This is a genomic window from Carboxylicivirga longa (assembly GCF_050589825.1).
Taxonomy (GTDB): Bacteria; Bacteroidota; Bacteroidia; order Bacteroidales; family Marinilabiliaceae; genus Carboxylicivirga; species Carboxylicivirga longa.
Genome location: NZ_JBNGOZ010000004.1, coordinates 57,672 through 115,342 on the forward strand (window position 1 = coordinate 57,672; position 57,671 = coordinate 115,342).

Here is a 57,671-nt window from a genome sequence, read left to right on the forward strand (position 1 = left end):
AATTTCTTTGCGGTCGAAGCTGTAGCCCGAAGCAAAGTTAATGCGCCATTTGGGTGTTAACGACAGGTTGCCATTAAGATTCACGTCTGATGTAACTTTAAAGTCATAGTCCATTTTGTCCTTGTTGAACTTACCCCGGCTCAAACGGAATGAGTAATTAAGCGATATATTCCAGGGTATCTCAAATTTGGCGTAGCCATCGTCATCGGTGGTGAAGCTGGCATTGCTACCCTGGAATGCTGCCTGAGGATCAAATTCTTGATTATTGAGCGGATCAGGCGGTAGTGCATTGGGGTCTTCATCGCTACCATTCGCCTCGTTGTTATTTTTTTTGTCTTTTTTCTTAAAGGTATCCGAACCAAAATTAAGTCCAAAGCTCAGGTTGGCGCTTTCCAGTCGCAGCAGCTTGCGGCGTTGTGACCATACTGATTCATTTATGCGTCTGCCTAATGAGTCGAGTGCGTAGGGGTCGAAGCGGGCGCCAAAATTCACATTGGTGCCAAATAGCTTGGTACGACCCGTCATGTTAATGGGTTGCCACTTCAAGGAGTCGGCCAAAAAGTTATAGCTGGAACTGAAGTTTAAGCTCTCCAGTATTTTTATCTTCTTAAAACCGGTAGTGTCACGGTCGCTCTTTACTTTCATCTCCAGGGTATTGCCCAGACTCAGGCTCATGGATCCTGATTTACCACGCCCTGGTACACCGTATATGGCACCCTCGTAGTAAGAGTAGTCATGACGAACCACTTCATCGCGTTTCTCGTCGTAATATTCAAACCAGTCGTAATATCCATATTTCGATTCGCCAAAGTCAGGTCGGTACGACATCGATACCGAAGGGGTGGCTACATGACGGATGGCATCTACCTTATTGCCAAAAAGTTTGCGCCAGGGACGAAAGAATGTATAAATTTTGGTTGATGTACCTGCGCTAAAGCTATAGTCGTACACGCGGTTGAAGCCTGATGTAGTATCTTTATTAATGATGGTTTGTGATTGTTCATCATAGCCCTTCGTAACTTTGTTCAGATACCAGCGCTCGGTGTAGTTGAACGATGGCGATACGGTGAAGTGCTTGAGGAATTTAATGTTCATGGCCACCGGTATACTGTGCTTTACACCATTCTTCCACTGGTTGGCAAAATCATCACCCGTAAAACCCAGCTCCGATTCCTTGGCATGGACGTAATTTTTCATGTTACCGGTGTAAGATAAGCTCACTTTCTCCAATATGTTTTCTTTGGTACCCACTTTATTCTTCTTCTTAAAGGGGTAGAAGCGATTGACGGTAAAAGTCAGATCTGGTATGGTTAGGTCGATGGTGGTATCCCGACTGTTTTGCGAGTGCAGCAGGTTGGCTGAGAAATTAAAGGGTTTACCGGCCCAGCGTCTGCTGTAAGATATGCTGGAGCGCTTTGTATTTGTAGAAATATCGTTATTGGCCGGATTGTACAGGCTGTTTACATTATTTTGGTCAAAGGAGCTGGTTGAGTAGTTTACGCTGGCTGAGAAAGATTGAAATGGATTGGATTTGGCATCTTGTCGGTGCGACCATGTGATGGCCATATCTTTTGTTTTACGATAGTCAGGAAGATCTTTCTCGCTATATATATTGGTGATATATTGAAAGTTAAAACGACCGTTAAATTTGTAACGCAGTTTGTAGTTCGAGCCGGTGCGTATGGCCCACGAGCCGTTGGTGAAAATATCACCTTTCAGGGTCAGGTCAAAATAGTCGTTGGCAGCCCAGTAATAGCCTCCATCGCTTAGTCCAAAGCCCCGTTGCTGCTCATCGCGATAGGATGGAAAGAGGAAACCCGAGCTGTAAGAGCTGGTGGTGGGTATCATGGCAAAGGGTACAACGATGGGCAGTTTTACATCTTCCACTACCAGGTAGGCCGGTCCGGTAATGGTTTTTTTCCCGGGTATTACTTTGGCTTTGGTTAGGTTCAGGTAAAAGTGTGGATGGTCGTGATGATCGCAGGTTGTGTATTTGGCATTGCGCATGCAATAGGAATTATCCTCTATTTTTTTTGCTTTACTACCCACCACATAACCTTCGCCCTGTTCTGTAACGATGTGCTCAATAATGGCTTTCTCGGTCTCAAAGTTATACTTCATCCTGCGCATGGTGTATTCACCGCTGGGATCGGTAAAGACCGGCAGCCCAATCTCGTTGCCCAATGAATCTACCGTGCCGTATGCTAAGGCGGTACTGCTGTCCATGTCCAGCACAATAGTATGTGCCTTTAAAAGAACATCCTGATAGCTTACTTCGGCATTGCCGTATAAATATGTTTTTTGAGTCTGAAGATTAAAATCAATGGAATCGCTGGCCTTATAATTTACTTCGGCGTCGATAATGAACGAACCAGACTGTGCTTCGGTGGTGTCATTGGCAGCATGAGTTTCATTATGCGAAATATTTTTAAGAGGTTCCTGTGCGTTAATCTGCACAGAAAGCAGAGGCAGCCCCAATGCAATAAGCGCTAATGCAATTGTGCTGAGTAGTTTATATGTTATTGATGTAAGTTGTGTCAAAATGATATGTTTTTTCAAGCGGATACAAAAATAATTAAAAATTACGCACTACTTAGCCTACGCGGTAAATAATGCCGTGCCTTGCTTTTTTAAGTGCGTATAATTTTTCTATTTTTGAACATTAATTTTTGCAGAAGTATGACAACTTATATATTCAAAACACGTGTTCTGCTAAACCTTTTGATCGGTGTTTTATTATTTTTTAATGATTTACAGCTGTCCGCGCAGGAGACTATACGCTTTAAAACGGTAGTGATAGATGCGGGCCACGGTGGTCGCGATTCAGGTGCCTTGGGTAAATTTTCTAAAGAAAAGGATATTGTCCTTGATGTGGCGCTTCAGGTAGGTGCTTACATTAAGAAATATATGCCTGACATTAATGTGGTGTATACCCGCAAGTCCGATGTGTTTGTTCCACTGAGTAAAAGGGCTGACATTGCCAATGAGCACGACGCCGATCTTTTCTTGTCCATTCACGCCAATGCCATCTCTACTTCTAAGATTTATGGTGCCGAAACTTTCGTTTTGGGTCTGCATCGCACCGACGAGAACCTTGAGGTGGCGAAGCTTGAAAACTCGGTGATTACCCTTGAGGAGGATTATACGACCACTTATGAGGGGTTTGACCCTAATTCTGCCGAGTCATATATCATCTTTGAGTTAATGCAAAATATACACATCGACCAAAGTATACAGATGGCTTCTTTGGTGCAGTCTCAGTTTAAAGAGCGGGTAGGACGCAAGGATCGCGGCGTTAAGCAGGCCGGGTTTTTGGTGCTGCGTCGGGCATCCATGCCCAGCGTGTTGATAGAGCTTGGGTTTCTGACCAATCACAATGAAGAAAAATTCATTGCCTCGGAAAAGGGAAAGACTTACATGGCCTCTGCTATCTTTCGGGCCGTACGTGCCTATAAAGAAGAGTTCGATTCAAAAAGCCGAATGGAAGAGTTTGCAAGCCTTGCCCAATCGGCCGAAGCGACAAAAATTAGTTACCGCATACAAGTGGCCTCATCGAAAAAGGCCATACGTAAAAGTGCTAACATTTATGAACGCTTCACTGATGTGTGGGAATTCGAACAGGGTGGGCGTTATAAATACACCACTCAATACCATACCAACTATGAGAAAGCTCAAGCTGCCCTGAGTCAAATACGCGAAGAGGTAAAGGATGCTTTTTTGGTGGCTTTCAAAGGCGACCAGCCAATTCCCTTAAAGGAGGCAGTGGCCTTACAGCAATAGGTGATGTTTATGGTATTTGCAATTATTTTGCTTAAATTGAGTTGCTTGTGCCACATCAGCGATTAGGATATAAACAAACTACATAGTATGAAGAAAGAAGTTAAGATCGGCATTACAGTTTTCGTTGCATTTTTAATGGTGTTGTGGGGGGTGAATTTTCTCAAAGGGCGTAACCTTATTAAAATTGGCAATTCATATTATGGTGTTTACGATAGGATAGATGGTCTAACCGAGGCGAGTCCCGTTTTTTTTCGGGGATTTAAAATTGGTTCAGTGCGTCAAATAGAATTTCATCCGTATCAGCCCAATCGGTTTTTGGTTACTTTTACACTTTTTGATGAGATTACTATACCCCGCGATTCCAAGGCTCAAATTTACAGTTTGGATTTAATGGGCTCAAAGGGGGTGCAGTTTGTGCAGGGTAAGAGTGAGACGATGCTGGCCGTTGGCGACACGATGAACACCTCGGTTGTTGGTGATTTGGCCGATAAGATGAGTATGGAAGTGCTACCATTGAAAGACAAGACGGAGCGTTTGATTGTTAAGCTCGATACCGTGCTTACGAATATTGGTGCCATGTTTAGTGAAGAAAAGGGTAGCTTTCACTCGAGTATGCGTAATCTGGATCGTTCCTTGCAGCATTTTGAGTCCATCAGTCGTAATCTGGCCCGGAAGATGGAGCAGGATGGTGACCTATCGCTGATGATTCAACGTACTGACTCACTGATTGCCATGATGACTGCTCAACGACCCTACGTAGATTCTACCTTCGCCAACATGGCGCGTTTTACCGGGCAACTCAAAGAAACCAATATTGATGCTACGGTGGAACAGTTGCGTTCTACCATGGCCAGTGCGAATTTATTGCTCGATAGTATGAACAATGGTAAAGGATCGCTGGGTATGCTCATGTCCGACGAAGAGCTTTACCACTCACTAAATGCTGTAAGTGATAATTTAAATCGTTTATTGATTGATTTTCGTCATAACCCGGATCGCTATGTGTCTTTTTCGGCAGTTAACTTTGGTCGTAAATTTGTAGTTACTGATCAGGCTTACGGTGTTGGCGGCATTGTGTTTGAAATACAGTTAATGAATTCGCGTACACCTGTTGCTTTTGATAAGACTATTTTGGACGGAAAATATATTGTTTATGAGGATTATCGTAAGTCTACTTATGTGTACTCGGTGGGGCAAACGCGTAATTTTGATGAAGCTAACAAAATCTTGGACGAAGTAATCGATCAGTATGGTGAGTCTCAAATAGTGGCCTTGGAGAATGGAGTGCCTATCAGCCTGAAAAAGGCCCTGCGCAAACTCAATTAAAATATGTTTATATTGTTCAGTTTCAGGACGAAAAATAAATTTTAAACATTTTTCGACTAATTAGTCTATAATTTCCAAATCCTTTGATTACAGCTGCTTTGGTGTGTTAACTGAAAGTTACGCATATTATATAAGTTGCGGCTGGTCAGGCGGTTACACCTTTTACTTATAATGAACTGATTATTAGGTATACAATAGTTTTTTTGTATTTGTCAAGCGTTTGGACGTTTTTTTTTCATTTATTTTTTCACAATTTTTGTTTTCGCATTAAAGATAGTTAACAAACATAATTCTATAAAGGAAACAGAAAGAATGGAAGTCGATTGCAGAGAAATTTGGGGTAATTGCCTAAGAGTCATAAAGGATAATATACCACAGATTAGTTATCAGACCTGGTTTGAGCCGATTGTGCCGGTAAAAATCGAAAAGGATGTACTGACGATTCAAGTACCCAGTCTGTTTTTTTACGAGTATTTGGAAGAGCAGTTCATTGACCTTTTGAGTAAGACCCTTCGAAAAGAGCTTGGTGTGAATGCCAAATTGGAGTATAACGTTGTGATGGATAATGCCCACATGGTGAATCAGCGCCCTTATACACTTAATTTTCCAACCAGCAATAAAGCAGATTTGCGCAATCGACCTGTTAATGTTGCCCATCAGGAAAAGCCAAATATCCGCAATCCTTTTGTTATACCGGGCATTAAGCGTTTGAATGTAGATCCTCAGCTTAATGGTGAGTATAACTTTGAGAATTTTGTAGAAGGGGAATGCAATCGTTTGGCGCGAAGTGCCAGTCTGGCGGTTGCAAAGAACCCTGGTAAAACAGCCTTCAATCCCTTATTTTTATACGGAAATTCTGGCTTGGGGAAAACGCATCTTGCCCAATCGATTGGTATTGATGTGAAGCGTGAGTTACCGGAAAAAACGGTGTTGTATGTGAATGCCAATAAGTTTATGACTCAGTTTACTGACTCGGTGCGTAATAATTCACAAAACGATTTTCTGAATTTCTATCAGATGATTGATGTGCTGATTATTGATGACGTGCAAGAGTTTGCCGGTAAGACCAAAACACAAAACACTTTTTTCCATATTTTTAACCATCTCCACCAGTCTGGTAAGCAGCTGATTCTTACCTGTGATAAGGCTCCGGTTGAACTGAAAGGTATGGAGGACCGTTTGTTGTCACGCTTTAAGTGGGGCTTGTCTGCCGATTTGCAAATTCCGGATTTTGAAACGCGTGTATCTATTCTCAATAAAAAGATTTACAAGGATGGGTTGGAGGTACCCGAGGAAGTAGTGTATTATATTGCAAGCAACGTGGTAAACAATGTGCGTGAGTTGGAGGGAGCCCTAATCTCCTTGCTGGCGCAATCTACCCTAAACAAAAAGGAAATTACTTTCGAAACTGCTAAGCAAATCATCGATAAGCTGGTTAAGAAAACGACTAAGGAAGTATCTATTGATTCCATATCGCAGACCGTCTGTGATTATTTTGGTCTGGATTTGGATATTTTACAGTCGAAAACTCGAAAGCGCGAGATTGTTCAAGCGCGTCAAATTGCCATGTACTTTAGCAAAGGGTTAACCAACTCTTCATTGTCGACCATTGGTGCAAAAATTGGCAAAAAAGATCATGCCACGGTGCTGCATGCCTGTAAGGCCATTAATAACCTCATCGAAACCGATAAGGATTTTAAAGGTACTATAAAAGAAATTGAGGCTCAGCTAAAATCATAGTAAAGGATTTTCGCTGTACAACATAAAGACATCCTAATTTGGGGTGTCTTTTTTTTATATTTTTGAGCAACAAACGTGTTGTAACAATATGATTAAAAAATCTACAGAGATGAATAAACTAATGATTCTTCTTTTGGCTGTAATTCTTGTAGCCGGAGGATGTCAAACAAAGACAAGTGATCGGAGTATGAATCCTTTTTTTAGTAAGTACGAAACACCTTTTGAGGCACCACCTTTCCATCTGATTGAAGTGGAGCATTATATGCCTGCCTTTGAAAAGGGTATGCAGGAGCAGGTTGATGAAATTGAGGCGATCGTTAGCAATGACGAGGCTCCTGACTTTGAGAATACTATTTTGGCCTATGACCGTTCGGGAGGCTTGCTCGATAAGGTAGGTGCGGTATTCTTTAATATGCAGAGTAGCGACAACAGTGATGCGATCAAGGAAATTGCGCGGGAGCTGATGCCTATGCTTACCAAGCATAGTGACAATATTTCTATGAATATGGAGCTGTTTAAGCGTGTGAAGGCTGTGTATGAGCAGCGGGAAACCGCCAATTTGAATGCTGCTCAAATACGGGTTACGGAGAAGTATTATGATGATTTTGTACGCAATGGTGCCGAGTTATCAAGCGATGATCAGGAGAAATTGAAGAAGTTGAACGAAGAGCTGGCCACGTTGCAACTTCAGTTTGGCGAAAACCAATTGGCTGAGACCAATAAGAATTTTCAGTTGGTGGTTGATAATGAGGAGGATCTGGCCGGCTTGCCCGAAGGTGTAAAGATGGCAGCCGCCGAAACTGCCACAGCCAGCGGTAGGGAAGGTAAGTGGGTGTTTACTTTGCAGAAACCAAGCTTGATACCTTTTCTTCAATATGCCGATAATCGTGATCTGCGTGAGAAGATTTACCGGGGTTATTTTATGCGGGGCAATAACAACAATGACTTTGATAATAAGGAGATTTGCCGCAAGATGGCCATGATAAGGGCTGAGAAAGTACGCCTACTGGGTTATGATACCCATGCCGAATATGCTATTGCAACCAACATGGCTAAAACTCCAGAAAATGTGGATGCTTTCCTGATGGGACTATGGAAGCCTGCACTTGAAGTGGCTAAAAAGGAAAGAGATGCTATGCAGGCGATAATTGATCGTGAAGGTGGTAAATTTAAACTCAAGTCATGGGACTGGTGGTATTATGCCGAGAAGCTACGAAAAGAGAAATATGACCTTGATGAGTCTGAAATTACGCCCTATTTTCAGTTGGATAATGTTCGCGATGGAATGTTTTGGGTAGCCAATCAATTGTATGGTATCACCTTTACTTCAGTCGATAATGTGCCTTTGTATAATCCCGAGGCTGAGGTGTTTGAAGTAAAAGAAGCCGATGGTTCGCACATTGGACTACTCTATCTTGATTATCATCCGCGAGACAGCAAAGCACCGGGTGCCTGGCAAACCAGTTTCCGTAATTCCATTACCCGTGACGGAAAAAAAGTAGCCCCATTGGTATCATTGGTTTGTAACTTCACGAAGCCAACAGGTGATATGCCTGCACTTCTCACCTTCGACGAGGTAAGTACTTTGTTTCATGAGTTTGGCCATGGTTTGCACGCCTTGTTTACCCGGGGCGAGTATAAGCGCACGGCAGGAGTCGTGCCACAGGATTATGTAGAGCTGCCATCGCAGGTGATGGAAAACTGGGCTGCCGAGCCACAGGTAATGCGTCATTATGCCCGTCATTACAAAACCGGTGAAGTGATTCCCGATGCACTTATTGAAAAGTTGCAGAAGAGTGGTCATTTCAATCAGGGCTTTATCACTATTGAATATCTTGCCGCTTCGCTACTTGATCTAGCCTGGCATGATTTAAAAGCGGGTGATCAGGTGGATAATACGCTTGCTTTTGAGCAAGCCGCCATGGAAAAGATTGGCTTGATTGATGAGATCATTCCTCGTTATCGTTCTACTTATTTTAGCCATATCTTTAGCAGCGATTATTATGCGGCCGGCTATTACGTATATATTTGGGCGGCTGTGCTCGATTCAGATGCTTTTGAGGCGTTTAAAGCTAGTGGAGATATCTTCAATAAAGAGCTGGCCAATAAATTCCGCAAGCACTGCTTGTCGGAGTGTGGGGATGATGAAGGCATGGTGCAGTATCGCAAGTTCAGAGGACAGGATCCTTCCTTACAGCCTCTGCTCAAAAAACGAGGTTTAAATTAAGACACTTTGAAATGCCTGAGTGGTTCAGGTGAGAAATACAATAAAAGGTCGCAGCATTAAATGCAGCGGCCTTTGTTATTTTGAGAAAAGCTACCGGAAAGACAGAAAGAGTGCATTAAAGATAGTTGTAACTGAATGCCGGTGAGCTTTTCAAATTCTTTTATCCTGCAGTTAGCCAGCTAATTATTTCCTGATCATCGGGCAGTGTTTTGGGCGATATTACCTTTGCTATGGTGCCATCTTCATTAATCAGATATTTCTGAAAATTCCATTTCACGCTGCTGTCGCCGTAGTTATTCAGGGCCTCTGTTGTAAGCCATTTATACAACGGATGCATGTTTTTTCCTTTCACCGATATCTTGCTCATCATTGGAAAGGTTACCCCGTAATTGCGCTTACAGAACAGGCTGATTTCTTCATTGCTGCCGGGCTCCTGACTCAGAAAATTATTGGCCGGAAAACCGATGATGACAAAATCGTCGCCCCCATAGAGGTCATATACTTTTTGTAATTGCTCGTATTGACCCGTTAAGCCGCATTTGCTAGCCACATTCACGATCATCACCTTCTTGCCTTTTAACTCCGACATTTTAAATACCTCCCCATCGATGGTATTTACTTCAAAATCATAAAAGGAAGATTGTGCATTACTGAATCCTGTTGTGAGTAGCATACCGATAATTAACGTAAAAACTGATTTCATAAATAAGTAAATAAGAATTGAAATACTACATTAACGCAGTGTGTGTAAAATTGTTTAATTATTGTCCCTGGTAAATGGAACAAAACGCACCGGCAATAGGTCTTTTCGTCTTATTTCACCATTTTTTTTAGTGTATAGCACTAGCTGTTGCTGCCCCATATTTTCAATGGGAGCAATGAGTCGTCCGCCTTCGTTTAGCTGTTCAAACAATGCTTTGGGTACTTTATTGTTGGCTGCGGTTATCATAATGGCGTTGTAGGGTTGGTGGGCTTCCCATCCGTGATATCCATCGCCGGCCTTGCAGTATACATTGTTATAGCCCAATGCTGTAAGTGTGGAATCGGCCAGGCGAGCCAGGGGCTTAATGATTTCGATGGTGTATACTTCTTTCACGATTTCGGAGAGAACGGCGGCCTGATATCCTGATCCAGTGCCGATTTCCAATACTTTATCCTCCTTACCCAGTTGTAACTGTGCCGTCATGTAGGCCACAATGTAGGGTTGTGAAATGGTTTGATGATATCCGATGGGCAGTGGTCGGTCGTCGTAGGCATAGTTCTGTAAATCCTGAGGTACAAAGAGGTGACGAGGCACCGCCTGCATAGCAGCAAGCGTAGCCTCGTGCTTAATACCTCGCTTCATAATTTGGTTAACAACCATTTCAGCTCTCATGGTATCCGTGCTTTGGATAAGTAGCGCAAGAATGATATTTAGCAAGCCAGGTATCATTCCTGATTATTCTATCACCTCGGGATGTGCATTGTCAGGTACTGAAATATGGCTTTGAACAATTCGCCATGTACCATCACGTTTTTCAAGTACACCTGTGTGTCTGAAGCCTTCCAGCCTAAAGGGTTCGCCCTTGGTTTCGAAGCAGGTATCCAGTAGTTGCGAATACCAGGCAACATTCTGGTCCTTACTTAGCTGAATACGTGTGTTTTTTGAGCTGATGGTATAGTCCGGTTTATTACGAATGGCGGTGCTCATCCATTCGTAGTAATCTTCCCATCCATACCATATTTCGTCCAGATCAGCTCCAATATTTAATGTGTTTTCATCTTTGGCAAAGCATTCCGAAAAAGTTTTTAAATCTCCCTCTTCCTGTGCCGTAATCATTGTGTCCAAAACGGCTTGGATAGGTGCAGTTTCTTTGCTAATCGTTCCGCTGTCAATTGTTTTCATGGTGCAATGTTGTTGGTTAGTAACAAAAAAATGTCTTGTCTTTACACGGTTTTATTAAAGTTAGTTATTTGTCTATTTGATGTCAACAGCTGTGTGTCTACATCGTGTTGAGTCATAATTTTATTTACTTTTGTGTTTTTGAATTGAAACTCATGTATAGATATTTCATTGAACTTGCCTATAATGGCGCATCTTATCATGGTTGGCAGATACAACCCAACGCGTTATCGGTACAGGAGGTGTTGAACGATGCCCTGTGTAAGGCTTTGCGCCAGCGCATTAATGTGGTAGGCTGTGGTCGTACCGATACGGGCGTTCATGCTTCTTATTTTGTGGCACATTTCGATAGTGCGGTGTGTATCGAAAATTGCGAGCAATTGGCATTTAAGTTGAATCGCATTGTAGGAAACAAAATTGTTGTTTATGCTGTTACACCTGTTTCCAATGAGGCACACAGTCGTTTCGATGCTGTTTCACGCACCTATCATTATTATTTAAAAACCGAGAAGAATCCTTTTCAGTATCTGTATAGCTATCGTCCTTTTTATAAGGTGGATATAGAAAAGATGAATGCTGCTGCCCGTGTACTGTTTGATTATACTGATTTTACCAGCTTTAGCAAGTTGCATACTGATACTAAAACCAATAATTGCCGCGTGATGCAGGCGCGCTGGGAGGCTGGCGAGGACGGGGCTGTATTTATTGTGCAGGCTGATCGTTTTCTGCGCAATATGGTGCGTGCTATGGTAGGCACTTTGCTGGAAGTAGGGAGGGGTAAGATTTCCGTGTCCCAATTTCGTGAAGTATTGGAACAAAAGGATCGGGGTGCAGCGGGAACTTCGGTGCCTGCCCAGGCCTTGTTTTTGGTTCATGTGGCTTATCCGGACTCTGTGTTTACTCCACAGCGCAGGTTTATGGCTCCTTTATGATGTGCGTTCATTATATTTAGCAACTTATCGGATAGGGCAATGTGTTTAACTCATTTAGTATCCGATAAGTACTGTCATCATCTTCTTAACTATTCCATATTTCCCAGGCTGCTTCGGCTTGCTTGTGCAACATTTCAAGGCCATTTTTGGCTGTTGCCCCCTGATCAATGCCATTCTGCATGAAGCGGGTCACCTCAGGATTATAAGTTAAGTCGTAGAACAGGTGCTTTGAACCTGTCCATTGATACGGGATATCGGGACTGCTGTCAACATTGGGAAACATGCCCAGCGGAGTGCAGTTGACAATGATCTGATGGGCTTGCATGGTACTTTTATCCAGCTGATCATAGCTGAGATAATCAGTTTGTGCCTTTCGCGATACATACCGGTGTTCAATGTTAAGCAGGGTGAGTGCTTCAGCGACAGCTTTCGCAGCACCGCCGGTACCCAATACTAAAGCCTTTGTGTGATGTGATGCCAGTAAGGGTTTTAAGGATTCGCTAAATCCTATTAAGTCAGTGTTATATCCCTTCAGACTGGGTTTTTTACCCTGCCAGGTTACTTTGATGGCGTTGCAGGCACCCACATTACGTGCCGAATCATCCAGTTCGTCGAGGTACTTAAATACCGTCTCTTTGTGCGGGATGGTCACACTGAATCCTGCTATGTAAGGATGACTCTCCAATAATTGGGGGAGCTCATCAATGTTTTCAATTTCAAAATTTAGGAAACGGGCATCAATTTTCTCAGTCTCAAATTTTTGGGTGAAGTATTTCTGCGAGAATGATTGTGCCAGTGGGTAGCCAATTAATCCGAATGTTCTCATGGTGTTATTGCTGTTTTTTAGTGGCCAGTAATTCAGTAATGGTAATGCTTGCTATCCCTAAAATAATAAAAACAAGAGCAAAATAAAATTCTGCATCCAATGTTGGCATGTAATACTCAAAACCCACGGTTTTCACCTTTTCGCCAAACTGCTCCTGTAGTTCATTTTTCCAGGGCCACAGAATGCCCAGCGATCCCGTAATAAAGCCCGTCAGCAGGGCGATTGTCTGATTGTGGTATTTCTTAAGCAGCCATGACAGTACGTGTGAAAAAGCAACAAGGCCCAGTCCGGCACCAAGTCCTACGGGCAGCAGAATATCCATTGCCATGTCGTTAACGCCGTCAATCATTACCAGCTGATAATTACCCATGAGAATCAGTACGAATGAGCCGGAGAGACCCGGTAGTATCATGCTGCATATTGCCACTACGCCACATAATATCAGGTAAATGAAGGAGTCGTTTTGGCTGGCAGGAGTGAGGACCGATATAGAAACTGCGATGGCTGTACCCACCGCAAGGCTGACGAGCGTAGAGAGTGACCATTTTTTAACGGTTTTACCTACAAAGTAGATGGAGGCCAATACTAAACCAAAAAAGAAGGCCCATATATAGATGGGATAGTTCAGAAAAAGGTACTCAAATAAGCGGGCCAGGCTGATGATGGCTGCGCCCACTCCGGCGAAGAGGGACACTAGGAAATACAGATCAAGGTGCTGGGCCAGGGCTTTGAACTCGCCTTTGAAGAGCAATTGAAGTGCCTTTGTGTTAAAAGATTTGATGGCGTTGATCAAGCGCTCAAAAATATTGGTAATCAACGCAATGGTGCCCCCTGAAACACCGGGTATCACATTGGCAGCACCCATAGCAGCACCTTTGATAATAATTTTTAAATAATCTGTAATTTCCTTATTCATTTTTATTGCTTTCTCTGTTTATGATACTATTAATCAGTATTTCTATGTCCTTATCGGCTACCATATCAGGGTAGTCATCGGCCAATGTTTTAAGGCCATCGGCATCCATATATATAGCTTCACGAAGGGGAAGAAGCGCTTTATCTTTACAATCCAGATAGTGATAATAGGCCACCGATGTGAGATAGTGAATGGCTGCCATTTCACCGTTTTGATCGTGGAGACTTAGTACATAAGCTTCAATATCAAAGTCCTTGTTGAGTATGATTTTTAGCTTCAGCAATTCAAACCATCCACTGAGCTCGCTGGGATCCAGGTTGAGGCCATTCTCCAGGCTGCGTGCTGCGTCTTCGGTTTTTTCCAGCTCAAAGAGTCCCCGTGCGTGAGCAAACCAGTAATCGGCATTCAAGGGATTAATGGCAATGGCTTGATCAATAGCTTGCAAGCCGTCTTCAAACTTATCTGTTTCCATTAAAGTAGTCCCCAGCCCGTACCAGGCATCGGCCTGCTTGGGTGCTATTTTAATTACCTGCTGGTAAAAGCGGATGGCGAGAGGATAATTGCCCAGCTGCTCCCAGCAGTCGCCAATATACTGATACACGAGCGGTCCGTCGTCGCCCAATGCCAGGTGTTCTGTGTAAGCATCCAGTGCTTCTGCGAAAAATCCGGATTGTACCAGGCTGTTTCCGCTGTTAAAATGCGCTTCGGGATGCTTGGGATTAATGGCCAGTGTATAGGCATAGGCCTTGCCTGCCTCCTCATGCAGTCCCAGCTTACTGTAGATAACTCCCAGGTTGTACCAGCCATTCTCCGAAAAAGGATTGATAGTAAGCAGTCTTTTGTAGGCAGCAATGCTTTTTTTATACTCAAGGTTCTTGTCCAGAGAAAAGGCGTATTCAAACAAGGCGCTCTCATTGTTGGGCGCTTGCTTGAGTAAGACCTTCAGAAAAGTGACCGATTCCAAATACAGCTCGTGCTGATTCAGGTTGTAGCTCACCTCCAAAAGTACTTCCTCTTGTTCGTCGTAGGCACTGTTAACGGCCTGCCAGTAGTATTCTAAGGCCTTACTGATCTTGCCTTTTTGAAGCATAATCCAGCCCATGGTCAGAAATACATCGGGGTTGGTTGATTCAATGGCTGCCACGCTCTCAAGCATTTTCAAGGCAGCGTCCAACTCACCCTGCTCGGCAAGGTGCATCGCTTTTTTTACAATGAGGCTGGCGGCACCCGGGTGCTGTTTCAGGCCAATATTTAGTACCTGACCGGCTTTTTTTATCTTGTTTTTGTCAAAATAGAAGTCATAAATGTTTTCGATTTGATGCACATCAAAATATTCAATTTTGTCTGTGCTCAGCATTTTTTCAAAACGCTTGATTGCCTGCAAAACCTCGTCGTAGTTTGCGTGCAAATACTCTTGCATAAATTCTTATTTTAATTGTTACAAAAATATCAATTTTATCAGCATCGCCAATGTTGTTCTGGAATTGTTATCAACAGGTGTCAGTGTAAGGGTTTGTGATTGCTTGTGCGAATTGATATATTTATAAAAAAACCACTATGGATTATGTGCTGATTAAAAACGGGCAGCTGGTTGCTGCAGGCGATGTGAAGCGCAAAGATGTGTTGGTTGGTAATGATAAGATAATTGAGGTGGCCACCCGCATTGACCGGCCGGAGCCTGAGACACCGGTTATTGATGCCGAAGGTAAATTCATCTTGCCTGGTGGGGTTGATAGTCATATATTTTTCAGTGAGTTAATAGAACAGGATGCCGGCTCTTTGCGGCGCTTTAATCAGGCACAAATTATTGGAGCCACTACTACTACCCTTGAACCTCTTGTGGCAGAAGCTGTAACTGTCTTTCAGAAGGAGCTTGCTATGAGGCGTAACAAGCAATATGGTATCAATGCCGATTATGGCTTTCATCTGTCGCTTAACAGTTGCTCGCATTTTACGGGGCGCGATCTGGAGTATTGTCTTGCCCATGAGGGTATCGCTTCTTTATACCTTCGCTGGCCCCTTTGTGAAACACATCAGGATAATCTATTCGCACTGATGACGACGGCGGCCAATAATGACATTCCCGTGTTGGTTGATATGCATAAGCCCGGAGAATGGGGGGAGGCTTATGTTGGGCTGTCACAGATATCAATGGCTACTGTGGAGGAGCATCTGAGGCAAGTACATGCTTTGTTGGTATTAAGCAAAAAGGCAGGTTGTACAATATGCTTGTTAAACATCTGTTTTCAGGAGGAGTTGAAGATTATAGAAGCACATAATGATGCTGGCCACCGTGTGTATGCAGAACTGTCGTTTCCTTTTCATATTGCCGATCAGGATAAGCTTTTCATGGGTGATACTTCCATTTATTCCGGTTTTCCTCTTGTAAGTAACATTACCTTGCTTAGCGAAGATAATTTGTGGCGATGCTTCAATAATCCACGTTTTCTATTGGCGCGTCCGATGCTGAAGTTATCCGGTCAGGGTGTGTTGGATGGCAGTCAGGTGGATAATCGTCCGGATGAGTATATCCTACTCAAAAACCTCTTGTCTGTTTTGTATACCTGGGGCGTGCAGCAAGGGAAGTTAACAATGCCCGATTTAGTGGAGCTGCTGGCTACACGTCCGGCTCGCCTCATGGGTCTCTATCCTAAAAAAGGCGTGTTACAGGCCGGATCCGATGCTGATATTGTTATTTGGGACGGCCATACTATCCGTAATCTGTACTGCCATCTTCCCGGGGCTTTCGAGCAAGGGCTTCGCAGTTTTCCGCTGGAGGGGCGTGTGGAATTTGTATTTATTAAAGGGCGTATGGTGTATAATGGTGAGAGCTTTAGTGAAGAGAGCGTTAGTGGAGCTTATCTTTATCGCAGCTCATTGCTCTAGCATAAAGAATCCTATGCTGATAATTATTGTCGAAGAAAACCCTTCGCTTTCTGCACTATTGTAACAGAAGAGAAGTGGAAAGGCTGCTCAAACGGCTGAAAATATATATATTTGGCCAGTCAAAAACACATGAATGCATCATAAAACAAATACGATAGAAGCATCCGAAGGGGGTGTGAAAAGGGTTGGTAGTGATAATCTTTTTGATATCAATCGTTTATTGCGGTTGGTAGTCCGGAATTGGTATCTTTTTGCCATTTCGTTTCCACTATGCCTGGGGGCTGTTTTTATTTATCATCGTTACACCGTTCCTGTGTATAAGGCTTCGGCCACCTTGCTGCTTAAAAGTGGTGAGCAAAAATCTTTTAGTAAAGCCGATTTAATTGAAGGCTTTGGTCTGTCGCCCGAGATGCGGAGTATTGAAAATCAGAGTTTCATAATCCGGTCGCGTAACATTATTAAAAAAGCCATAGATCGTCTCGATTTTGGTGTAGCTTATTATCAAAAAGGACGCTTTAAAGATACTGAGCTCTATAATCACTCGCCCTTTGTGGTGGAGTTTGACTCGCTACATCCTCAGCTACTAAATGTGCCTATTGAGCTGGTGTTTAACGACAATAATACTTTGTCGGTCTCCGTGAATACTGAAGGGGCCAACCTACATTCTTTTGCTACCGAATCGTTTGTGGGGCGTATTGGTAAGCTTAGTGCCGAGCATCAGCTTAAGGAGGGTGAGTGGCTTACGCAGGCCGGATATTCTTTTCGTGTCTTACGCAAGCCCGATGTTCATGTTAATCCTGATGCCCGTTATTCGTTTTCCTTTCAGTCGCATCGGCAGTTAACGAGTCAATACCGGGGTGGATTGGGTGTTACGCCTTATCGTGAAGGGTCCAGTATATTATTTATCAGTTCGGTGGGTACCAATACCGATAAGTTAATACGCTTCCTGGATGTTTTGTGCGAAGTTATTATGGAGCATAATCTGGATCGTAAAAACGACATGGCAACACGCTCCATTGCATTCATTGAGTCGCAGCTGGAAACGGTGGCCGATACCCTTGACAGGATACAGAATCGCCTGTCGGCTTATCGCAAGTCCAATCGTTTTATGGGGCCTTCCGAGTTTTCGCAGAAGCTGGCCGATAAATATTACGAAACAGAGAGTGCTTTGAAGATGCTGCGTATGCGCATCGATTATTATGAGTACTTGCAAGAAAACCTAAAGGTGTCCGACGATTTTGAGCAGTTTCTATTGCCGGCCGTGGATAGTGAGAATACGGGGTTGGTGAGCGAATTGGTGTCACAGCTGATTGAATTGCAGAAAGAACTGGAGATGCTGCGTGAGGCGGCACAGGAGGATAATCAGTATTTGCAGAAGCAGCAGCACCGTATGGAGGTAACCGTAGAGCTGTTGAATAAAACCATCAATCAGGTGCTTCGAAATTTTGCCCTGGAAGAGAAAAGCATACAAACAGAGCTAAGCACCATATTGGCTGATATGGAGAAATTACCGGAGCTGGAAAAGGATTATCTGGTGATTGACCGTAGCTATAAGCTGAATGATGCAATATATACTTTTTTGCTGCAGAAGCACTCCGAAACGCAGATTTCTAAAGCCAGTAATGTGCCCGATAATGAGGTGATTGATAATGCTTCTGTGTCGCAATTGGTATCGCCCAATAAAAGCAGTGATTATAAAAAGGGACTGATGTTAGCCCTGCTGATTCCCGCCGCATTTATTGGACTCAAAGAGTTTCTGAATACCAAGGTGAGGGGTAAGGATGATTTGAAGCAACTACTACCTCATGTGCCAGTTGTGGGGGTTGTAGTGCATAATAAAAATGGCGCCGAGAATGTGATAGATGCCTATCCGCACTCGGTAATCAGCGAGGCTTTCCGATCTATTCGTACCAAGTTGAAGTTTATGGCCGGTAATCGCGAGATGAAGGTGATTACGCTCACTAGCTCCAATACCGGAGAGGGGAAAACATTCTGTGCTCAGAATATCGCATCGGTATTCTCCATATCGGGTAAGCGCACCGTTATTGTTGGTTTTGATATGCGCAAACCGCGTTTAACAGCGCTGCACAACTTGCATGACCAGGCCGGTTTGTCCACGTATTTTATTGGTCAGAGCAGCCCTGATGAAATTGTTTATCCAACCGATAAGGATAATTTGTTTGTAATGCCGGCAGGTCCCATACCTCCCAATCCCAGTGAGTTAATTGTGGGAGAGAAGACCCATGAGTTGTATGAGTATCTGCGCAGTCACTTTGATGTGGTAGTGGTTGATTCGCCGCCTATTGGCCTGGTGGCTGATGCTCGTCTGTTAATGAGCTATTCCGACTGTAACTTGTTTATTGTGCGTTCGCATTATACCGAGAAGGACCACATGGCCCATACAGTAGATAATTTGTTAAGTGAAAAGGTAGAAGGTCTGGGTGTTATTCTCAACGATGTTTCGATTAAAGATAAGGGCTATGGCTATTATACCTCTGAATATTACGGAGCCAAGGTTTAGAGAGCGGCTCCGTCTTTAGTAATAGGTCATTTAAAAAAACTGCTGTAGCTTACTCAGGTTTTTAACCAATAGGGCGTAAATGCCACCCACTTTATTACTGCGTAAGGCGCGGTAGTCTTCCTTTGATTTTTGTATCATATTACCAATGGATCGGTTGCTTACACCGCCCAGTCGCATATTAATCAGTGTTTCGTTAATGTGGTGGCTTTGGGATTGCGGATGCATAAATAGGCGCAGCATATAATCGTAGTCAGCGGCAATGCGGTAGCTGGTATCAAATGCGCCAATGATTGTGGCCAGGTCTTTTTTCATGTATACGGTGGGATGGGGGGGCATCCATCCCCGCTTCAATAGTTTAGCGCTGAAGGGCTGGCTTTTCCAAAAGCGGACAACCTTCTGTTCGGGTGTGCCATTAATGTAATTCAGATTGCCATACAGTAAATTACATTCATTATTATTCGCAGCATTAAGGATGTGTTCCACTACCTTGTCGTCATAAAATAAGTCATCGGCATGCAGAAAGCCTACCCACTGTCCGCTCGCCATCTGTAAACCCTTATTCATGGCATCATAGATACCCTTATCGGGTTCGCTGATCCATTTGTCTATCGAGGCACTGTTTTGCTCGATAATGGATAATGTGCCATCTGTTGACTGTCCGTCAATTACTATGTATTCAATATGCTGGCGTGCCGTTTGTGTGTTGACGCTGTTGATGGTGTCAGCAAGCGTTTTTGCGCTGTTATACGTTACGGTAATTATAGTTATCTTATTCATCTCCCCTGCTAGTCGAAATAATAAAGCTGAATGTCTTTTTTTAGTGTTTCCCGGGCTTTATCAATATAAAATTTGGTTTCGTTAATGCTCTTCTCGAGAATTATCCTTGCCAGCTGCAGCCCCGGTGCATCGGGTCTTACTTCGGCGGATGCTGAATTGATTAGCTTGATTACTTCATCGCGTCCACGCAGTATGGCATCCCAGCTGGCGGTAGGGAGATATACCTGCATGGCAAAATTATGCTCAAATTCATTTCGAATACTTTGTAGCATATTTTTTTGTAGTTGCAGGCAATTTATTCCTTGCTTGTTTTCACGCAGTACCAAGGCCTCCGGATTAATGCGTTCCAGTAATATGGTTAAGCGTTCGTAGGCCTGCAGACGTGTTGGTATTAATGTTTTGTAAGTGTTGTTGGCCAGTTCCAGTTCCTTTAGTTTAAGGTTGTGCTTTAAAAACCAACGGAGCAATAGCAGCAGCGGTGTACTTATTAAAACCACCAGGCCAACAATCTTCAATATTTCATTGAGGGCAATCATGAGTGTTTAGTTTACAAATATTCTGTCAAATTATAAGTAGAGTTCATTCTAATTATTCCTTTCTTCTTTTATTTAAACTGAAAGTGTGAAAGTGTAATAATTTCGCATCAAAAAATGGTATTCTGTGTGTGGATTTATGTTGCCAGCTTTTAAATTTTAACTAATTTTGCGTTTACGGGTGCAAGATATAAAATGTTTCACACCGATAGGAATTGATCGTGAATTTATCGGCTTTTTACCGTGTTGTTTTTAAAATAGTGGATGTTGTGATAATTAAGCTTCTGTTCCTTTTTTGAATCTACTACTTCGCGCTTTCAGAGCCGCTATGATCACGTTTGGTTGACGTTTATAGTAAATATACACATATGAATAACACAGTTATATCTAGTCGCATTAATGCGCTATCTGAGTCGCAGACCATTCAGATGAACCAAAAGAGCAGAGCCTTAAAAGAGAGTGGAGTGGATGTGATTAACCTGACTATTGGAGAGCCAGATTTTAACACCCCGGAACATATTAAGGCAGCAGCGGTTAAAGCCATTAGTGATAATTTGACACATTATCCGCCTGTAGCGGGTTATCCTGCTTTAAAAACCGCGATTGCCAATAAGTTGTCGCAAGAAAACGGACTGTGTTACACGCCTGAGCAAATTGTGGTATCAGGAGGCGCAAAGCATAGTCTTGCTAATGTATTGCAATGTATTATCGATAAAGGTGATGAAGTGATTATACCCGCCCCTTATTGGGTGAGTTATATCGAGTTGGTGAAGTTGGCAGAGGGGACACCGGTAATTGTAGAGGCAGATGTAGAGGCGGATTTTAAGATCACCCCGGAGCAGTTGGAACAGCATATTACAGCGCGTACCAAGGCCATTTTATTTAATTCACCTTCAAACCCTACAGGCAGTGTTTACAGCGCAGAGGAGATGAAGGCGCTTGCTGCGGTGTTGGAAAAGTATCCGAAGGTGCAGATCATTTCAGACGAGATATATGAAAAGATTAATTTTGTAGGTAAACATGTGGGCTTTGGTGAGTTTGAAGCTTTGCGTGAGCGTACCATTGTGATTAATGGTGTATCAAAAGGTTATGCAATGACCGGTTGGCGCATTGGTTATCTGGCCGCACCATCCGCTATTGCCAAGGCTGTCACCAAGCTGCAAGGGCAGTTTACCTCGGGAGTATGTTCCATTGCTCAGGCGGCTTCTATTCAGGCCTTTGAGGGGGATCAGAAGTGTGTGGAAGATATGCGTCAGGCTTTTCTTAAACGCCGCGATCTTGTTCTTGACATGGTGAAGGATATTCCTGGCTTTAAGCTTTCTGTGCCGGATGGTGCTTTTTATATATTCCCTGATATCAGCGCTTATTTTGGTAAGTCGGATGGAGATACCACCATTCATACGTCCATGGATATGTGTATGTATCTGCTGGATAAAGCGCATGTGGCATCTGTACCTGGCAGTGCCTTTGGTAGTGAAAAGTGTGTTCGCTTTTCTTATGCCACTTCCGAGGATCAGTTGAAAGAGGCTTTTAAACGTGTGAAAACTGTTTTGGCTCAATTAAAATAGACAGACTAATGCATAGCTGCGCCGAACGATCCCGACAATATACTGGGACGTTCGGCGTTGTTGTTTGTGTTCTAAATACTTGTTATTGCGAATCATGCTGTATTCGTAGCTGAAGATTTTTTATCCGGTAAAAAAAATGTTACTTTGAGTAATTAAATAATAGCGTAAGCGCCGCATGAGTAAGAATAAACAACCCATTAGCAGTACCAATAAAGAAGGGTACATCATTGAGTTTAAAAACGCCTGCATCCGCCAGCAGGAACACATGATTCTGCAGGATGTGAATTTTAGTATTAAGCCAGGTGAGTTTGTCTATTTAATAGGAAAAGTAGGCAGCGGAAAGTCCAGTCTTCTGAAATCCATGTACAAGGAACTTCCATTGGAGGAAGGATATGGATTTGTGGCTGGTTATCCTCTAAAATCTATCAAGAGCAAAGAGGTGCCGCTGTTGCGGCGCAAAATGGGTATCGTATTTCAGGATTTTCAGCTTCTTTCCGATCGTAGTGTATACGATAACCTGATGTTTGTGCTCAAGGCTACCGGTTGGAAGGATAAGAAAGACATGGATAAGCGTATTCGCGATGTCTTGTCGCACGTAGATATGGTGCATAAGGGCTACAAAATGCCGCATCAACTCTCAGGAGGTGAGCAGCAGCGTATCGGTATTGCGCGTGCCTTGCTGAACTCACCGGATTTGATACTGGCTGATGAGCCTACGGGTAACCTGGATCCTGACACCTCAGACGAGCTTATGCAGTTGCTCAAGAAGATCTGCCTGTCGGGGAATACCGTAATTATGGCCACGCATAACTATAATTTGCTAAAGAAATTTCCGGGCCGTACCATTCGCTGCGAGGATACGCGCTTATTTGAGTCGCGGCAGGAGGAGATCGATTTTAGTCTGCTTGACTAAGGGAAAAAGGTGCTCAGTATATCAACTGGTGGGTGTAAAAGGTATAAGTTAAATTATTGTGTTCGAAAAAAAAACCTTGTGGCGTTTACCTTTCTGGCTCTTGTACTTTTGTTATCTTTAAGCACTAAAATGTGAGCGGGAAGACTAAAATTCCTGCTTCTTCGTTTTTCATAGATACAATCATAAATTAAAGGCCTTATCCTTATGATGAGAATAATCGCGTTGTTGCTGTTTACTAGCCTGGTGCATCTAAGCAATGCACAGCAATCGCTTAACTACCAATCGCAAAAGCAACTATATGAACAAGGCATGGAGATGTATCGCCTTGGTAAATATGGCTTAGCACGCAATACTTTTACCGCCTATCTAAATCAGGCTGGCGATAATAGCCCTTCGCTGCAAGCTGAAGCAGCCTACCTGGTGGCTGTGTGTGCGCAAAAGTTGGAGAATGATGATGTGGAATACTTGTGGGAGCGTTACCTCATGGATTTTCCTTACAGTAATCGCTTGGAGTACGCCCGCATGCATTTGGGAGATTATTTTTTAGAGAGCCGTAAATACCGTCAGGCAAGTCGTTGGTACGATCGCGTTAAGGTGTCATCTTTAGATGATGCAGCACGCATTGATTACTACTATAATGCCGGTTATGCTTCGTTTGCGCAGGAGGAATATGATACTGCCTTGCAGCGGTTTAATAAAATACGTGGACGTGAGCACCGGTATAGTGCTGCGGTGAACTATTACTATGCGCATATACAGTATCATAAGGGCAATTATCAAACCGCACTCGAATCTTTTAAGAAGCTGGAAGGGGAGAAGGCGTTCAAGAAGGTGACTCCCTATTATATCGCACAAATATACTACCTGCAGGAGGATTACTCAGCTGCCATTAGCTATGCTGAAGAGCTTGCGGAAGGAGGTGAGCAGATGCGGCAAGCCGATATGAACCGAATTATAGCCGATTCTTATTACGCGCAAAAGAATTACGAAAAGGCGGTGGTGTATTATTTAAAAGTTCTTGATCTGTCCGATGAGCCGCGACGTGAGGATTATTATCACCTCGGTTTTGCCAACTATTTTCTGGGGCATTACGCGGAAGCAAGCACTAGTTTATCGCAGGTAGCGACGGGTGATGATGCTCTGGCACAGAATGCCTATTATCATTTGGGCGATTGTTATTTGCGTGCAGGGGATAAGAAAAGAGCGCGTGTGGCTTTTGAGGCAGCCTCTAAACTGGAGCATGATAAAGAGATACAGGAAGATGCTTCGTTTAATTACATCAAGTTAAATTACGAGCTGGCCTACTCGCCTTTCAATGAAATTATTAATTCGTTCATGCGTTACATCGAGCTGTTTCCTGAGAGCGACAAGGTTGATGAGGCATACACCTATTTGGGTAAAGCCTTTTTAACCACAAAAAATTACCGAGAGGCGCTTACTTCCATGGAGAAGATCAGTCATAAGACAGCGGATGTGTATCGTGCCTTGCAAAGGGTAGCGTATTTTAGGGGTCTTGAGCTTTTTACTGATCTTAATTTTAGCGAAGCCATTGAGTTTTTCGATTATAGCCTTAAATATGCCGAATACGATAAGACGCTTAAGATTGGGGCTTTCTACTGGCGGGGCGAAGCCTATTACCGTCAGGGCAATTATGCCAAGGCTATCACCGATTTTCGTGAGTTTATTTATCAACCGGGTTCTTTCGAGATGAAAGAGTTTTCGGTGGCTCATTATAATATTGCCTATAGTTATTTTAAACAGAAAGAATATGCCGAGGCACAAAGCTGGTTCCGTAAATTTATTAAGCTTAGCGATGGGCGCGACCGCGTGATGATGGGTGATGCCTATAATCGTACAGGTGATTGCTACTATGTGGAGCGTCAGTTCGATCAGGCCATTCTATGGTACGATAAAGCCTCGGCGATCCCAGAGGGGGCACCCGACTACGCCTTATTTCAAAAGGCTTTTTGCCAGGGGCTGATGAAGCAGTATGATCGTAAGATTAGTGTCCTTAACGATTTATTGGGGCGCTATCCGCAATCGCCTTATGTTGATGATGCACTTTATGAAACGGGTCGATCATATGTAGCTGTGGGCAATAGTGATAAAGCAATTTACTATTATAAGCGCACAAAGGAGAATTATCCTAAGGGTAGTTATGCTAAAAAGGCACTATTGCAGTTGGGGCTGGTTTATTACAACAGCAACGACAATGGTAATTCAATGACTTTTTATAAGCGGGTGGTGAATGAATACCCGGGTACTCCTGAAGCGGAAGATGCTCTGGCCGGTATTCGCAGTATCTATATGGACAATAACGACTTGAATGGCTATATGAAATATACGGCTTCGCTGGGTACCTTCGCCCAGGTAGATGAGCGTGAGCAGGATAGCCTTACCTTTGTATCGGCGGAGCGTTTTTACATGCAGAGTGATTGCGAACGCGCCATATCTCATTTTATGAATTATTTAACGCGTTTCCCGCAGGGTAAATTTGTATTGAACGCACATTTTTACAAAGCCGATTGCCAGTACAAGACAGGTGCCTATACCGATGCGCTCAGCTCCTTCGAGTATGTAGCGGGTCGCGAGCGTAGCCTCTTCACCGAGGAGGCCCTGATTCGCATGGGTGAACTGCATTATCAGCAGGGAGCGTACCAGCGTGCTTACGAAAGCTTTACGCGACTGGAGCTGGAGGCTGAGATAGCTGCCAATCGGTTGGAAGCGAAGATTGGTAAGATGCGTTGTCTGGCTAAGATTGATCAACCGGAACAGTGTATTGAAGCTGCCGAGAATTTGCTGGATCTACCTAAGGTGGCCGATGAAATCAAGCGCGAAGCTAGGTTTAATATGGCAGTTAGTCATCAGCATTTAGGCAATGAGCAGGATGCCTTCGAAAATTATAAGCTGCTTGCTAAGAACACCAAGAGTATTGAAGGTGCCGAGTCGAAATATCAGCTGGCGCAAATACTCTATGTTCGCGATAAGAAAGAAGCGGCAGAAAAAGAGGTGTTTGACTTTATTGATAAAGGGACATCTCATCAGTATTGGCTGGCACGCAGCTTTATTTTACTGGCCGAGATTTATCATGATCGTGGTGAAACCTTTCAGGCTATTCAGTATTTGCAAAGTATTAAGGATAACTATCAGGGTGATGATGATATTGCCCAGCGTGTTGATGGGTATCTAAAGGCATGGAATTCCCAGGATAATCAAGCTGCTACCGATAATCAAAACCCTGCAAACTAATGTATCAAATGAGAGTAATATATAGTTTTTTTGTGCTTCTCTTTCTAGGTAACTGCCTGGTTACAATGGCTCAGGAGGAGATTAGCCAGGATGTAAAAGTTGTTAAAGAATACACGCCCACTGTGTCCGATGCTTATAAAATTAGTTATATGCCCCAATTGGGCGATTCGGGCACGGTGAAGCCACGTTTTAATTATCATATATTAAGCACTTCGGTGGCTACTGACTATCAGCCATCGCCCATTGAGGCGGCGAAGATAAAAACGGCGCGTAAAGAATATCTGCACAAAACCTACCTGAAAGGGGGTGTGGGTAATTACAGTACCCTTGAGGCTGAGCTGGGATATAATATTCTGGCCAATGAGGAATACGTGCTAGGGCTGCAGGTAGGTCATATCAGTTCCTTGGGCAACATTACCCTGGAGGATGACAATACAGTGGATGCGCCTTACCATAATACGTCTGCCGGGCTCGATTTCAAGCATTTTTTCGATGATAAAACCCTGCTTGTTAACATGGATTTTGATCGTCGTGCATATCAATACTACGGTTATCAGACGCTTTCGCCCGAAGGGGCTTATGTCTTGCCCAATGGAGAATTGGTGGGTGGCATGCATTATATGCCTGAAGAGGATCAGCGTCTGTCTTTATTTAAAGCCACGGTTGGTCTGTATAATAATGAAGCAGATGTTCGAAAGACGCGATATAATGCCAATGCAGGAATTGAATCTTTCGGCACACTTACGGGCGTAAATCAGTTTGGCGTATTGCTAAACGGACAGGTGCATAAGCCCATTGATAACATAGGTTTGCGCCTTGATGCAGGTATTGAGGCTTATAAAACCAATGTGCCCGATTCGCTGGGGCCACGCTATACTTTCGACGATCGCTCTCAGCTATTGGTGCGGGTGCAGCCATCGCTTACTTTTAATTTCGATCGGGCAAAGCTCAGGGTAGGTATGTTGCTGGCTGGCGTTATTGATACGCAGGATGATAAGTTTTATGTAACACCTGATGTGCTGGGTGAGCTCACCGTTGTAGAGGGTATTGCCACGGTGTATGCCGGTATGAATGGTCGCGTCAGCATTAATGATTACGCAAGTATGATGTACGAAAATAATTTTGCGGCTGCTGATGTTAATGTAAAGTCGTCGGTGTATGGGCTCAATTTTGTGGGCGGTGTTAAAGGTAACTTTAGTGCTGCAACCTCCTTCTCAGCAGGTCTTGAGTATGGTTTGTTTAACGATGAGCATTTCTGGGTGAATCGATCCTTTAGTACGCGCGAAGAAGCTCCAGGCTTGAATGCAGCGCAGGATTATGGGAATATATTTGATGTGGTGTATGACGATGGCTCACTGCTTAAAGTACATGGAGAGTTGCTTTATCGACCCAAAGAAAGCATGAATTTTGCGCTTAGTGGAGCCTATTATGGTTGGCATCTCGATGAGCAGTTGGAGGCATGGCACAAGCCGGAAGTTGAGCTTGCGCTCGAAGGTAATTTCAAAGTGATGGAGAATCTGCATGCCTTGGCCGGAATTCATTATATGGGTGAGCGCTGGGCTTACGATGTTACGCGTGATGATTTAAGCAAAAAGTTAAAGGGCGTGGTTGATGTGAATGTTGAGGCGGAATATTTTTTCAGCAAGCAGTGGTCATTCTGGGTGGCAGTTAATAACCTGATGGCTGCAAAATACTATCAGTGGAACGGTTATCCTATGCAGGGATTTAATGCTCGCGCGGGTATAATTTTCTCATTCTAAAGTGCTTTAGAGGATGGCTTTTGAATAGGGTTTTTATGCGTAAAAATCATCGTTTTAAAGTCGTTTAAGATGATGATTTTTGCTATATTTGTGAGTCTTTCGAACGAAAGGATTTTTCCGACCGGTTAAGCCGGTTTTTTTACGCTTTTCAAAAGAAATAAAGATGAGTGATCAGTTAAATGAAAATGTAAATAAACAAGGTGAATATAGCGCCAGCAGTATTACTGTGTTAGAAGGCCTGGAGGCGGTTCGTAAGCGTCCGGCCATGTATATTGGTGATGTTGGCGAAAAAGGATTGCACCACCTGGTGTATGAAGTGGTGGATAACTCCATCGATGAGGCGCTTGCCGGACATTGCGACACCATTGAGGTAACCATTCATGAGGATGACTCCATCACGGTGAGCGATAACGGGCGGGGTATTCCTACTGATTTTCACGAAAAAGAAGGCCGCTCGGCATTGGAGGTAGTTATGACTGTGCTGCATGCCGGGGGTAAATTCGATAAAGACTCGTACAAGGTGTCCGGTGGTCTTCATGGTGTGGGTGTGTCTTGTGTTAACGCGCTTTCAACCATGCTTAAAGCAGAGGTGCATCGGGGCGGTAAAATATATACCCAGGAGTACTCGATTGGGAAGCCGGTAACGGATATTATCGAGGTAGGGACTACTGACCTTACGGGAACAAAGGTGACTTTTAAGCCTGATGTTTCAATCTTTACCAACCCTTCCTATAAGTTCTCTATTTTGGCTAACAGAATGCGAGAACTGGCCTTCCTAAACAAAGGTATTAAGATTCGCCTGACTGATGAACGTGAGTTGGATGAAGAAGAGCAGTTTAAAAGCGAGGAATACCATTCAGAGCGTGGTTTGGAGGAGTTCGTGGAGTTTATCGACGAGTCGCGGGAGAAATTGATCGATAAAGCCATTCATATTTCCACGGAGAAGAATGATATACCTGTTGAAATTGCCATTCTTTACAATACTTCATTCTCTGAGAATATTTACTCTTACGTTAATAATATTAACACCATTGAAGGAGGTACGCACCTCACAGGTTTTCGTCGTGGACTAACGCGTACACTAAAGTCATTTGCCGAAAAATCGGGGATGCTGAGTAAGCTGAAATTCGATATCAATGGTGATGATTTTCGTGAGGGATTAACGGCTGTTATATCTGTGAAAGTGGCTGAGCCTCAGTTTGAAGGTCAGACTAAGACCAAGCTTGGTAACAGCGATGTGAGCCTCTCGGTTGATCAGGCAGTAAGCACTATGTTAACCAATTATTTGGAGGAGAATCCAAAAGATGCTAAAGATATTGTTAACAAAGTAATTCTGGCGGCCCAGGCGCGTCATGCAGCACGCAAGGCACGTGAGTTGGTGCAGCGTAAGAGTGTATTGAGTGGCGGTGGTCTTCCGGGTAAACTGGCTGACTGTTCTGATAAAGATCCGGCGGCTTGCGAGGTATTCCTGGTCGAGGGTGACTCGGCAGGTGGAACGGCCAAACAAGGTCGTGACCGTAAGTTTCAGGCCATTCTGCCATTGCGTGGTAAGATTCTTAATGTGGAAAAAGCCTTGCAACATAAGGTTTTTGAAAGTGATGAGATTAAAAACATCTTCACAGCCCTGGGCGTAACCATCGGTACGGAAGAGGACAGTAAGGCCTTAAATGTTGAGAAGTTGCGTTACCATAAAATTGTGATCATGTGTGATGCCGACGTGGATGGTAGTCACATTGCCACTTTGATTATGACCTTTTTCTTTAGATACATGAAGTCCTTGATCGAGAATGGTTATCTTTACATTGCAACGCCACCATTGTATTTAATCAAGAAGGGGCAGCGTCAGACCTATTGCTGGAGCGAAGATCAACGTCAGCGCCTGGTGGAAGAATGGGGAGCTGGTAAGGAGAGTTCCCTTCATATTCAGCGTTACAAAGGTCTTGGTGAGATGAATGCTGAGCAGCTGTGGGAAACAACCATGAACCCCGAGCAGCGTACTTTACGTCAGGTTACCATTGAGAGTGCCACAGAGGCCGATCGTGTATTCTCTATGCTGATGGGCGATGATGTACCACCGCGACGTGAGTTTATCGAACAAAACGCTACCTATGCCAATATTGACGTCTAAATAAAAGATCGATAGATAAAAAAAGAGCTCCCAGGAGCTCTTTTTTTGTTGCTATTTGTTATTCAAAGGGCGATACTTTTATGATGATCAGGAAGTAATTGGTGTAAGATGCTCATTTTTAAACTTCAATACTGCCCTTAAATACTAAGGTAGCAGGTCCTTCTAGCCAAATATCCCTGAAGCCTTTATCGGTTGGTGTGAAATGCACTCTTAGCTGACCGCCCATCACCTTAATATCAAAATCTGTATGTTGCGGACGCCTCAGGTGTGCTGCCAGCGCACTGGCTACTACGCCTGTTCCGCAGGCCAGCGTTTCATCTTCAACGCCTCTTTCATAGGTTCTTACCTCCAGTTGATTACCGCCTTTTAGCGCCACAAAGTTAACATTGCAACCATCCGGGGCGTATTCCACCGAATTGCGTATTTTTCTACCTTCTGCTACTACGTCACAATCACTCACCGTATCAACAAAAGTTACATGGTGGGGCGATCCGGTGTTTAGAAAATAGGAATTATCGCCTTGTAAAAAGTTGGGTACATCAATCATTTTAAGGGTAATGATACCGTCTTTGTAGGCAGCGTGATGTTTGCCGTCAACAGCCATAAATGCAAAGTTATCGACGTCAGCGATTAACCCCTTGTGAACGGCAAAAGCAGCAATACACCGTCCTCCGTTGCCACACATCGAAGCTTCTCGTCCGTCGCTGTTAAAATAGCGCATGGTGAAGGAGAGCTCAGGGTGATCCTCAAGAAGCATCAGTCCATCGCCACCAATGCCAAAGCGGCGGTCGCAAAGGTGGCTAACCAATGTGGTGTCATCGCCATTAAATTCGCCATTCCTGTTATCGATGATAACAAAGTCGTTTCCTGTGCCCTGGTATTTAAAGAATTCAATTGTTTTCATATGATGGTTCATTTCTGTTATTATTCATCGATTACAAACATGATAAACGCCCTAATCATGAGGGTTCAATGCCCTCGATAGATTTCCGTACACCACGTAAGCAATTGACTTAAACAAAACGACAAATCGTCTTGTTTACATTACAAATGTATGCTGATATGACAGAATTTCCTTAATAATTGGCAAAAAAACGTTAAGGTCTGGTTAAAGTGAGGGCTAGGAATGAATTTTGAAGCTCATGATTTTATATATTGAATTGTCGCGATATAAAAAATGTTAAAATAAATCAGAATGGGCGACTTTCCATTATCCGCCCTTGATTGATTAACCTAACAATAACTTTTTAAAAGTATAAATATGAAAGCAAGAAACGTCTTTTACACATTTGCCATTGCAGTGATAAGTGCTGTTACTGGCGTTTATGTTTACTCGCATATCACCAAAAGCGAGCCAAAGGTAATAACCATTAAAGAAGAGGTGCCGGCCGTTGGTCATTTTACATCAACCAATGCCAGTGGGGCATTACCCGACCTTACTCTCGCAGCTGAGCGTACAGTACATGCTGTAGTGCATGTTAAAACACGTAGTAGGGGTAATGATTATTACTCAGGCAATCCTTTTTATGAGTTTTTCTTTGGTCCCGGCAGTGGTTATCGCCAGGAGCCTCAGCCTGTGCTGGGAGCCGGTTCGGGTGTGATTCTGACGAAAGATGGATACATTGTCACCAATAACCATGTGATTGATAAGGCGGACGAGATTGAGGTTACGCTCAATGATAAACGCACCTTTGCCGCTACGCTTGTGGGAGCCGATCCTACCTCGGATATAGCGCTTATTAAGATTGAGGCGGACGATGACCTGCCTTTTGTACCTTATGGTAGCTCCAGTGACTTAAAAGTTGGAGAGTGGGTGTTGGCTGTAGGTAACCCCTTCAACCTCACTTCAACCGTAACGGCCGGTATTGTTAGCGCTAAGGCACGAAGCATTAATATTATAGCCAATCGTAACCAAACGTTGGGGGTAGAGTCTTTTATTCAAACGGATGCGGCTGTGAATCCTGGTAACAGTGGTGGTGCTCTCGTTAATCAGCGGGGTGAACTTGTAGGTATCAATACTGCCATTGCTTCTCGCACGGGTTCTTTTACCGGTTACTCATTTGCTGTACCGGTCACTATTGCTAAAAAGGTGGTGGGTGATCTAATGGAATTTGGTGAGGTACAGCGTGGTTTACTTGGAGTCAGCATTATTGAAATGAGTAATGTCACTGATGAGTTGGCCGATGAGTTAGGGGTAACGATTGATAATATGGAGGGTGTATTTATTGGCAGCGTTGCACCCAATGGTGGAGCCGAAGAAGCGGGCATGCGTGCCGGAGATATCATTCTGTCGGTCAATGGTGAAACAGTAAACTCGGTGCCCGAGCTACAGGAGAAAGTAAGTATGCATCGCCCCGGAGAAAAAGTGAATGTAATGGTGCTGCGCGGTGGTAAACAGAAAGACTATGAAGTTACGCTGCGTAATATTCGTGGAACCACAGGTATTATCAAGGCCAATAAATTTGATGAGACATTGGGGGCAAGTCTTGAAGAAGTTTCGACAAGTGATTTAAGACGATTGGGAGTGCGTTATGGCATAAAAGTTGTTGATGTTGGCAATGGTAGTTTACGTAAAAGTGGGGTTAAGGAAGGATACATTATTACCAAAGTCAACGATACACCCATAAAAACGGTGGCTGATTTTAAGGCAGTAGTTGCCGGGGTAAAAGATGGCATGTTCCTAACAGGTATTTATCCAAATGGTCGTGTCGTATACTATGCTGTAAATTTGAATGATTAAAATGTTTTCCAGCTAAATGGCGCGAAAGCTTGGAAAATCAAGGAAAATATAGTACTTTTGTGCCTGATTTTTTGATAAGGATATGAGACAACTCAAGATAACAAAGTCGATTACTAACCGCGAAAGCGCATCTTTGGATAAATATCTGCAGGAAATTGGTCGTGAAGAACTGATTTCTGTGGAAGAAGAGGTTGAGTTAGCGCAACGCATTAAAAAAGGTGATCAAATCGCTTTGGAAAAGCTGACAAGGGCCAACCTTCGATTTGTCGTTTCTGTTGCAAAACAGTACCAAAATCAGGGATTGAGCCTTCCGGATTTAATTAATGAAGGTAATCTGGGATTGATTAAGGCTGCCGAAAAGTTCGATGAAACACGGGGCTTTAAGTTTATTTCTTACGCGGTTTGGTGGATCCGACAGTCGATTTTGCAAGCTTTAGCTGAACAGTCTCGTATTGTGCGTTTGCCTTTGAATCAGGTAGGATCGCTTAATAAAATTAACAAGGCCTATTCCAAGTTCGAGCAGGAGAATGAGCGCAAGCCTTCACCGGAAGAGCTAGCCGATAAGTTGGAGATACCAGCGGAGAAGGTAGCCGATACGATGCGTGTGTCGGGAAGACATATTTCTGTAGACGCACCCTTTGTTGAAGGTGAGGATAATAGCCTTCTTGATGTGTTGGTTAATGGTGATTCTCCCAATGCTGACAAAACTTTGATCAATGAGTCATTGGCTCGCGAGATTGAGCGTGCCCTGGCTACCCTTACTGAGCGCGAAAGTGATATTATAAAGCTTTTCTTTGGTATCGGGTGTCAGGAGATGACGCTGGAAGAAATAGGTGAACGCTTTGGATTAACACGTGAGCGTGTGCGTCAGATCAAGGAAAAGGCAATTCGTCGTCTGCGTCATACCTCACGCAGTAAATTGCTGAAATCTTATTTAGGATAATAATTAAGCATGATATTTCTAAAAAAGCCTCAAATTATTTCGAGGCTTTTTCATTTAATAGTCCTTCTAGTCTTTTGATTTCGTCGCGGTACTGTGCCGCTGTTATAAAGTCAAGCTCCTTAGCAGCTTTCTGCATCTCTTTGCGGGTTTTTTCAATGGCTTTTTTCAAGGCATCGCCTGTCATGTATTCCACCACAGGATCAGCAGCTATATCTTTGTTATCGGGTCCAATATAAGCTTTTGCATTGGATGAGGCTTCAATAATGGTCGTTCGCTGTTTATTGATTTGCGTTGGCGTGATGTTGTTCCGTTCGTTGTATTTGAGCTGTTTTTCGCGTCTGTAAAGCGTGGCGTCAATAGTTGCCTGCATACTTTTTGTGATGGTATCGGCATACATGATTACACGGCCATTAAGGTTACGAGCGGCGCGTCCGGCGGTTTGGGTTAATGAGCGTTCTGACCGCAAAAAACCTTCTTTGTCAGCATCCAGGATGGCTACCAAAGATACTTCGGGCAAATCCAGTCCTTCTCTGAGCAGGTTAACCCCGATAAGCACATCGAAGGTTCCCAGACGTAGGTTTTCCATTATTTTAACGCGTTCCAGCGTATCCACATCGGAGTGTATGTATTCGCATTTGATGGACATGCGGCTCAGGTATTTGGTGAGTTCCTCAGCCATGCGCTTGGTGAGCGTGGTTACCAGTGTGCGTTCATTTCGATCAATGCGATCACTGATTTCATTGATAAGGTCATCAATCTGATTTTGGCTGGGGCGTACATCAATTACCGGATCCAGCAGGCCGGTGGGACGTATCAGCTGCTCCACAATGATGCCTTCGGATTTCTCCAGTTCATAATCGGCCGGTGTGGCACTCACATAAATTATTTGATTAATGAGTGCTTCAAATTCCTCAAATTTAAGGGGGCGGTTATCCATAGCAGCAGGTAGTCGAAAGCCATATTCAACCAGGTTTTGCTTGCGTGATTTGTCACCTCCGTACATGGCCCTAATCTGTGGTATGGTTACGTGGCTTTCATCGATAACGATCAAATAATCATCCGGGAAATAGTCCAATAGGCAGAAGGGGCGTGTTCCTTCCTCGCGGCCATCAAAGTAACGGGAATAGTTTTCGATGCCGGGACAATAGCCTAACTCGCGTATCATTTCAAGGTCATAGTTAACACGCTCGTCTAGTCTCTTGGCCTCCTGTGTTTTGCCTTGTTCTTTCAAAAAGGCCAGATGTGCTGTTAAATCGTCCTGTATGGCGCGTATAGCTTCCTGTGTGCGTTCTTTGGACGTGATGAATATATTAGCAGGATAGATGGTGATCTGCTCCAATGATTCAATACGCTTGCCATTCTCAGGATGAAATAGCTCGATGGCTTCCACTTCATCGCCCCAGAAGATGATGCGGCAGGCATGGTCAGCGTAGGCTAGAAATATCTCAACCGTATCGCCTTTAACCCTGAAATGTCCCCTTTCGAACATTACTTCGTTGCGCGAATACAAGCTGTCAACAAGCTGTCGTAAGAAAGCGTTACGTGCCAGTGTCATGTTCTGGGAAATGCTTATCACACCGGCATGAAAATCGTCGGGATTACCGATGCCGTATAGGCAAGAAACAGAGGATACAACAATAACATCGCGTCGACCCGACAAAAGGGCGGAGGTAGCACTTAGCCTTAATTTTTCTATTTCATCATTGATGGAAAGGTCTTTCTCGATATAGGTATCGGTAACGGGCAGGTAGGCCTCGGGCTGATAGTAATCGTAGTACGATACAAAATATTCAACTGCATTGTTAGGAAAAAATTGCTTGAACTCACCATACAGTTGGGCTGCCAGGGTTTTATTGTGCGAAAGGATCAGTGTGGGGCGTTGTACCTGTTCAATTACATTGGCAATGGTAAATGTTTTGCCTGAGCCGGTAACACCCAATAACGACTGATGTTTGCTGCTATTTACAAGACCTTGGGTCAGCTGCTCAATCGCCTGTGGTTGATCACCGGTAGGTGCAAAATCCGATATTATCTTAAACTCCATTGGCATTGTTTATTTAAATGTTTAAATAGACAAAAAAAGAGTTGCAAATGCAACTCTTTGGGTGTATCGTATAGATATTTTATCGTCTCTTTCTTCGCTTTTTATTGATCGATTTTAGGTTACGTTTGGATGAACTTCTGTAGTGCGATCGCGTTTTCATGTATGCTTTTCTGTTGTACTTTGGCTCGTTCTTCCAGCGGCTGTCATTAATTAGGAAGGTTAAACCCACGGAAGTGGTATAGTAGAAGTCGTTGGACTCAGTTTGAATAATACCCCCCCCCGGTACTTCGTATTCTTTATGGCCATCTAGTTCATCTGTAAAGGGCACAGTTCCTACTGCTTCTACATTGACGCTCCATTGGGAGTTTATCCAGAGCGATAATCCGAGGCCACCAGAGAAGGAGGGCGTGATGCCGCTACTTTCATTCCATACCGATCCATATTCAAACGGAGGTGTGAAGCTTTGTCCATAAACGCCCCAGTATTTCGTTGCATTGTAATATATCAGACCTACTTGTCCAATTACATATGGGTTGAATGTTCGTTGTTTAAAGTAGCCTAAGAGTACATTTAAAGGTTTAAACGTTGCTCCCACATTAAATTCGCCATAGAAATTATCAAACCAGGCGTTTTCCGTATCATCGCTGGCAAACTGCGTGCCACTCATTTTGCCGCCCATCAGGCTTGCTCTCGCAGCTAAAAAGGTGGTGAGCTCTTTTTCGGCGGTTACTCCTCCGGTCATATTTGTCCGTCCATTGTCTACAAAATCGCCATAGAAGTGGTTGGCTCCAAGACGCCCTGTAACACTGAATCCTTCCCATATTCTCGGCTTTCTTCTACGTTGAGCTCCGGACTCGGGAACAAGCATTGCGAGGAGAATAATAATAACAATAAAATATCTTAATGACAATGGCATTCGAATGTGCTTTAATTTAGGATGTAAAAATGTAAAAAACTTTACGATTACAAAAATCTATTTGTTTCAAAGTTATCAGAAAGATGGCGTTTGAGAGGAAAAACTTTATCACCTGACTATTTTAATGAGCTAACCTTTCAATTTATTACACTTAAATTTCTGAAACGGCACGAATATTTGCTTCGATAGTAGCCGTGTCGGAATAAAAGCGACTAAACTCTGCAATGCCATCGATACCTCCCATATTGATCCGTTCGTTTTTAAAGAGCATGGGTGAGGCGCTTTCTTTGCGTGCCGAGAAGTGAAATTCCCGAGCCTCTGTTTCTTTGGCTATGCGTGCAATATTATTGGGGTTAACGCCGGAACCAACGAGAATTTGAATTCGCTCGGCGGCTTGTTTGATAATTTTCTTTAGGTTATCAATGCCTACTTCAGCTGTTTGCTCCAGACCGGAGGTAAGAATGCGCGTTACACCCAGGTCTATGAGTTGCTCCAGGGCTTCCATTGGTTCCCTGCACATATCAAAGGCCCGATGGAATGTAAATGGAAGGTTGCCCGATGCTTCAATTAAGCGCTTGGTATTCTTTGTATCAATGTCGCCATTGGCCAGTAGGCAGCCCGATACGATGCCGTCAGCACCCAGCTGCCGTGCCATAGCAATGTCGGCCAGCATTACCGACATCTCATCTTCATTATAGACAAAATCGCCACCCCGTGGTCGAATGATTACAAATACCTTTAGCGTCTTAGCTTTTTCCTTTACTAACTTTATCATGCCGGCACTCGGCGTAGTGCCACCTTCAAAAAGATTATCGCATAGTTCAACACGCTGGGCGCCCGCGGTTTGCGCATTTAGAGCAGACTGAACCGAGTCGATACAGACTTCAAACGAAATATTTTTATTCATTATTATTCAAAAAAGTTCTTAAGTTATGAGCGTTAGTCTCTGATAAAAAGTTTTTGGCTTTCGGGCTGTAAAGATAGTCAATCTCCTCAGAAAAATGAGCTTCTACTTTTGGACGTACAACCTTCATTGTGCTGTTGAGCAACTTATTTTGTTCGGTAAAGCTCTCTTTTAATATTACCAATGTGCTGGGTAGCCAGCGTGCCGGAAAGTTAAAATGCGCCTCTTCTTTTAAAGTATTTAGTTCTTCCTGTATGATTTGAAGAACATTGGCCAGTGCCTCATCCGAATCTTTTGACTGACTGTTTTGCTTCAGCCAGGCATTGATTTTCTCTTTGTTGGGTACAATCAAACCGCTGGTAAAAGGATTCTGATTGTTATGCAGAATAAACTGATCAATATATTCACAGTGGTCAATAATGGCCTCTTCAATTCCTTCTGGGCTGTATTTCTCACCATCGGCACCTATCAGCAAGCTTTTAAAACGACCCAATACATACAAATAATTATTTGCATCCAGATAGCCCAGATCGCCGGTATAGAGCCAGCCTTCTTTGATGGTGTCTTGTGTCGCTTCTTCATTGCGCCAGTAGCCCTGCATTACATTTTCACCACGGATTACAATTTCACCTTTCTGTCCCGTTGCTAGTGTTTTGCCCTCATCATCACATATTTTAATTTCCAGATTGTTTACCACTTTTCCTGAGGATCCCAACTTGTGAAATTTGGGTGTATTAGCCGAAATGATGGGAGAGGCCTCGCTGAGTCCATAGCCCTGATACATTGGAATACCGATGGCATAGAAGAAGCGTTGCAAATCAATGTCGAGGAGAGCGCCACCGCCAATAAAATATTGCAGTTGACCGCCAAAGCGTTCTTTTATCTTGCCGAAGATAAGCTTTTTATAGAAGGCGTAGAGGGGATAGCTTAATTTCTTAAGCCCCTTGCCGGCATCATCACCATTGCCATTATACCAGTAGGCAAAGTGAAGACCCGAGCGGAAAAGCTTGTTTGCAAGCGCCCCTTTGCCCTCGATGCCTTTTTCTATGTTCTTCTTAAAATTTTTTGCCAAGGCTGGTACGCTCATTAATATTTCAGGTTTAATTTCCTGCATATTGGTAACGAAGTTCTTGAGTGTTTCGTGTTGGTTGCGACCGTTTTGTACACAGGCGATGGAGGCACCTTTATGCATAAAGGAATACAATGCTGCAGTGTGTGCAAAGGCATGATCCCAGGGGAGGATGACCAGTGTTTTATAATGTTGTGGCACATTAATATAGCTAAAGGCCTGTTCTACATTAGCGGTGTAGTTACGGTGCGAAAGGATGATTCCCTTAGGATCTGCTGTAGTACCCGATGTGTAGCAGATGTTTGCGTGTGTTTCGGGTTTTACAGCTTGCATTTTTTGACTGAGAGCCGCTGGGTGTTGCGCAGTATATTCTTTTCCAAGCTTCAGGAAATCGTTTATTGCAATTTCAGCCTCCTTAAGATCTTCAATGTCATCCAAAACGATTATTCGCTTTAGGCTTGTTAGCTCATTTCCGACCTGGCGTATCTTGTTCAGTTGATTTCTCGAAACAATGATGGTCTCAGCTTGGGAGTGGTTAAGGCGAAATATCAGATCACTATCAGCTTCCAGCTTGGTGGATAGCGGTACATTGATGGCCCCCAGGTATAATATAGCCAACTCGCTTACAAGCCATAGGCGTCGGCCTTCCGAGAGGAGTGCAACCCGATCTTTTTCTTTAATACCCAAAGCCAGTAACCCATTGGCAAATTGGTGTACCTGAGTCTGAATTTGTTGATACGAATAGGATTTATATTGGGTGTTGGTTTTCTCCCAAATAAGGGCGTTATCCGGATGCTTGGCAACACTATCTTCAAAGAAGTCAATTATACTCTTCATCATGATTCAATATTTTCGGCAACGAATATAGTGCAAAAATCTATAACGTGTTCGTTTTCGCCCACCTGGTGTATCAATGCGTACATATTGTTAATTTATTTATGAATATAAGTGATTAATAAACAGAGTTTAGGTGTGGTTGGCCTGAAGGTTGTTGTAGTATGCTCGTTATTTAAAAACTAATGACCATGAAGCGACAAATTCTAAGCCTTTTACTTGTGGTGTTTGTAATTACACCATGGGCGAGTACACATGCCCAAGCCTCCATGCAAATGGATAGCGTTGAGTGTTTAAAAAACTATTCCCTGTATAAAGAGGCCCTCAAGAAAAAAATGTATGATTATTCCATTGGTGCCTGGCGTACCATGTTTAATGAGTGTCCTGATGTTACCATTCGTCTTTATAGCGATGGTATTGATATTTATAAGCATTATATAAAAAAGGAAAAGGATGCCTTGGTAAAAGAAGCTTTGGTGGATACCTTGCTGATGATATACGATCAGCGTATGCAGTATTTTGGGTCACACCCTAAGTATCCCAAAGGTTGGGTGCAGGGACGCAAAGGTATAGATATTGTTACATACAGGCGTGACGAGATAGAGTCTTTAAAACAGGCTGTTGCGTGTTTCAAAGCATCTTTTAATCAACTGGGAAATGATACGGAAGCCATGGTGGCAGTTAATTGGTTGCAGGCTGTGAATGTGCTTGTTGATCAGGGAGAGCTTGCCGAGGATGAGTTGTTAAGTGTATATTTGGATGTGGACGCTGTGTTAGCGGCGCACATAGCAAGACAGAAGAATGATAAAGCGATTGAAATGCTTAATAAGGCCAGCGATGCCTGCACGCAGATTCTTGCCCAAAGTGGTTTTAGTGATTGTTCAACCATTCAGCTGGCATTGGCTGAGAATTATGAGCTAGTGAAGGATAATGCAGCAGGATTGGAGCGCATGCTTAATTTACTTGCGGCCCTTAACTGTGACGGAGGTGATTTGTACGCCCGGGCGGCAGAGCGAAACTATCAGTTAGTGCCCAGCGCCAAGGCTTCCTATCTGTTGGCCAAATATTTTATCCGTCAGAATAAGTTTGATAAAGCAAAGGACTACTATTTAAAAACCATTAGTCAGGCCGATGATGAGGATTTACAAGCCAAATGCTTCTATGAATTGGCTGTGGTTACCTTCTCGCATTTTAAGAATAGTCGTGACGCCCGCACTTATGCACAGAATGCTTTGGAGAAAAAAACAGACTGGGGAAAGCCACATATTCTAATTGGTAATATATATGCCCAGGAAAGTGAGCACTATGGCGATAGTGATTTCGAGCATCAGACGGTGTATTGGGTAGCCTTAGATCGCTTTAAAAAAGCTATGGCCATTGATCCGGAATGTACTGAGGAGGCACAGAAGCAGATTAATTTGTACTCGCAATATCTTCCTGACAAGGAGACTGGATTTTTTCATGGCATACAGGAGGGTGATCAGTATACAGTGGGATCGTGGATTAATGAGCAAACCACTGTGCGGTATCGTTAGTGGCCAATTCATTTGTTAATAAGTTAAATCTAATAAATATTAAGAGCGTTACTTTTTGGGTAACGCTCTTTGTACTTTTATTCTGCCAGACCAAATTTGTAAACGGTGGTTTGCCGGTAGGTTTCACCCGGTCTGAGTATCGCACTCGGAAATGCCGGTTCGTTAGGGGAGTTGGGGAATTTTTGAGCTTCGAAACAGATACCGTAGTTTTCGTTGAACTTAATTCCATCGCGCTGAAAGCTGCCGTCCAAAAAGTTCCCTGTATAAAGCTGGAAACCGGGTTCGGTAGTGTAAAACTCAAGAAAACGGCCGGTGCTGGCATCTACCAGGCGGGCTCCCATATTTAGGTCGCCCTCAACACCGTTAATAACATAGTTATGATCATAGCCTTTGCCATCTACATCGGCAATGCGCTCGCCTATTTTCTGTGGTAAAAGAAAATCCATGGGGGAGTCATGCACCGATAAGATCTCACCTGTTGGTATGTCGTTTTCATCTTTGGGCGTAAACTTATCAGCATAGAGTACCATCTGATGATCCAATACATTGTGCTGCATGCTCGACAGGTTAAAATAACTGTGATTACTTAGGTTAACTATAGTAGGTTTGTCAGTGACTGCTTCGTAATCAATAACCAATTCATTATCAAAAGTAAGGGTGTAGGTCATCTTCACATGAAGTTGCCCCGGATAGCCCTCTTCCATATCTTCCGATGTGAGTGTAAGTATCACACCTGTTCGTTTGGGCTCTTTAAAAGTTTCCATTTTCCAAATTTTTTGGTGGAAGCCCTTGGGACCTCCATGCAAGGCATTGGGTCCGTTATTGCAACTTAGCTGATATGTTTGGTCATCAATGCTGAAGGTTCCGTTTTTAATACGATTGGCATAGCGGCCAATAGCTGCCCCAAAATAAGGACAGTTAGCCTGGTAGGATTCATTCAGGTAGTCCTGAACATCGTCAAAACCCAGCACTATTTCAGCAAAATTACCCCGACGGTCAGGTGTTTTAATACTCATGATGATGCCTCCGTAGTTGGTTACCGTTACCTGTGTATGCTTGCGGTTTTGTAACACTACGGTTTTTATTTCTTGGTTTAGCGCATCAATAAATTGGGATTCTTGGTTAATAATCATAGTGACGTTTGTAAATTACACATGCAAAAATAACAAAAAAGTTAGTTTTAACATTTTTATACTTTTTTATTGTTAGGTGTTGAAAAAGTAGTAGATTTATAGCTGAAAGGTAATTAAAACTTTCGTTCAAACCGGCTGTTTTGTATCTGAAAAGATATTAAATAATAAGCGCAGGTAGTTTTTTGGTTTTAGAGAGAAGAGGTTATTCGTTGGGATAACCTCTTTGTTTTACATTGACTCTGATGAATTGGTGTCGATAGGTCGAGGCAGAGTTGGCGATTGATAAAAAATTGCTTTGACAGTTATACAAAAGTGAGGCATTAAGCGTAAGAATATTTTAACAGAATACCATTTCTAAGTTCTTAAATGCTGTGATTGGTGAATATTCGCTTTTTTACTCTATGAAAACGACCGAACTATTACTAAATTTGCAGCTTATTAAAAACTAATTCAAAACATTCATTCATGGTTCTGTTTTTCAAGGGTAGCTCAAAGCAGATTATTGCGGTGGGAACGCAAGCCGATCTTTCAGCTGATAACATTAATAAGTTAGAGTGGCTATTTAGTGGTGCAAAGCTTTCTGAAAGTAAAACTTTAGAAGGCTTTTTTGTTGGGCCACGTAAAGAGATGATTACTCCCTGGAGTACCAATGCAGTTGAGATAACGCAAAATATGGGCGTTGATGGCGTAATGCGCATCGAAGAATTTTTTGAGGTAGATTCTGAGAACGCAGAATTTGATCCGATGCTTCAGACTCTTTATAAAGGTCTTGATAGTACTATTTTTACCATTGATAAAGAGCCGGAGCCCATTGTTCATATTCATGATATTGCGGCGTATAATGTGCAGGAAGGCCTGGCCTTAAGTAGCGAGGAAATTAATTATTTGAATGAATTGAGTGGGCGTTTGCGGCGTCCGTTGACCGATAGTGAGGTATTTGGATTTTCACAGGTTAACTCCGAGCATTGTCGACATAAAATTTTCAATGGTATTTTTATCATTGATGGTGTAGAGAAAGAGAGCTCGTTATTTAAGCTAATTAAGCGTACATCGAAGACCAATCCAAATTTCATTGTATCGGCTTATAAAGATAATGTGGCCTTTATAGAAGGACCCAAAGCCATGCAATTTGCTCCTGGCCGTCAGGATACGGCTGATTTCTTTGAGACAAAAGAAATTGATACCGTTCTATCTCTGAAGGCAGAAACCCATAACTTTCCCACAACAGTGGAGCCTTTTAATGGTGCAGCAACGGGCAGTGGGGGTGAGATACGCGATCGATTGGCTGGTGGACAAGGCTCTTTGCCATTGGCAGGTACAGCGGTATATATGACCTCTTATTCGCGCAGTGAAGCGGGTCGGGAATGGGAGCAAAATATTCCTGAAAGACCCTGGTTGTACCAAACGCCTGAAGAAATATTAATCAAAGCTTCCAATGGAGCCTCCGACTTTGGAAATAAATTTGGTCAGCCCATGATTTGTGGCTCGGTACTTACCTTCGAACATTTCGAGCATCATAAGAAATTTGCTTTTGACAAGGTGATTATGCTGGCCGGTGGTATTGGTTTTGGTCGCAAGGAACACGCGCTTAAGGCCGATCCTGAAAAAGGTGATAAAGTGGTTATCCTGGGGGGTGATAATTATCGTATCGGTATGGGTGGTGGAGCTGTATCGTCTGTGGCTACCGGAGAGTTTGATAATGCTATTGAGCTCAATGCAGTACAGCGATCGAACCCTGAGATGCAGAAACGTGCTATGAATGCCATTCGCGCCCTGGCAGAATCTGATAATAATCCCATCGTATCCATCCATGATCATGGTGCCGGGGGGCATCTTAACTGCCTGTCAGAATTAGTTGAGACTACCGGTGGTACCATTCATCTTGATAAACTGCCTGTGGGTGACCCAACCTTGTCGGCCAAGGAAATTGCCGGTAATGAGTCACAGGAGCGCATGGGCCTTGTGCTGAAAGAAAAAGATATTGAAAACCTGAAGAATATTGCCGCCCGCGAGCGCGCTCCTTTCTACGAGGTAGGGGAGACAACCGGCGATATGCATTTTAAGTTTGAAGATGATAAGGGTAACGCTCCCATCGATTGGCAATTAGCCGATATGTTCGGTAATCCGCCAAAAACCATTATGAAGGATGAGACGGCCGATGACCGTTTTGCGGCTGTTGAATACGAAACTACTGAAATTGAAAAGTACATCAGTAACGTTTTGCAGCTGGAGGCCGTGGCCTGTAAAGATTGGCTAACCAATAAAGTAGACCGGTCGGTAACAGGTAAGGTAGCTAAGCAGCAGTGTGCGGGTGAGTTACAGTTGCCTTTGAATAACCTGGGAGCATGTGCCATCGACTATAAAGGTGAAAAAGGTATTGCCACTTCCATCGGTCATGCACCTGCTATTGGATTAGTAGATGCTTCTGCCGGAGCCGTTGTTTCGGTTGCCGAGGCCTTAACCAACTTGGTGTGGGCGCCGCTAACGCATGGCTTAAAAGGGGTTTCTTTAAGTGCCAACTGGATGTGGCCATGTAAGAATAAAGGCGAAGATAGCCGTCTGTATCGTGCCGTGGAAGCCGTGAGCGATTTTAGCTGCGAGCTGGGAATTAACATTCCTACAGGCAAGGATTCCTTGTCGATGACACAAAAGTACAAGGATGGTGATCTGGTTTATAGCCCGGGCACGGTGATTATTTCAGGAGCCGGTGAGGTGAGCGATGTTAAAAGGATTGTTGAGCCTGTTTTGGCCAAAGATACCGATACGCATCTACTGCATATCGACCTGTCTTTTGATAGCCTGAAGCTGGGCGGTAGCTCATTCGCTCAGGTGGTGAATAAACTAGGTGCAGAAGCGCCCACTGTGACGGATACTGCCTATTTCAAGAGTGGTTTCAATGCTATCCAGGAGCTGATTAATAAAGGACTGGTACTGGCCGGGCATGATATTTCGGCCGGTGGTATGGTTACGGCTTTACTGGAGATGAATTTTTCCAACACGAGCTTTGGTGCGAAAGTCAACTTAAGCAATTATGCAGAGAAGGATTTGGTGAAGCTGCTATTTAGCGAAAATCCGGGTGTTATTATTCAAGTGAAAGATCTGGCTGCGGTAACAGCTGTTCTCGAGGGGCATGGTATTGAGTTTATAGCTTTGGGTCAGCCGCAGGAATCACGTTGCTTAGATATTGAGCATAATGGGCAGCAGTTAAGTCTTGATATTGATAAATACCGCACGGACTGGTACAGAACGTCATATTTGCTTGATCGTAAGCAGAGTGGTGAGGACTTGGCTAAAGAGCGTTTTGAAAATTACGCAGGTCATGCCCTGGAATATAAATTCCCAAAGACATTTACCGGAGAGCTTAAGCAGTGGGATCTAACCCTGGATCGCAAAACACGCAGTGGTGTAAAAGCGGCCATCATCCGGGAGAAAGGGGTGAATGGCGATCGCGAGATGGCTTACAGTATGTTCCTGGCTGGTATGGATGTGAAAGATGTGCACATGACCGATTTAATTGCAGGGCGTGAGACTTTGGAAGATGTGAATATGATTGTGTTTGTGGGTGGTTTCTCAAATAGCGATGTGTTGGGATCGGCTAAGGGATGGGCTGGTGCCTTCCTTTATAACCCACAGGCCCAAAAGGCACTGGATAATTTCTATGCGCGCCCCGATACTCTGAGTATGGGTATTTGTAACGGTTGTCAGCTGATGGTGGAGCTGGGGCTTGTTTATCCTGAGCATGCCGATAAGCCTAAGATGCTGCACAATAAGTCGCATAAGTTCGAATCTATTTTCCTGAACATGACCATTGAGGAGAATGATAGTGTGATGTTAGGTTCTCTCTCGGGAAGCAAATTAGGTGTTTGGGTAGCACACGGAGAAGGTAAATATCATCTGCCTTATGCCGAGGAGCAATATAATATTGTGGGAAAATATGCCCACGAGAGTTATCCGGCCAACCCCAATGGCAGTGATTATAATACAGCTGCCATTTGCTCGCATGACGGTCGTCACCTGGCGATGATGCCACACTTGGAACGTGCCGTTTTCCCATGGCAGTGGGGATATTATCCGGCCGATCGTAAAAACGATGAGGTTTCGCCATGGATTGAGGCTTTTGTAAATGCCCGCAAGTGGATAGAAACAAAGAAGTAGGGTCTTAATTTAAGGCTAATGCATATTATAAACCTGTCAGGACTTGAAATTCCTGATAGGTTTTTTTTATGTCTCATTACCCATGGTGTCTATTACCCCCTGAAAGCCAGTAGAATGAAATTTAACCGCAAAAAACAATAATTTAAATGGTCTGTTTTTGCCATTCAGTTTGTACTTTTGCGGATTAGCACGTTTCAAATTGACAAAAGAAGTATGGCAGAAAGCGTAAAGGATTTTATTAGTGGAGAGATTGATTTTTATGCTTCGAATGATATAAGCAGCGAAGGAACAGGTCTTTATCAGGCCGGCAGGGTGTCGTTACAGCTTTACCAGAAGGCACTGGATAACTGGATTTTTTCGGTGAAAGACACCAAAACACATAAGGTGCAGATACGCTATCTTAATGAGCGACGACTGGAGACCATGTGTAATTGTTCGTTCATAGGCGGGCGTTTTTGTGTGCATACCATCGCTGCCCTGTTATTTATAGCTGATATTGACGGCAATATTCAGCTGGGTTTCGAAAAAAGAAATGAGCAAAGCAGTCAGCGAGCCGTTTCGGGTCGTTCAGTCTTGGGATTTGAGCTGCCCGGCTTTGAAAATATCACTGAATCTTTTGTCAAAGAGAATACTACCTATTCCATTTTGAGTGCTGTATCGTACAGCTATCAGGTGAGTTACGTATCGGGGCTTACCGTGCTTAAAGACAAACTTTTGGTGCAACTTGATCAGAATTTTAAGAAGCATGTAAAGATCGTGTTTTCCTATGTAGATGGTAAGGTTTATATCTCGCCCGAGGAGAAGACTAATCTGCAAAGTCTTACCGAGGCTGAAGTAATTTGCTTGCTGAAGATTGCCCGTTCTGGCAGTCCTGATCTTCTCAACCGGGTATTTAAATTCAGCCTTGAGAAGATTAAGGAGGAAACCATGCAGAAGCACGGCTTGGAAGATGCAGACTTTGATACCTATTTTAAAATAGGTTTTGATGAGAAAGAAGGGCTGGTGGCGCAGCACACGGATTTTGCCAAAGGACTCATTCCTGTGCAGGATAATGATGCACAGGTGGTGACGCAGATGCTAGCTTCTATTGATGTGGATACTTATCATCTTGAGAAACAGGATGAGGTGCAGAAAGAAGAGCGTGAGCTGGGTTTTATCCTTGAGTTGAGCACCACAAAAACTTATTTTAGTGATAATTACGTCATTGAGTTAACGCCCATCATCGGTAAGCCTAATAAAACACGTCAGGCGCTCAGTTCACACATCCGTGAATATGACGGATTACACGAGGATTATATCCTCAGCATTAGCGAGCACCAGAAGGAACTGTTGGAGTTGATTGACCGCTGCAATGCATCCATGTCGGCATCCGACTTGTTTATTGTGCACAAGCGAATTATGGAATTGCTGGCCCTTGAAAAACATGTTTATGTGAATCATTCCAGCAGTTATAAGCTGAAGAAGGGCGATTTGGAACCTATCTCCATTGCGGCGGAACCCATTGATGGTTTTTTTGAGGTTAAGGAGGATGATAACTTTGTTTACTTGTTGCCCTGCCTCAAAATAGGAGATCGTCAGCTTTCTGTGGATGCCATCAATATCGAGCAATCGGGTCAGTTCATCTATGTTATCGATGGAGTGTATTATGTGACCAAAGACTATCGTGTGGCTCGTCTGATTGTAGATTACAATGAGCCCATCAAGATGGTAAAGGCACATAAGCAGTCCTTTTACGAAAAGGTGATCAAGCCCCTTTCCGATCGTTTTGATATGGATTTTGACAAGGGAATCTATCCGATTGAAAGCGTTGAGCTGGATTTTAAGAAAAAGCAGGTATTTCTTTCAGAACAGGATCAGCATCTTATCATCTCCCCACAGGTAGAGTATCATAACGGTGTATCCGTGGAGCTTACCACCAGTGGTAATGTACTCATTGAAGAGGGGGAACGCATTATTCAGTATAAGCGTAATTTCGAGCTGGAAGAAGATTTTGCGGAACAGTTGGCGGCGCTTCACTCTAGGTTTGAAGCGCAGAAAAGTAGCAAAGTGTTTCATCTGCACTATAATGAGTTTAACCAGAATATGTGGTTCTACAGGTTTTTCGATGCCCTACAGCTTAACAATATTGAAGTGTATGGTTTAAATGACCTGAAGAGCTTTAAATACTCGCCCCATAAGGGTAAAATTACCACTTCTATTAGCTCGGGGCAGGATTGGTTTGATATAAGTATCCATGTGAGCTTTGGGGATAATGTAGTAAAACTGAGCGATATACGAAAGGCGGTATTGAAGAAGCAACGCTATATTCAGTTGTCCGATGGTTCGGTGGGCGTATTACCCGCCGAGTGGTTTCATCGTTTCGAAAAATTCTTCCGTCATGGCGAGGTAGATGGCGATCATCTGACGGTGTCGAAGCTACGATTCTCCATTGTAGATGAGCTGTTTGAAAATATTGATGATGCAGTAGTGCTGGAAGAGCTGGCTGAGAAAAGACGCAAGCTGGCTTCCTTCACGCAAATTGAAGATACACCGGTGCCTGAATCCATTACTGCTGATTTGCGCCATTATCAGAAAGAAGGGCTTAACTGGCTTAGCTTTCTCCATGAAATGGGGTGGGGTGGTATTCTGGCGGATGATATGGGACTGGGTAAAACCCTGCAAGTGCTTACCTTCCTGCAGCATGTATTGGATCAGGATTCCACTACCAACCTGGTGGTGGTGCCCACAACTCTGCTATTTAACTGGGAAAACGAAATCCGCAAATTTGCACCCGACCTCAAGGCACACTATCATTATGGTGTGCAGCGCTTAACCGATGCCAGCGCCTTTGATGCCTATGATATCGTGTTTACCACCTATGGCATCTTATTGCGCGATATTGAGATGCTGAAAAGTTATAGTTTTAACTATGTCGTTCTGGACGAATCGCAGGCCATTAAAAACCCGGCATCGCGTCGCTATAAGGCAGCCAGCCTTTTGCAGGCACGAAGTCGACTGGCGCTGTCAGGTACGCCTATTGAAAACAGCACCTTCGATCTGTATGCGCAGATGAGTTTTGTTAACCGCGGTTTTCTGGGTGGGGTAAGTGCCTTTAAGGAAAGCTTTTCCAATGCTATTGACAAGGAAGGTAATGAGTTGATAGGTGGTGAGCTGCAGCGTCTTATCAATCCTTTTGTACTGCGCCGTACTAAGGAGAAAGTAGCATCGGAGCTTCCGCCAAAAACGGAGGATGTAATTTTCTGTGAGATGGATACTGCCCAGCGTAAAGTGTATGATGCCTATCGTAATCAGTTTCGCGATCAGTTAGTGGGTAAGGTTGAGGAAGAAGGTGTTGGTAAGAGTAAGTTGTTGGTGTTGGAGGCCTTAACCCGTCTGCGACAGATATGTGACTCGCCGCAGCTCATTGGTGATCCCAAAATTGACGTGACGGAGTCGGTTAAGATAAAAGAGATAATACAACATATTACGGATCGTACGGCCAATCATAAAATATTGATATTCTCACAGTTTGTGAAGATGCTGACCCTTATTAAAGATGAGCTTAGGCGCCGTAATATTGAGTTTGAGTACCTGGATGGAAAGAGCTCAACCCGTCAGCGCGAGCAGTCGGTTAATAATTTTCAGAACAATGAGGATTTAAGGGTATTTCTTATCAGTCTGAAGGCAGGAGGTACAGGCCTTAACCTGACTGCTGCCGATTACGTCTATCTGGTGGATCCCTGGTGGAACCCCGCCGTTGAAAATCAGGCCATCGATCGCTGTTACCGTATTGGTCAGGATAAAAAGGTATTTGCCTATCGCCTGATCTGTCGCGATACGGTGGAGGAGAAAATTCTAAAGCTGCAGGAGCGTAAAAAGAAAGTGGCCGGTGATATCGTACAGACCGATGAGAGTATTATGAAGAACCTGTCGCTCGACGATATTAAAGACCTTCTGGGCTAGTCTAGATTACGGAATGGTTCTTTATAAGTGTCTTGTGAAAGAGAACCGTTCCATATATTTATCAATCTACGATATGCATTTTATACTTATCGGATGACTAATTGATGGTTGCAAATAGTCATCCGATGAGTCTGGCTGCTGTCAATCGATAAGTTTGATCCTATTTTTCCGCTGCCCAGCGTCTGCGGCTTTGTTTATACTGACCCGGCGACATGTCAAATTCCTTTTTAAAGCTCTTAATAAAATAAGAGCTGCTGTTAAACCCAACTTTGTAGGCTATCTCACTTACCTGGTCATCAGTGCAGATTAGTTTAGCTGCTGCTTCTTTGAGTCGCACTGTGCGAATAAAATCTGTGCCTGACTTGCCCGTTAGCGCTTTAATCTTACGGTGCAGATGGCTGCGACTCATCCCCAGCTCGTTACCCAGCTCTTCCACACCAAAGGCTTCATCGGCCATATTAGCTCTTACAATGTCGAGGGTATTACTGATAAATGCCTCGTCAACTGAAGTGGTGGTTATTTCCGATGGCAACACAATGGCTTTACCCATAAATATTTCCTGCAACTTCTGTCTTCCTTTCAGAAGATTGTCGATATAGGCAAGCAGTACATCAGGGTTAAAAGGTTTGGGAACATAAGCGTCGGCTCCGGTGTTAAGTCCTTCTATACGATTCTCGACCGACGCCTTGGCTGTTAACATAATTACTGGGATGTGACTCGTTTGTAGGTTAGTTTTAATGGCCTTGCACAGTTCAATGCCATTCATCACTGGCATCATCACATCTGTTAGTACCAGGTTAACCGTACGTCTTTCCAGTATGTCGCAGGCAGCCTGTCCATCCGAAGCCTTCAGCAGATGATAGTAGGGCGAAAGCAAAGTTGTAAGGTATTCCAGTACTTGAGGATTATCATCCACAATCAGAATTTTATGCTTGCTTTGGTCGATGTGTTCCAGGGGTATGGCCATATCAGAAGGAACATCGTCAGCTGCTATGGTAATGGGTGCCTCTGTGTTCGTCCCATTTTGGTGCAAGGGACTGTTTAATACGGGTATACTTACCGTAAAGCAGGTTCCAATGCCTTTTTCTGAAGTAACAGTAATTTGGCCGCCATGCAACTCCACCAACGATTTGGTAAGCGCCAGACCAATGCCCGTACCACTTACATTACGTGCCCCCTGATGAAAGCGTTTGTATTGCTTAAAAATATCGTTTGCGTTGGCACTATCAATGCCCTCACCATCGTCTTTTACTTCTATCAGCAGTGCCTGTTTCTCCATGGCATCATTATGCGCAAATGAAATGTTTAGTGACACATGCCCGTTTGTTTTACCATATTTAAAGGCGTTGGAAAGCAGGTTGTAAACCACCTTTTCTACAATATCATCATCAAACTGAAGGGTAAGGGTGTTGATGCTGCTCTTGATTACAAACTGCATGTTGCGCTCCTGTGCCATATAGCGAAATGACTCACCACATTCGCGGATGCAGGCAATGATATCGCCCTCTTTTATGTTGAGCTCCATGGCGCCCGTCTCTACTTTGCGGAAATCCATAACCTGGTTAATCAGGCGCAGTAGCAGGCGAGTGTTTTTGTGGGCGATATTAAATAGCTTCTCCTCTTCATCGTTCAGTTTCAGCCTTTTTTTTAAGGATTCCAAGGGTGCCGATATGAGCGTTAAGGGTGTCCTGAACTCATGTGATATATTGGTAAAAAACTGCATGCGTAGGTGGTTTAGCTCATTAATTTTCTCCCTTTCAAGCACCTCGAACTCCAGTTTTCGTTTCAAGTCCATCCACAATACAGTATAGCGGATGTAGGCATACATCATCCCAACAATAATAATCAGATAGGCCAGGTAGGCATACCAGCGTTTCCACCAAGGTGCCAGTACTTTTATTTGCAATGTAGTGTCTGAGGTGGTCCATACTCCATCGTTATTGGCAGCTTTTACTTTAAAAATATACTCACCTGCTTTTAGGTTATTGTATTTTACGCGTCGGTCGGTGGTGGGTTTACTCCATTCTTCCGACGAGTTTTCGAGCATATAACTGTATACATTTTTCTCCGAGATAAAATAATTGATGGCAACAAACTCAATGCTTATGTTGGACTGGTTGTGTTTTAAGACAATGGATTGCGTGTTGGCAATATTTTGTTTCAAGGGGCTATTCTCCTCGCCTGCTTTCACCGGACTGTTGTTAATATACAGCTCAGAGAGCAATACTTTGGGCACCTTATTATTAACTTTAATAACCTCGGGGTTGAATCTGTTAATACCACGTACGCCACCTACTAATAGTTGTTTGTTGCTAGTGTAAAGTAGTGCATTAAAGGTGCTACCTACCAGTCCGTCGCGGTTATCGTAGTTCTGAAAACGGCCGGTCTCCACCTCATATTTCGAAAGGCCGCCATGGCTTGCAAACCAGAGGATTCCCGGGTGTACTTCGGCGATGTCGTAAACCTGCTCCTGTGCCAGTCCATCGTTAATGGTCAGGTTGGTAATGGCTTCGTTGGTAGGATCTATTTTAAATATTCCTCCGCCATTGGATCCCATCCATATATTACCGTTGCTACTCTCATTAATGCACAGAATAGCATTTTTTCCCACTCCGCTGTCGTTCAGCTTATCAAATAAATAGCATCGGTAAGTCTTACGGTTAGCATGCCAAAGGTAAATACCATTACTGGTGCCAATCCACAAATTATTTTTGGAATCCACAAACAGGCTCAGGATATATTCGTTCATCTGCTCATCGAGCTCAGGAAAGATATCGCTCAAGGCAGTAAAAACCTTGGTTTGGGTATCAAATTGGTACAGTCCATTGCCCAGGGTACCCACCCACAGCTTGTTGTCATCCTGCTGAGCCAGCGACCATACCGAAATGGATAACGGGCCATCATTTTGTTCAAGGGCAGGGTTATGTGTGATGAGTTGGTCACGCTGCTCGTCAAGCTGTGCCAGTCCGCTGCCATAAGTGCCCAGCCATATTGTACCTTTATTGTCTTCAAAGATGCGTTTTATAACGTTACTCTTTAGGTTTGATGCAATCCGGTTATAGCGTTTAAAGGTTTCCTTTTCAGGGTTAAAAAGATTTAAGCCGCCTCCATCGGTGCCCACCCATATTCTGTTTTTTGAGTCTTGCAACAGACTTAGTACCACATTATCACTTAGGCTCTTAGGTAAATGATCCTGGTGAACGAAATGCTGAAAGCGGTTACGTTCCGTATTAATAATGCGTACCCCTTTGCCAATGGTTCCTACCCAGTACAAGCCGTTGTTGTCGATATAGGTTGTAAAAACAGCTTTAGTATCCAGTTGTGCAAGGGCTTTGTTATGATCTTTATCTTTGATTATTACTTTCCTTAAGGGATCGATATTGACAATACCGCCACCATCAACGGCTGCCAGCAGCGTACCATCTTTGTTAATGCCCAGGGACATTATAATATTGAGTGAAGTGCCGTCAGCATTTGTATGCCCCACAAAGCGTTCATACTCCCTGGTCATCTTGTCGAAACGGTACAGTCCCATATTATCGGTGGCAATCCAGATATTACCATTGCCATCGTCCAGCAGGTCATTGATCTGCATGGTAGGAAAGCGATAGTTAATAAAGGCATTATTTTGAGTGTCAAATAAACTTAAGCCTTGTCCGTAGGTGCCCAGCCATAAATTACCGTCAGATCCCTCACAAAGGGCATTTACCATATTAATGTAATTGCCTAAGGAGTCATTTTGGGCAAAAGATTGAAAGGTGTTGTTGGTGTGATTGTAGTGATGTAAACCACCACCCATAGTAGCAATCCAAAGTCTGTTTTTCTTATCGAGTATCAGGTCGCCAATGTGGTTGTCGCGCAGGCTGGTTCCCGACTGTTCATCGGCCCAGAAACGTGTGAATTTTTCGGTGTCTTTATCCCGCACGTTTAAACCAAACTTGGTGCCCACCCATAAATCTCCGTTGTTGTCCTCCTGCAGGCAAGTGATAAAATTACTGCTTAGGGTACTTTCATCTTCCGAGATACTGAAATAGGTGTTTACCTCATAGCCGTTGTAGCGGTTAAGACCATAATAAGTGCTGATCCACATATAGCCATGTCGATCCTGCATAATCTCATTCACCGAGTTGTTACTTAGGCCATTTTCAGTGTCCAGTCCACTGAAATAGTAGGGCTGTGTTTGAGCAGACAGCGTGGGTGCATATAAAAAATATACAAGTAGGATTAGGATTGTATAGCGCATAAATACTGAATTAGGGAACTGTGAAGATATAAAAAAATAAATTATGCCGCCCGCTTTAAACCAAATGATCGCTCTGGTGTTTTTTGTTGAGCAGTGTAATGTTAAAGGAATATTAAGATGAAAAAATATGGAATTATTATAGTTCTTACCTTGTTTGGTTTTTTAACCCACACTTTAATGAATGCTCAGGATAAGGTTCATCAGTTATCAAGTCACATTTTAGATGTTACGGAAGGTAAGCCCGCTCCGAATGTAAAAATAAGTTTGTATAAGCAGGATAACAATGGTATTTGGAAGGAAGTAGATGAACGTGTAACGGATTTCTTGTTGATGCGTGAAGGAGAGTATAATCACGGTATTTATAAGCTAAGATACCATACAAAAAGCTATTTTAAGGGTTTAGATAAAGACACTTTCTATCCTTTTATTGAGGTAGTTTTTGAGATTGTTGATGACACCCATTATCATGTGCCCATAACCTTATCTGCTTACGGTTATTCCACCTATCGAGGTAATTAGTGCTTAGTTTATAATAAAAAAATCAAAAGAATTAGTAATAAGTTTAAAGGATATGCAAAAAGAAGTTCCGGTAGCGAATAAGATAAAAACCGATTTACACGAAATTTTACAGATACGTCATTTAACCGATAGCACCTTCGTACTGCGCATTGAGCGCAAGGGTCTGACATTTCAGGCAGGCCAGCATGTGTGTGTGGGACCGCCCAACGGGATACACACCCGGGAATATTCCATTTATAGTGCTGAGCAGGACGATTACCTGGAGATATTAGTGAAAGAAGTGGAGAACGGTCTCGTATCGCCCAGTCTTAAGAAGCTCAAGTCTGGTGGTTTTGTGGTAGTTGAAGAGCCCGTGGGATATTTCACAATTAATAAGGCTTTGCCCAAGAATCAAAAATATGTGTTTATTGCCAGCGGCACGGGTATATCGCCCTTTCATAGCTTCGTGCTGAGTACGCCAGGACTCAATTATACCCTTTTACATGGTGTTCGCCATGGGGATGAGGCTTATGATGCGGATGCCTACGAGGCGGGCCGCTATGTGCTATGTACCTCTCGCGATGATAGTGGTAATTATAAAGGGCGTGTGACACAATATTTAAAGAAGCATCCTTTTGGAACAGATGTGCATTATTACCTCTGTGGTAATTGTAATATGATTCATGATGTATATGACATTCTGGAGGAGCAAGGTGTCAGTACAGACAATATTCATGCTGAAGTATATTTTTAATTGTAAGCACAGATTAAGGTGAAGTATCATTTAATAACATTGGGCTGTCAGATGAATCAGTCTGACAGTGAGCGGGTACGACGTGTATTGGAAGGAATGGGTGCCCAATGGACCGATAGCGAGGAGGAAGCGGGTATTATTGGTATCCTGGCCTGCTCGGTAAGGCAGAAAGCCATCGATAAGGTGTATTCAAAAATATCCGCGTGGAACCGGCGCAAAGACCGACAAAATCTGATCACTTTCATTAGTGGCTGCATTTTACCGGCCGATAAGGAGAAGTTTCTGAAGTTGTTTGATATTGTGTTTGCAATGCGCGAGCTGCCACAGTTTCCGCAGATGATGGCACATTACGGTATTACCACGCCGGCGGGTTTGGAGCGCGATAACCTCAATCCCAAAGAGGAGATGTCCTTCTTTTGGAAGGTAAAACCGAAATACAACAGTAATTTTGAAGCCTTTGTGCCTATTCAGAATGGCTGCGATAAGTTTTGCTCCTTCTGTGCAGTGCCCTACACACGTGGCCGAGAGGTGAGTCGACCATCTGCTGAAATTGTGAATGAAGTACAAAGTCTTGTTAATAAGGGCTATAAGTCCATTACGCTCTTGGGGCAGAATGTAAATTCCTATGGACTCGATAAGAAAGGCAAGGAGATAAATTTTGCTCAATTACTGGAAGCCATCGGAGAGATAGGGGTTAAGAGCAGCCATCGTTTCTGGGTGTATTTTACCTCACCGCACCCTCGCGATATGGGACGTGAGGTGATTGAAGTGATTGCGCGTTATGACTGTTTGGCTAAACAAATTCATTTGCCTTTGCAGTCAGGGGATGATAAGGTACTGATTAGAATGAATCGCAAGCACTCGCTGAAAAAATACCGCGAATCGGTGGAGGCCATTCGTGAGTTGATTCCACAAGCCACTTTGTTTACCGATATTATTGTGGGTTTCTCGGGCGAAACGGATGAGCAGTTTCAAAATACGCGAAAGGCGCTTAAAGAGTTCGATTATAATATGGCTTATATTGCTATGTATTCGCGGCGGCCGGGAGCTACTTCTTATAGCTGGCCCGATGATGTGGAGCTGGCTACCAAGAAGCAGCGGCTGGCCGTGCTGTCTGAGGATCTGGCCGGTACGGCGGGAGCCTATAATGCCCAAATGGTGGATAAAGTATTCCCCGTTTTGGTGCGTGATAAAGATCGTAAAAGCGGCTACTTAAGCGGGCAGACCGAAGGGAAAATAACGGTGCGTTTTGCATCGGAGGATAATGCGCTGATTGGACAGATTGTGGATGTGAGGATTACTTCAGCCGGTAATTTCTCAGTTGAGGGAGAGTTGCTTGAGGTGTCGGCTTTGATGGATAGAGAATGAAGAGAAAAATTGGATTTAAAACGCTGGGCTGCCGTCTGAACCAGTTTGAGACCGATGCGCTCGCATCGCGCTTTACCCGTATGGGTTATGAGGTGGTGGACAACAGCAAGGATACTGATGTATTTGTGGTAAATACGTGTACGGTAACCAATCAGAGTGATCAGAAATCGCGCTACGTGGTTAACCACGCCCTTACCCACGGGCACATCGGCATGTTAATTATCACCGGCTGCATGGCCAATCATCATAAGGATCAGCTTGAGCAGCGCTATCCCAATGCCTATGTGGTAGATAATCAGCAGAAGAGTGCCATCCCTCAGTTGGTGGAGGCACATTTTAAGAAGGAGATAGTCCCCTCCAATCAAAGCCAGGGAGGTGTGTTTAGCTATGCGCCTGCTGCGGAGACGTTTCATACACGCAGCATGGTTAAGATACAGGATGGCTGCGATAATTTCTGCACTTTCTGTATTATACCCAAGGTACGGGGTCGGGCTGTGAGTCGTCCGCCCCAAGCCATATTAGAGAACATAAAGCAAGTACTTGATTATGGCTATAAGGAGGTGGTGATTACCGGAGTAAATATTAGTCGATATAATTATGAAGGCTTAAGTTTCTCGGCTTTACTCAGA

The 57,671-nt window shown here is 43.6% G+C and carries 37 protein-coding genes (2 of these 37 cut by a window edge); 21 read left to right on the top strand and 16 right to left on the bottom strand.

The features are described 5' to 3' along the window. A protein-coding gene (locus tag ACRD7A_RS04695) for a putative LPS assembly protein LptD (RefSeq protein ID WP_430809972.1) crosses the window boundary here: on the bottom strand, positions 1–2,541 show its 5' portion. 177 nt of this gene lie to the left of the window's left edge; the window shows 2,541 of its 2,718 coding nt (coding positions 1–2,541); its start codon is at positions 2,539–2,541; its stop codon lies beyond the left edge, outside the window. Between the two features lie 138 nt (positions 2,542–2,679). Between ACRD7A_RS04695 and ACRD7A_RS04700 the strand changes: the two genes are divergently transcribed. The 4 genes from ACRD7A_RS04700 (at position 2,680) to ACRD7A_RS04715 (ending at position 9,073) form a co-directional block, all read left to right on the top strand. Further along, positions 2,680–3,780 (top strand): N-acetylmuramoyl-L-alanine amidase family protein, encoded by a 1,101-nt coding sequence (locus ACRD7A_RS04700; protein WP_430809973.1) that lies wholly within the window; start codon positions 2,680–2,682, stop codon positions 3,778–3,780. 87 nt (positions 3,781–3,867) lie between these two features. After that, the gene (locus ACRD7A_RS04705; RefSeq protein ID WP_430809974.1) at positions 3,868–5,106 is read left to right on the top strand and encodes an MlaD family protein; all 1,239 of its coding nucleotides are present in this window, start codon (positions 3,868–3,870) and stop codon (positions 5,104–5,106) included. A gap of 312 nt (positions 5,107–5,418) precedes the next feature. Next, positions 5,419–6,846 (top strand): chromosomal replication initiator protein DnaA, encoded by a 1,428-nt coding sequence (gene dnaA, locus ACRD7A_RS04710; RefSeq protein WP_430809975.1) that lies wholly within the window; start codon positions 5,419–5,421, stop codon positions 6,844–6,846. 109 nt (positions 6,847–6,955) lie between these two features. Beyond that, positions 6,956–9,073, top strand: coding sequence for a M3 family metallopeptidase (locus ACRD7A_RS04715; protein WP_430809976.1), 2,118 nt, complete (start codon positions 6,956–6,958; stop codon positions 9,071–9,073). 160 nt (positions 9,074–9,233) lie between these two features. Here the strand turns inward: ACRD7A_RS04715 and ACRD7A_RS04720 are convergent, their stop codons facing one another. From ACRD7A_RS04720 to ACRD7A_RS04730, 3 genes are all read right to left on the bottom strand, one after another. Then, positions 9,234–9,776, bottom strand: a complete 543-nt coding sequence (locus tag ACRD7A_RS04720) for a glutathione peroxidase (protein WP_430809977.1) — start codon at positions 9,774–9,776, stop codon at positions 9,234–9,236. A 54-nt stretch (positions 9,777–9,830) separates the two neighbouring features. Continuing rightward, complete coding sequence (locus ACRD7A_RS04725; RefSeq protein ID WP_430809978.1) at positions 9,831–10,448, bottom strand: protein-L-isoaspartate(D-aspartate) O-methyltransferase; 618 nt, start codon at positions 10,446–10,448, stop codon at positions 9,831–9,833. Positions 10,449–10,511: 63 nt separating this feature from the next. Further along, positions 10,512–10,958, bottom strand: a complete 447-nt coding sequence (locus ACRD7A_RS04730; protein ID WP_430809979.1) for a nuclear transport factor 2 family protein — start codon at positions 10,956–10,958, stop codon at positions 10,512–10,514. A 152-nt stretch (positions 10,959–11,110) separates the two neighbouring features. Between ACRD7A_RS04730 and truA the strand changes: the two genes are divergently transcribed. Beyond that, positions 11,111–11,887, top strand: coding sequence for a tRNA pseudouridine(38-40) synthase TruA (gene truA, locus ACRD7A_RS04735; RefSeq protein WP_430809980.1), 777 nt, complete (start codon positions 11,111–11,113; stop codon positions 11,885–11,887). Positions 11,888–11,972: 85 nt separating this feature from the next. Here the strand turns inward: truA and ACRD7A_RS04740 are convergent, their stop codons facing one another. From ACRD7A_RS04740 to ACRD7A_RS04750, 3 genes are read right to left on the bottom strand one after another with little or no spacing between them, the layout of a single operon-like run. Further along, entirely contained in the window at positions 11,973–12,713 is a 741-nt protein-coding gene (locus ACRD7A_RS04740; protein ID WP_430809981.1) for a shikimate dehydrogenase family protein, read from the bottom strand. Positions 12,714–12,717: 4 nt separating this feature from the next. Continuing rightward, positions 12,718–13,629 carry a DUF368 domain-containing protein gene (locus tag ACRD7A_RS04745; RefSeq protein ID WP_430809982.1) on the bottom strand — a complete coding sequence of 304 codons (912 nt, stop codon included), beginning with the start codon at positions 13,627–13,629 and terminating at the stop codon, positions 12,718–12,720. Continuing rightward, positions 13,622–15,049, bottom strand: coding sequence for a tetratricopeptide repeat protein (locus tag ACRD7A_RS04750; RefSeq protein WP_430809983.1), 1,428 nt, complete (start codon positions 15,047–15,049; stop codon positions 13,622–13,624). The genes ACRD7A_RS04745 and ACRD7A_RS04750 overlap by 8 nt, the downstream gene beginning before the upstream one ends. A gap of 137 nt (positions 15,050–15,186) precedes the next feature. On the opposite strand from ACRD7A_RS04750, the gene ACRD7A_RS04755 reads away from it, so the two are divergent. Both ACRD7A_RS04755 and ACRD7A_RS04760 read left to right on the top strand, forming a co-directional pair. Further along, on the top strand, positions 15,187–16,515 hold the full coding sequence (locus tag ACRD7A_RS04755) for an amidohydrolase family protein (protein WP_430809984.1): 1,329 nt from the start codon (positions 15,187–15,189) through the stop codon (positions 16,513–16,515). Between the two features lie 133 nt (positions 16,516–16,648). Continuing rightward, on the top strand, positions 16,649–19,036 hold the full coding sequence (locus tag ACRD7A_RS04760) for a GumC family protein (RefSeq protein ID WP_430809985.1): 2,388 nt from the start codon (positions 16,649–16,651) through the stop codon (positions 19,034–19,036). Positions 19,037–19,066: 30 nt separating this feature from the next. Here ACRD7A_RS04760 and ACRD7A_RS04765 read toward each other — a convergent pair whose 3' ends face one another. Both ACRD7A_RS04765 and ACRD7A_RS04770 read right to left on the bottom strand, forming a co-directional pair. Continuing rightward, positions 19,067–19,813: a glycosyltransferase family 2 protein gene (locus ACRD7A_RS04765; RefSeq protein ID WP_430809986.1), complete on the bottom strand. Its 747-nt coding sequence runs from the start codon at positions 19,811–19,813 to the stop codon at positions 19,067–19,069. A gap of 8 nt (positions 19,814–19,821) precedes the next feature. After that, a complete protein-coding gene (locus tag ACRD7A_RS04770) occupies positions 19,822–20,349 on the bottom strand; it encodes a DUF7935 family protein (RefSeq protein ID WP_430809987.1) in 528 nt (175 codons plus the stop codon). Positions 20,350–20,714: 365 nt separating this feature from the next. Between ACRD7A_RS04770 and ACRD7A_RS04775 the strand changes: the two genes are divergently transcribed. From ACRD7A_RS04775 to gyrB, 5 genes are all read left to right on the top strand, one after another. Next, the gene (locus tag ACRD7A_RS04775; protein ID WP_430809988.1) at positions 20,715–21,914 is read left to right on the top strand and encodes a pyridoxal phosphate-dependent aminotransferase; all 1,200 of its coding nucleotides are present in this window, start codon (positions 20,715–20,717) and stop codon (positions 21,912–21,914) included. 175 nt (positions 21,915–22,089) lie between these two features. After that, complete coding sequence (locus ACRD7A_RS04780) at positions 22,090–22,827, top strand: cell division ATP-binding protein FtsE (protein WP_430809989.1); 738 nt, start codon at positions 22,090–22,092, stop codon at positions 22,825–22,827. 204 nt (positions 22,828–23,031) lie between these two features. Beyond that, positions 23,032–26,076 (top strand): tetratricopeptide repeat protein, encoded by a 3,045-nt coding sequence (locus ACRD7A_RS04785; protein ID WP_430809990.1) that lies wholly within the window; start codon positions 23,032–23,034, stop codon positions 26,074–26,076. An 8-nt stretch (positions 26,077–26,084) separates the two neighbouring features. Next, complete coding sequence (locus tag ACRD7A_RS04790; protein WP_430809991.1) at positions 26,085–27,836, top strand: hypothetical protein; 1,752 nt, start codon at positions 26,085–26,087, stop codon at positions 27,834–27,836. Positions 27,837–27,999: 163 nt separating this feature from the next. Beyond that, positions 28,000–29,964, top strand: a complete 1,965-nt coding sequence (gene gyrB, locus ACRD7A_RS04795) for a DNA topoisomerase (ATP-hydrolyzing) subunit B (RefSeq protein WP_430809992.1) — start codon at positions 28,000–28,002, stop codon at positions 29,962–29,964. Between the two features lie 118 nt (positions 29,965–30,082). Here gyrB and dapF read toward each other — a convergent pair whose 3' ends face one another. After that, positions 30,083–30,868, bottom strand: coding sequence for a diaminopimelate epimerase (gene dapF / locus ACRD7A_RS04800; protein WP_430809993.1), 786 nt, complete (start codon positions 30,866–30,868; stop codon positions 30,083–30,085). A gap of 357 nt (positions 30,869–31,225) precedes the next feature. On the opposite strand from dapF, the gene ACRD7A_RS04805 reads away from it, so the two are divergent. Beyond that, a complete protein-coding gene (locus ACRD7A_RS04805; RefSeq protein ID WP_430809994.1) occupies positions 31,226–32,704 on the top strand; it encodes a Do family serine endopeptidase in 1,479 nt (492 codons plus the stop codon). A gap of 82 nt (positions 32,705–32,786) precedes the next feature. After that, complete coding sequence (locus ACRD7A_RS04810; protein WP_430809995.1) at positions 32,787–33,647, top strand: sigma-70 family RNA polymerase sigma factor; 861 nt, start codon at positions 32,787–32,789, stop codon at positions 33,645–33,647. Between the two features lie 34 nt (positions 33,648–33,681). On the opposite strand, the gene uvrB is transcribed toward ACRD7A_RS04810, so the two are convergent. From uvrB to ACRD7A_RS04830, 4 genes are all read right to left on the bottom strand, one after another. Beyond that, positions 33,682–35,691 (bottom strand): excinuclease ABC subunit UvrB, encoded by a 2,010-nt coding sequence (uvrB, locus tag ACRD7A_RS04815; RefSeq protein WP_430809996.1) that lies wholly within the window; start codon positions 35,689–35,691, stop codon positions 33,682–33,684. A 79-nt stretch (positions 35,692–35,770) separates the two neighbouring features. Further along, a complete protein-coding gene (locus ACRD7A_RS04820) occupies positions 35,771–36,433 on the bottom strand; it encodes a hypothetical protein (protein ID WP_430809997.1) in 663 nt (220 codons plus the stop codon). A 325-nt stretch (positions 36,434–36,758) separates the two neighbouring features. Beyond that, entirely contained in the window at positions 36,759–37,514 is a 756-nt protein-coding gene (locus tag ACRD7A_RS04825; protein WP_430809998.1) for a copper homeostasis protein CutC, read from the bottom strand. Next, a complete protein-coding gene (locus ACRD7A_RS04830; protein WP_430809999.1) occupies positions 37,507–39,420 on the bottom strand; it encodes an AMP-dependent synthetase/ligase in 1,914 nt (637 codons plus the stop codon). The genes ACRD7A_RS04825 and ACRD7A_RS04830 overlap by 8 nt, the downstream gene beginning before the upstream one ends. 185 nt (positions 39,421–39,605) lie before the next feature. Between ACRD7A_RS04830 and ACRD7A_RS04835 the strand changes: the two genes are divergently transcribed. Continuing rightward, positions 39,606–40,949 (top strand): tetratricopeptide repeat protein, encoded by a 1,344-nt coding sequence (locus tag ACRD7A_RS04835; RefSeq protein ID WP_430810000.1) that lies wholly within the window; start codon positions 39,606–39,608, stop codon positions 40,947–40,949. Positions 40,950–41,026: 77 nt separating this feature from the next. Here the strand turns inward: ACRD7A_RS04835 and ACRD7A_RS04840 are convergent, their stop codons facing one another. Beyond that, positions 41,027–42,082, bottom strand: coding sequence for an aldose epimerase family protein (locus ACRD7A_RS04840; RefSeq protein WP_430810001.1), 1,056 nt, complete (start codon positions 42,080–42,082; stop codon positions 41,027–41,029). A 465-nt stretch (positions 42,083–42,547) separates the two neighbouring features. On the opposite strand from ACRD7A_RS04840, the gene purL reads away from it, so the two are divergent. After that, complete coding sequence (purL, locus tag ACRD7A_RS04845; protein WP_430810002.1) at positions 42,548–46,237, top strand: phosphoribosylformylglycinamidine synthase; 3,690 nt, start codon at positions 42,548–42,550, stop codon at positions 46,235–46,237. A gap of 213 nt (positions 46,238–46,450) precedes the next feature. Then, the gene (locus tag ACRD7A_RS04850) at positions 46,451–50,179 is read left to right on the top strand and encodes a DEAD/DEAH box helicase (RefSeq protein WP_430810003.1); all 3,729 of its coding nucleotides are present in this window, start codon (positions 46,451–46,453) and stop codon (positions 50,177–50,179) included. A 160-nt stretch (positions 50,180–50,339) separates the two neighbouring features. Here the strand turns inward: ACRD7A_RS04850 and ACRD7A_RS04855 are convergent, their stop codons facing one another. After that, positions 50,340–54,422, bottom strand: a complete 4,083-nt coding sequence (locus ACRD7A_RS04855; protein WP_430810004.1) for a hybrid sensor histidine kinase/response regulator transcription factor — start codon at positions 54,420–54,422, stop codon at positions 50,340–50,342. Between the two features lie 117 nt (positions 54,423–54,539). Here ACRD7A_RS04855 and uraH point away from each other — a divergent pair, with 117 nt between their 5' ends. The 4 genes in view from uraH to mtaB are tightly spaced (at most 52 nt apart) and all read left to right on the top strand, a layout consistent with a single transcriptional unit that may run on beyond the window. Continuing rightward, a complete protein-coding gene (gene uraH, locus ACRD7A_RS04860; RefSeq protein WP_430810005.1) occupies positions 54,540–54,941 on the top strand; it encodes a hydroxyisourate hydrolase in 402 nt (133 codons plus the stop codon). Positions 54,942–54,993: 52 nt separating this feature from the next. Further along, positions 54,994–55,674: a ferredoxin--NADP reductase gene (locus tag ACRD7A_RS04865; protein WP_430810006.1), complete on the top strand. Its 681-nt coding sequence runs from the start codon at positions 54,994–54,996 to the stop codon at positions 55,672–55,674. 18 nt (positions 55,675–55,692) lie between these two features. Then, entirely contained in the window at positions 55,693–57,042 is a 1,350-nt protein-coding gene (miaB, locus tag ACRD7A_RS04870; RefSeq protein ID WP_430810007.1) for a tRNA (N6-isopentenyl adenosine(37)-C2)-methylthiotransferase MiaB, read from the top strand. After that, a protein-coding gene (mtaB, locus tag ACRD7A_RS04875; RefSeq protein ID WP_430810008.1) for a tRNA (N(6)-L-threonylcarbamoyladenosine(37)-C(2))-methylthiotransferase MtaB crosses the window boundary here: on the top strand, positions 57,039–57,671 show its 5' end (the start). It continues 654 nt past the right edge of the window; only the first 633 of its 1,287 coding nucleotides appear in the window; the start codon lies at positions 57,039–57,041; its stop codon lies beyond the right edge, outside the window. The genes miaB and mtaB overlap by 4 nt, the downstream gene beginning before the upstream one ends.

What these genes read in the sequence shown, in the direction of transcription:
- ACRD7A_RS04700 (WP_430809973.1), top strand. Translation starts at nt 2,680, where the DNA reads ATGACAACTTATATATTCAAAACACGTGTTCTGCTAAACCTTTTGATC.
- ACRD7A_RS04705 (WP_430809974.1), top strand. Translation starts at nt 3,868, where the DNA reads ATGAAGAAAGAAGTTAAGATCGGCATTACAGTTTTCGTTGCATTTTTA.
- dnaA (WP_430809975.1), top strand. Translation starts at nt 5,419, where the DNA reads ATGGAAGTCGATTGCAGAGAAATTTGGGGTAATTGCCTAAGAGTCATA.
- ACRD7A_RS04715 (WP_430809976.1), top strand. Translation starts at nt 6,956, where the DNA reads ATGAATAAACTAATGATTCTTCTTTTGGCTGTAATTCTTGTAGCCGGA.
- ACRD7A_RS04720 (WP_430809977.1), bottom strand. Translation starts at nt 9,776, where the DNA reads ATGAAATCAGTTTTTACGTTAATTATCGGTATGCTACTCACAACAGGA.
- ACRD7A_RS04725 (WP_430809978.1), bottom strand. Translation starts at nt 10,448, where the DNA reads ATGAGAGCTGAAATGGTTGTTAACCAAATTATGAAGCGAGGTATTAAG.
- ACRD7A_RS04730 (WP_430809979.1), bottom strand. Translation starts at nt 10,958, where the DNA reads ATGAAAACAATTGACAGCGGAACGATTAGCAAAGAAACTGCACCTATC.
- truA (WP_430809980.1), top strand. Translation starts at nt 11,111, where the DNA reads ATGTATAGATATTTCATTGAACTTGCCTATAATGGCGCATCTTATCAT.
- ACRD7A_RS04740 (WP_430809981.1), bottom strand. Translation starts at nt 12,713, where the DNA reads ATGAGAACATTCGGATTAATTGGCTACCCACTGGCACAATCATTCTCG.
- ACRD7A_RS04745 (WP_430809982.1), bottom strand. Translation starts at nt 13,629, where the DNA reads ATGAATAAGGAAATTACAGATTATTTAAAAATTATTATCAAAGGTGCT.
- ACRD7A_RS04750 (WP_430809983.1), bottom strand. Translation starts at nt 15,049, where the DNA reads ATGCAAGAGTATTTGCACGCAAACTACGACGAGGTTTTGCAGGCAATC.
- ACRD7A_RS04755 (WP_430809984.1), top strand. Translation starts at nt 15,187, where the DNA reads ATGGATTATGTGCTGATTAAAAACGGGCAGCTGGTTGCTGCAGGCGAT.
- ACRD7A_RS04760 (WP_430809985.1), top strand. Translation starts at nt 16,649, where the DNA reads ATGCATCATAAAACAAATACGATAGAAGCATCCGAAGGGGGTGTGAAA.
- ACRD7A_RS04765 (WP_430809986.1), bottom strand. Translation starts at nt 19,813, where the DNA reads ATGAATAAGATAACTATAATTACCGTAACGTATAACAGCGCAAAAACG.
- ACRD7A_RS04770 (WP_430809987.1), bottom strand. Translation starts at nt 20,349, where the DNA reads ATGATTGCCCTCAATGAAATATTGAAGATTGTTGGCCTGGTGGTTTTA.
- ACRD7A_RS04775 (WP_430809988.1), top strand. Translation starts at nt 20,715, where the DNA reads ATGAATAACACAGTTATATCTAGTCGCATTAATGCGCTATCTGAGTCG.
- ACRD7A_RS04780 (WP_430809989.1), top strand. Translation starts at nt 22,090, where the DNA reads ATGAGTAAGAATAAACAACCCATTAGCAGTACCAATAAAGAAGGGTAC.
- ACRD7A_RS04785 (WP_430809990.1), top strand. Translation starts at nt 23,032, where the DNA reads ATGATGAGAATAATCGCGTTGTTGCTGTTTACTAGCCTGGTGCATCTA.
- ACRD7A_RS04790 (WP_430809991.1), top strand. Translation starts at nt 26,085, where the DNA reads ATGAGAGTAATATATAGTTTTTTTGTGCTTCTCTTTCTAGGTAACTGC.
- gyrB (WP_430809992.1), top strand. Translation starts at nt 28,000, where the DNA reads ATGAGTGATCAGTTAAATGAAAATGTAAATAAACAAGGTGAATATAGC.
- dapF (WP_430809993.1), bottom strand. Translation starts at nt 30,868, where the DNA reads ATGAAAACAATTGAATTCTTTAAATACCAGGGCACAGGAAACGACTTT.
- ACRD7A_RS04805 (WP_430809994.1), top strand. Translation starts at nt 31,226, where the DNA reads ATGAAAGCAAGAAACGTCTTTTACACATTTGCCATTGCAGTGATAAGT.
- ACRD7A_RS04810 (WP_430809995.1), top strand. Translation starts at nt 32,787, where the DNA reads ATGAGACAACTCAAGATAACAAAGTCGATTACTAACCGCGAAAGCGCA.
- uvrB (WP_430809996.1), bottom strand. Translation starts at nt 35,691, where the DNA reads ATGGAGTTTAAGATAATATCGGATTTTGCACCTACCGGTGATCAACCA.
- ACRD7A_RS04820 (WP_430809997.1), bottom strand. Translation starts at nt 36,433, where the DNA reads ATGACCGGAGGAGTAACCGCCGAAAAAGAGCTCACCACCTTTTTAGCT.
- ACRD7A_RS04825 (WP_430809998.1), bottom strand. Translation starts at nt 37,514, where the DNA reads ATGAATAAAAATATTTCGTTTGAAGTCTGTATCGACTCGGTTCAGTCT.
- ACRD7A_RS04830 (WP_430809999.1), bottom strand. Translation starts at nt 39,420, where the DNA reads ATGATGAAGAGTATAATTGACTTCTTTGAAGATAGTGTTGCCAAGCAT.
- ACRD7A_RS04835 (WP_430810000.1), top strand. Translation starts at nt 39,606, where the DNA reads ATGAAGCGACAAATTCTAAGCCTTTTACTTGTGGTGTTTGTAATTACA.
- ACRD7A_RS04840 (WP_430810001.1), bottom strand. Translation starts at nt 42,082, where the DNA reads ATGATTATTAACCAAGAATCCCAATTTATTGATGCGCTAAACCAAGAA.
- purL (WP_430810002.1), top strand. Translation starts at nt 42,548, where the DNA reads ATGGTTCTGTTTTTCAAGGGTAGCTCAAAGCAGATTATTGCGGTGGGA.
- ACRD7A_RS04850 (WP_430810003.1), top strand. Translation starts at nt 46,451, where the DNA reads ATGGCAGAAAGCGTAAAGGATTTTATTAGTGGAGAGATTGATTTTTAT.
- ACRD7A_RS04855 (WP_430810004.1), bottom strand. Translation starts at nt 54,422, where the DNA reads ATGCGCTATACAATCCTAATCCTACTTGTATATTTTTTATATGCACCC.
- uraH (WP_430810005.1), top strand. Translation starts at nt 54,540, where the DNA reads ATGAAAAAATATGGAATTATTATAGTTCTTACCTTGTTTGGTTTTTTA.
- ACRD7A_RS04865 (WP_430810006.1), top strand. Translation starts at nt 54,994, where the DNA reads ATGCAAAAAGAAGTTCCGGTAGCGAATAAGATAAAAACCGATTTACAC.